The sequence below is a fragment of the Methylobacter sp. BlB1 genome (genome assembly GCF_015476545.1).
In the GTDB taxonomy this organism is placed as follows: domain Bacteria; phylum Pseudomonadota; class Gammaproteobacteria; order Methylococcales; family Methylomonadaceae; genus Methylobacter.
This window is the reverse complement of the sequence record NZ_JADMKV010000019.1, coordinates 1-57,671: the sequence shown is the minus strand read 5'-3', so window position 1 is coordinate 57,671 and position 57,671 is coordinate 1. Positions and strand designations below refer to the sequence as shown.

At 53.6% G+C, this 57,671-nt stretch carries 50 protein-coding genes and 1 tRNA gene (1 of these 51 running past the window's edge); 25 read left to right on the top strand and 26 right to left on the bottom strand.

All coding sequences use genetic code 11. From position 1 onward, the window contains the following. From IT781_RS09590 to IT781_RS09575, 4 genes are all read right to left on the bottom strand, one after another. Positions 1-75: the start of an OsmC family protein gene (locus IT781_RS09590; protein WP_194969936.1), read on the bottom strand. It extends 468 nt beyond the left edge of the window; 75 of the gene's 543 nt are visible here — the first part of the coding sequence; it begins with the start codon at positions 73-75; the stop codon falls past the left edge of the window. A 114-nt stretch (positions 76-189) separates the two neighbouring features. Further along, positions 190-1,371 carry an acyl-CoA dehydrogenase family protein gene (locus IT781_RS09585; protein ID WP_194969935.1) on the bottom strand — a complete coding sequence of 394 codons (1,182 nt, stop codon included), beginning with the start codon at positions 1,369-1,371 and terminating at the stop codon, positions 190-192. A gap of 10 nt (positions 1,372-1,381) precedes the next feature. Beyond that, positions 1,382-1,960 (bottom strand): NAD(P)H-dependent oxidoreductase, encoded by a 579-nt coding sequence (locus IT781_RS09580; RefSeq protein WP_194969934.1) that lies wholly within the window; start codon positions 1,958-1,960, stop codon positions 1,382-1,384. Between the two features lie 644 nt (positions 1,961-2,604). Then, positions 2,605-3,972: an OmpP1/FadL family transporter gene (locus tag IT781_RS09575; protein ID WP_194969933.1), complete on the bottom strand. Its 1,368-nt coding sequence runs from the start codon at positions 3,970-3,972 to the stop codon at positions 2,605-2,607. A 580-nt stretch (positions 3,973-4,552) separates the two neighbouring features. On the opposite strand from IT781_RS09575, the gene IT781_RS09570 reads away from it, so the two are divergent. Further along, positions 4,553-4,741, top strand: coding sequence for a hypothetical protein (locus IT781_RS09570; RefSeq protein ID WP_194969932.1), 189 nt, complete (start codon positions 4,553-4,555; stop codon positions 4,739-4,741). Positions 4,742-4,807: 66 nt separating this feature from the next. Here IT781_RS09570 and IT781_RS09565 read toward each other — a convergent pair. The 7 genes from IT781_RS09565 to speE form a co-directional block, all read right to left on the bottom strand. Then, a tRNA-Arg gene (locus IT781_RS09565) sits at positions 4,808-4,884 on the bottom strand. 33 nt (positions 4,885-4,917) lie between these two features. Beyond that, positions 4,918-6,969 carry a DNA helicase Rep gene (rep, locus tag IT781_RS09560; RefSeq protein WP_194969931.1) on the bottom strand — a complete coding sequence of 684 codons (2,052 nt, stop codon included), beginning with the start codon at positions 6,967-6,969 and terminating at the stop codon, positions 4,918-4,920. Between the two features lie 53 nt (positions 6,970-7,022). Further along, positions 7,023-7,592 (bottom strand): TIGR02281 family clan AA aspartic protease, encoded by a 570-nt coding sequence (locus IT781_RS09555; RefSeq protein WP_194969930.1) that lies wholly within the window; start codon positions 7,590-7,592, stop codon positions 7,023-7,025. A 194-nt stretch (positions 7,593-7,786) separates the two neighbouring features. After that, a complete protein-coding gene (locus IT781_RS09550; RefSeq protein WP_194969929.1) occupies positions 7,787-9,295 on the bottom strand; it encodes a YifB family Mg chelatase-like AAA ATPase in 1,509 nt (502 codons plus the stop codon). A gap of 57 nt (positions 9,296-9,352) precedes the next feature. Beyond that, positions 9,353-9,613, bottom strand: a complete 261-nt coding sequence (locus tag IT781_RS09545; protein ID WP_194969928.1) for an accessory factor UbiK family protein — start codon at positions 9,611-9,613, stop codon at positions 9,353-9,355. A gap of 59 nt (positions 9,614-9,672) precedes the next feature. Beyond that, the gene (locus IT781_RS09540) at positions 9,673-10,266 is read right to left on the bottom strand and encodes a MarR family winged helix-turn-helix transcriptional regulator (protein WP_194969927.1); all 594 of its coding nucleotides are present in this window, start codon (positions 10,264-10,266) and stop codon (positions 9,673-9,675) included. 8 nt (positions 10,267-10,274) lie between these two features. Next, complete coding sequence (speE, locus tag IT781_RS09535; protein WP_370526978.1) at positions 10,275-11,129, bottom strand: polyamine aminopropyltransferase; 855 nt, start codon at positions 11,127-11,129, stop codon at positions 10,275-10,277. A gap of 69 nt (positions 11,130-11,198) precedes the next feature. On the opposite strand from speE, the gene speA reads away from it, so the two are divergent. Next, entirely contained in the window at positions 11,199-13,046 is a 1,848-nt protein-coding gene (gene speA / locus IT781_RS09530; protein WP_370526977.1) for a biosynthetic arginine decarboxylase, read from the top strand. Between the two features lie 240 nt (positions 13,047-13,286). Continuing rightward, positions 13,287-14,144 (top strand): NAD(P)-dependent oxidoreductase, encoded by an 858-nt coding sequence (locus IT781_RS09525; RefSeq protein WP_194969925.1) that lies wholly within the window; start codon positions 13,287-13,289, stop codon positions 14,142-14,144. Positions 14,145-14,233: 89 nt separating this feature from the next. Here the strand turns inward: IT781_RS09525 and IT781_RS09520 are convergent, their stop codons facing one another. Both IT781_RS09520 and IT781_RS22290 read right to left on the bottom strand, forming a co-directional pair. Then, on the bottom strand, positions 14,234-14,719 hold the full coding sequence (locus IT781_RS09520) for a YchJ family protein (RefSeq protein ID WP_194969924.1): 486 nt from the start codon (positions 14,717-14,719) through the stop codon (positions 14,234-14,236). 26 nt (positions 14,720-14,745) lie between these two features. Beyond that, positions 14,746-15,156 carry a type IV pilin protein gene (locus IT781_RS22290; protein ID WP_194969923.1) on the bottom strand — a complete coding sequence of 137 codons (411 nt, stop codon included), beginning with the start codon at positions 15,154-15,156 and terminating at the stop codon, positions 14,746-14,748. A 174-nt stretch (positions 15,157-15,330) separates the two neighbouring features. Between IT781_RS22290 and IT781_RS22725 the strand changes: the two genes are divergently transcribed. Genes IT781_RS22725 through IT781_RS09495 form a run of 4 tightly spaced genes read left to right on the top strand, consistent with a single transcriptional unit; the run spans position 15,331 to position 20,267 of the window. After that, on the top strand, positions 15,331-15,903 hold the full coding sequence (locus tag IT781_RS22725) for a prepilin-type N-terminal cleavage/methylation domain-containing protein (protein WP_194969922.1): 573 nt from the start codon (positions 15,331-15,333) through the stop codon (positions 15,901-15,903). Further along, positions 15,869-16,702, top strand: a complete 834-nt coding sequence (locus IT781_RS09505; protein ID WP_194969921.1) for a prepilin-type N-terminal cleavage/methylation domain-containing protein — start codon at positions 15,869-15,871, stop codon at positions 16,700-16,702. The genes IT781_RS22725 and IT781_RS09505 overlap by 35 nt, the downstream gene beginning before the upstream one ends. An 18-nt stretch (positions 16,703-16,720) precedes the next feature. Continuing rightward, entirely contained in the window at positions 16,721-18,037 is a 1,317-nt protein-coding gene (locus IT781_RS09500; RefSeq protein ID WP_194969920.1) for a hypothetical protein, read from the top strand. Positions 18,038-18,062: 25 nt separating this feature from the next. Next, the gene (locus tag IT781_RS09495; RefSeq protein ID WP_194969919.1) at positions 18,063-20,267 is read left to right on the top strand and encodes a hypothetical protein; all 2,205 of its coding nucleotides are present in this window, start codon (positions 18,063-18,065) and stop codon (positions 20,265-20,267) included. Between the two features lie 438 nt (positions 20,268-20,705). On the opposite strand, the gene IT781_RS09490 is transcribed toward IT781_RS09495, so the two are convergent. The 4 genes from IT781_RS09490 to IT781_RS09475 form a co-directional block, all read right to left on the bottom strand. After that, positions 20,706-21,023, bottom strand: a complete 318-nt coding sequence (locus IT781_RS09490) for a hypothetical protein (RefSeq protein WP_194969918.1) — start codon at positions 21,021-21,023, stop codon at positions 20,706-20,708. Positions 21,024-21,372: 349 nt separating this feature from the next. Further along, positions 21,373-22,035 (bottom strand): ABC transporter ATP-binding protein, encoded by a 663-nt coding sequence (locus tag IT781_RS09485; protein ID WP_194969917.1) that lies wholly within the window; start codon positions 22,033-22,035, stop codon positions 21,373-21,375. After that, positions 22,032-23,171 carry an efflux RND transporter periplasmic adaptor subunit gene (locus tag IT781_RS09480; RefSeq protein ID WP_194969916.1) on the bottom strand — a complete coding sequence of 380 codons (1,140 nt, stop codon included), beginning with the start codon at positions 23,169-23,171 and terminating at the stop codon, positions 22,032-22,034. The genes IT781_RS09485 and IT781_RS09480 overlap by 4 nt, the downstream gene beginning before the upstream one ends. 211 nt (positions 23,172-23,382) lie before the next feature. Then, entirely contained in the window at positions 23,383-24,612 is a 1,230-nt protein-coding gene (locus IT781_RS09475) for an NADP-dependent isocitrate dehydrogenase (protein WP_194969915.1), read from the bottom strand. A 221-nt stretch (positions 24,613-24,833) separates the two neighbouring features. Between IT781_RS09475 and IT781_RS09470 the strand changes: the two genes are divergently transcribed. The 4 genes from IT781_RS09470 (at position 24,834) to IT781_RS09455 (ending at position 27,375) form a co-directional block, all read left to right on the top strand. Then, complete coding sequence (locus IT781_RS09470) at positions 24,834-25,454, top strand: methylthioribulose 1-phosphate dehydratase (RefSeq protein WP_194969914.1); 621 nt, start codon at positions 24,834-24,836, stop codon at positions 25,452-25,454. After that, on the top strand, positions 25,451-26,008 hold the full coding sequence (locus tag IT781_RS09465; RefSeq protein ID WP_194969913.1) for an acireductone dioxygenase: 558 nt from the start codon (positions 25,451-25,453) through the stop codon (positions 26,006-26,008). Before IT781_RS09470 ends, IT781_RS09465 begins: the two co-directional genes overlap by 4 nt. Beyond that, the gene (gene mtnC / locus IT781_RS09460; protein WP_194969912.1) at positions 26,005-26,679 is read left to right on the top strand and encodes an acireductone synthase; all 675 of its coding nucleotides are present in this window, start codon (positions 26,005-26,007) and stop codon (positions 26,677-26,679) included. The genes IT781_RS09465 and mtnC overlap by 4 nt, the downstream gene beginning before the upstream one ends. 252 nt (positions 26,680-26,931) lie before the next feature. Beyond that, a complete protein-coding gene (locus IT781_RS09455; protein ID WP_228779042.1) occupies positions 26,932-27,375 on the top strand; it encodes a DUF4383 domain-containing protein in 444 nt (147 codons plus the stop codon). A 73-nt stretch (positions 27,376-27,448) separates the two neighbouring features. Here IT781_RS09455 and zwf read toward each other — a convergent pair whose 3' ends face one another. From zwf to IT781_RS09430, 5 genes are all read right to left on the bottom strand, one after another. Then, on the bottom strand, positions 27,449-28,933 hold the full coding sequence (zwf, locus tag IT781_RS09450) for a glucose-6-phosphate dehydrogenase (protein ID WP_194969911.1): 1,485 nt from the start codon (positions 28,931-28,933) through the stop codon (positions 27,449-27,451). Positions 28,934-28,941: 8 nt separating this feature from the next. Beyond that, complete coding sequence (gene gnd / locus IT781_RS09445; protein WP_194969910.1) at positions 28,942-30,387, bottom strand: decarboxylating NADP(+)-dependent phosphogluconate dehydrogenase; 1,446 nt, start codon at positions 30,385-30,387, stop codon at positions 28,942-28,944. Positions 30,388-30,503: 116 nt separating this feature from the next. Continuing rightward, on the bottom strand, positions 30,504-31,016 hold the full coding sequence (locus tag IT781_RS09440; RefSeq protein WP_194969909.1) for a hypothetical protein: 513 nt from the start codon (positions 31,014-31,016) through the stop codon (positions 30,504-30,506). Beyond that, positions 31,016-31,570: an FMN-binding protein gene (locus IT781_RS09435; protein WP_194969908.1), complete on the bottom strand. Its 555-nt coding sequence runs from the start codon at positions 31,568-31,570 to the stop codon at positions 31,016-31,018. Before IT781_RS09435 ends, IT781_RS09440 begins: the two co-directional genes overlap by 1 nt. Before the next feature lie 118 nt (positions 31,571-31,688). Further along, on the bottom strand, positions 31,689-33,077 hold the full coding sequence (locus IT781_RS09430; protein ID WP_194969907.1) for a hypothetical protein: 1,389 nt from the start codon (positions 33,075-33,077) through the stop codon (positions 31,689-31,691). Positions 33,078-33,452: 375 nt separating this feature from the next. Here IT781_RS09430 and IT781_RS09425 point away from each other — a divergent pair, with 375 nt between their 5' ends. From IT781_RS09425 to IT781_RS09415, 3 genes are all read left to right on the top strand, one after another. Continuing rightward, positions 33,453-34,919 carry an OprO/OprP family phosphate-selective porin gene (locus tag IT781_RS09425; RefSeq protein WP_194969906.1) on the top strand — a complete coding sequence of 489 codons (1,467 nt, stop codon included), beginning with the start codon at positions 33,453-33,455 and terminating at the stop codon, positions 34,917-34,919. Positions 34,920-35,120: 201 nt separating this feature from the next. Next, positions 35,121-36,644, top strand: a complete 1,524-nt coding sequence (locus IT781_RS09420; protein WP_194969905.1) for a hypothetical protein — start codon at positions 35,121-35,123, stop codon at positions 36,642-36,644. Positions 36,645-36,741: 97 nt separating this feature from the next. Continuing rightward, positions 36,742-38,028: an oligosaccharide flippase family protein gene (locus IT781_RS09415; RefSeq protein ID WP_194969904.1), complete on the top strand. Its 1,287-nt coding sequence runs from the start codon at positions 36,742-36,744 to the stop codon at positions 38,026-38,028. Positions 38,029-38,050: 22 nt separating this feature from the next. Here the strand turns inward: IT781_RS09415 and IT781_RS09410 are convergent, their stop codons facing one another. The 3 genes from IT781_RS09410 to IT781_RS09400 form a co-directional block, all read right to left on the bottom strand. Next, positions 38,051-38,455: a hypothetical protein gene (locus tag IT781_RS09410; RefSeq protein WP_194969903.1), complete on the bottom strand. Its 405-nt coding sequence runs from the start codon at positions 38,453-38,455 to the stop codon at positions 38,051-38,053. Between the two features lie 114 nt (positions 38,456-38,569). Next, positions 38,570-39,961: a sensor histidine kinase N-terminal domain-containing protein gene (locus IT781_RS09405; RefSeq protein ID WP_194969902.1), complete on the bottom strand. Its 1,392-nt coding sequence runs from the start codon at positions 39,959-39,961 to the stop codon at positions 38,570-38,572. Beyond that, a complete protein-coding gene (locus IT781_RS09400; RefSeq protein ID WP_194969901.1) occupies positions 39,954-40,625 on the bottom strand; it encodes a response regulator in 672 nt (223 codons plus the stop codon). Before IT781_RS09400 ends, IT781_RS09405 begins: the two co-directional genes overlap by 8 nt. A gap of 155 nt (positions 40,626-40,780) precedes the next feature. Between IT781_RS09400 and can the strand changes: the two genes are divergently transcribed. The 10 genes from can (at position 40,781) to IT781_RS09350 (ending at position 55,638) form a co-directional block, all read left to right on the top strand. After that, complete coding sequence (can, locus tag IT781_RS09395) at positions 40,781-41,467, top strand: carbonate dehydratase (protein WP_194969900.1); 687 nt, start codon at positions 40,781-40,783, stop codon at positions 41,465-41,467. Between the two features lie 307 nt (positions 41,468-41,774). Then, complete coding sequence (locus IT781_RS09390) at positions 41,775-42,644, top strand: universal stress protein (protein ID WP_194969899.1); 870 nt, start codon at positions 41,775-41,777, stop codon at positions 42,642-42,644. 134 nt (positions 42,645-42,778) lie between these two features. Beyond that, positions 42,779-44,467: a SulP family inorganic anion transporter gene (locus tag IT781_RS09385; protein WP_194969898.1), complete on the top strand. Its 1,689-nt coding sequence runs from the start codon at positions 42,779-42,781 to the stop codon at positions 44,465-44,467. A 379-nt stretch (positions 44,468-44,846) separates the two neighbouring features. Beyond that, the gene (locus IT781_RS09380; RefSeq protein ID WP_194969897.1) at positions 44,847-45,248 is read left to right on the top strand and encodes a hypothetical protein; all 402 of its coding nucleotides are present in this window, start codon (positions 44,847-44,849) and stop codon (positions 45,246-45,248) included. A 215-nt stretch (positions 45,249-45,463) separates the two neighbouring features. Continuing rightward, positions 45,464-46,930, top strand: a complete 1,467-nt coding sequence (locus IT781_RS09375; protein WP_194969896.1) for a NuoM family protein — start codon at positions 45,464-45,466, stop codon at positions 46,928-46,930. A gap of 22 nt (positions 46,931-46,952) precedes the next feature. Next, the gene (locus IT781_RS09370; protein WP_194969895.1) at positions 46,953-50,237 is read left to right on the top strand and encodes a DUF2309 domain-containing protein; all 3,285 of its coding nucleotides are present in this window, start codon (positions 46,953-46,955) and stop codon (positions 50,235-50,237) included. A gap of 4 nt (positions 50,238-50,241) precedes the next feature. Beyond that, entirely contained in the window at positions 50,242-51,804 is a 1,563-nt protein-coding gene (locus IT781_RS09365) for a proton-conducting transporter membrane subunit (protein WP_194969894.1), read from the top strand. 7 nt (positions 51,805-51,811) lie between these two features. Continuing rightward, positions 51,812-53,398 (top strand): NuoM family protein, encoded by a 1,587-nt coding sequence (locus IT781_RS09360; RefSeq protein ID WP_194969893.1) that lies wholly within the window; start codon positions 51,812-51,814, stop codon positions 53,396-53,398. Between the two features lies 1 nt (position 53,399). Further along, positions 53,400-54,977: a NuoM family protein gene (locus IT781_RS09355; RefSeq protein WP_194969892.1), complete on the top strand. Its 1,578-nt coding sequence runs from the start codon at positions 53,400-53,402 to the stop codon at positions 54,975-54,977. 43 nt (positions 54,978-55,020) lie between these two features. Further along, a complete protein-coding gene (locus IT781_RS09350) occupies positions 55,021-55,638 on the top strand; it encodes a class I SAM-dependent methyltransferase (RefSeq protein WP_194969891.1) in 618 nt (205 codons plus the stop codon). 18 nt (positions 55,639-55,656) lie between these two features. Here IT781_RS09350 and IT781_RS09345 read toward each other — a convergent pair whose 3' ends face one another. Next, positions 55,657-56,187 carry a gamma-glutamylcyclotransferase family protein gene (locus IT781_RS09345; protein WP_194969890.1) on the bottom strand — a complete coding sequence of 177 codons (531 nt, stop codon included), beginning with the start codon at positions 56,185-56,187 and terminating at the stop codon, positions 55,657-55,659. Between the two features lie 283 nt (positions 56,188-56,470). On the opposite strand from IT781_RS09345, the gene ribA reads away from it, so the two are divergent. Further along, on the top strand, positions 56,471-57,088 hold the full coding sequence (ribA, locus tag IT781_RS09340; protein WP_194969889.1) for a GTP cyclohydrolase II: 618 nt from the start codon (positions 56,471-56,473) through the stop codon (positions 57,086-57,088). Positions 57,089-57,671 lie beyond the last annotated feature (583 nt).

Sequence of the window (57,671 nt, the reverse complement as noted above, 5' to 3'; positions counted from 1 at the left end):
ATGGGCTCCTGCCGGATTTTTTTGCAAGGCAGCAATGGTATTCTCCAATGCGGCTTTCAAAGTTTTCTGTGACATGTGGATCTCCAGCGTATCGATGCTAGGGCAATCGACAAAAAAGGATGGCTTTGCGATCGGCTCGTTAAATCGAACCGATGCAAATGTTTATAAACCTGAACTTTCCTGCAGTTTCTACTCGCCGCCTGCCTCGAACAGTTCCAGCGGCAATCCAACCAGTGCTTTTCCAATCCATTCGCGAGCGATGTTGTTTGATGGCCCCATGCCGATGCCTGCACGGGCATCACGGAAGATGCGTTCGATAGGGCCTTTCTTGTAACCATAACCGCCGCTGACATCCAGGGCATTGCGTGCCGAAATGTTGGCCACTTCCGCTGCATGGATTTTGAATTCAGTCAACGGCAGCAGGATTTGCCCTTGCAGCTGGCCGGATGCCTGCAATTGGTCCAATTGCCGTGCCAGATCGTGCTGCCAGGGACGCAAGCTTTCCACCAATACCTTGGACTCACCCAATTGCTGGCGCAGCACTTGATAGTCAGACAGTTTGCGGTTGAAATCGCGATGAATGGTGCCGGTTAGATGATCGGCCGCTTTTTCCAAGGCCGACCTGGCTACGCCGTGCCAAACAGCGCCCAGGCCGATCAGATACACCGGCGATACGCCGTGGTAAACAATGTCTTTACCTTGACCTTCTTCGCCTAAGCGATCAATGCTTTTCACATGCACATTTTTATAACTGATTGGTCCACTGTGATTGCCGCGAACTCCAAGCGCTTCCCATGTGCCATGCGTAATGCCATCCAGTTTGGAATCGACGATGAAAAAACTGATATCGGTAGCGCTTTGGGCGCCAGGCGAGCGGGTTTGAAAAATATAATAATCCGCTTGTCCGGCGCTGGTAGTAAATGATTTTTCAGCATTGAGCAGATAGTTGTTGTCATCATCCCGTGCGGCTTCACTAAAGTTAAACCACCAGTGTCCGCCGGAGGCTTTTTCGCTGGTGGAATAGGTGCCAATCAGACCGTCCCGGGCAGGTCTCAACCAGCGTTCTTTCTGGTCGTGGTTGCCAAATAAATTGATGGTCTGTGCGGCACCAGTGTGCATCACATACACCAGGCCGGTGGAGGCGCAGGCGCGGCCGACTTCTTCAGCCACTATGGAAAAAGCAACATGATCCAAACCCAAGCCGCCGTATTCCTTGGGAATCAGCACGCCATTCCAGCCGGCCCGACCCAAGGCTTCAAGATTCTCCCTGGGGAAAACGCCCTGGTCAGTTTGTTCGGCATTAGGCCGTATGACTTCGTCAACCAACGCGCGAATTTCAGATCGGATTTTTTCGTAATCGGGTATAGACATGATGCTCTCCTTAAGCTGCTTCACATGATTGAGTTTGATCCGCTCGGATAAGCGCCGCGACAACTGCCTGGCGCGCTGCCGCATGGATGCGTTCATTGACGACGGCATCGCTAAAGCGTGAACCATCATAGTTCTGTTCGGTGGCGTAGATGCCGGAAGGGACGGTTTGCGCACCGAAGAAGCCGAATAGCGGCCGCAGTTGATGTTCGATAATCAGGGCGTGCTTTTCTCCGCCGCCGGTGGCGCCAAGAATCACCGGCACTTCGTTTAGCGCCTTCACATCCAGAAAATCAAACAGATGCTTGAAGAGGCCGGTATAGGAACCTTTGTAAACCGGCGTAACCGCCACGAGGATGTCTGCCGACCCGATAGAATCCAACACCGTTTTGCCAATATCACTCAGCTCCCCAGGATGACGGGCAAGTCCGAAAACCGGAGCCAGATCAGCCAAGCTGTGGGTTATTACTTCAATACAAGCGTGCGGGTAAGCTTGCTGCTTGATTGCCTCGACTATTTGCCCGGCCAATGCTAGCGTCTTAGACGGCAGCCCTAGATTGCCCGAGACAACCACGACTTTTAATGTACTCATGTTGATTGCCTTTGTACGGTTGAAAAATTCAAATGCCCAATGCCTACAAAGCATTGGTACTGTACTTAGCTTTAGCACCGATCATGCCAATTTATAACTTATTGTTTTTAAATTACTTTCGTAGGGATTTATAGAGCTGAGTGCCGCTTCCGTAGCAATAACAGAAAACAATTGCCGCCGTAGCGGCAATTGTTTTTGGATAAACAACCGGCAAATCCAGGATAAGGCAGTTCCTAAATTTGGCACAATGACTGCTGCTTATGTGACTTGAACACTAGCCGAAGCGGAGATCGCTTCAACACATTTCTGCATGATTTTTGGCGCAACGCCGGAAACACCAGAATATGAAATCCGCCAAATGGCTTAATCGTCGGCTGGGATCAAAACAGGACGATCAGATATTCTGGATGGGATTATTGAAGAAATTCGCAAAGCGGGTGTTGGCCACACAGTTGTCGTTGGCCGTGGCACACCCTGCATTAAGGTTGATAGTTCGTACCTGTTACGGGCGATGAGATGAACACTTGAGGATTTTCGTACGAAGGAGCACTGGATGCATCGAAACGCAAAGCGGCTGCTGCGGATTTGACCTACAGGCCGGATTTGCCGAATAATTCCACAGCGGACTATTCGGCATCCATCACTTAAAATTTGAAATTAGCCCCCGCACCCAATGCCCATTCGCTAGCACTAACATGATAATCGCCTAAAGCCAGTGTACTGCGGTCTGCCGAACCTTCAAATGCATAGGCCGCAAACGCATCCAGCCTGAACTTGGGCGTAAAGGCGTATCCCAGACCTGCGGTAGCTGTATGCTGCCAAACGACCGGGCCTAAAGTAGTTTGTACGACTTTAATCAAATCGTTGCTATTAAGAACACCGGGAACACTAGTATTAAGAGGGAGTGTCCCTAATCCTTTAAAACCGCCAACCGTGCCATTCGGATTATCGCGGAGCAACTCCGAGGCATAGCTGTAGCCTGACCGAAATTGCCAGTTTCCATGGGTATATTGGCCACCCAGCATGGCCAGGAACTGATCGTCGTAGACATCTTTATATAACGAAGAATTCGACCAGTTTTTCCAGGCTACGTCCGCCTCTAATAACAGATTGGGGGTTGCATTGGCTGCTATGCCCCAAGTCAACTCCAACGGTTGATCGAGCTTTACGCTTTGGTATTCTTGACTGCCGCCTACCGTGGTCGACAATACGTTCTTGTAGCGGTATTGCAAAGGGGATTTTAATGATGCGCTTAACTTCACATCCTGCGTGAGTTGATAAGTTGCTCCGAAAGCGCCACGGATCCCAATACCATGTACACTGGACGTAGTCCCTCCAAAATCACCTGTTAAACCGCTAAGTCCCGTCGTGTTGCCGGTTGTCCCGAATTGGCCTAAGCCGAATCCTACCGTTAGTGCTGCCCCTAACGACAAATCGGGTGTCACTTCATAAGCCGCTCCTACATTGGAACTTAATGACAGTAATTCCACAAGCAAAGGCAATGTAGCCGCACCACCAGCACCGGCACCGCCCAGCCCGAGTCCGGCCCCGCCATTGATTGGATGGGTACGATAATCGGCGCCTATGCCGGAGTCAACCGAGACACCGGCGCCGATCACAAAGCCGGGCAACACTTCGGCACCGAGAGCAATATCCGGCGCGAGGTAATTCTGGGCCAGACTGTGGGAGTGATTAGTGAAGCCGTTATTGCTTTGATAATTGTCCACGTCGGGCTCGAGAATTGCCGCACCTAAGCTAAAATTGAAGCCTTTAAACTGAGTCAAGGCGGCCGGATTGCCAAATAGCGCCGCAGAAACTTCTTGCGGCCTGGCATAAGCCGCGCCAGCCATACCGCCGGCAATGGGCTTTAAAGACAGATTCAGGTCAGTTCCGGTATTTAGCGCCAATACGCCAGGCGATGCCGTACTCGCTAGCGCCAATAACAATACTCGCTGTAACCGCCATGAATTTATGCATCGGTAATCTTTGAGAGAAATTAATTCATTATTCATTTTTAAACTCCAATAAAACATTTTCATGTATCGGCTACATCCTTCAAACTTGTTCACATAGGGGTAATAGAAGGCAAATAGGTTATGCCTGAAAGTATCTATTGCGAGGTTTGTGCCAAGTTTAACTTGTTGTTTATTAGAGTGTTTTTTATGATGTCTTAATTGTTGATGCCGCACTGGCAGCAATGAAGCAGGAAAGTTGCCGCTCTTGGCGCAATATGAGATGAGTTTTAAGACTGAGGTGCTGATTGAGCTGAATTGTTACTGGTTTTCAGGTTTTTGTTGATGCTATCCTTTTCAGGACTTGCGCAGTTTGCCTGTTTAACCGCCGAAACAAGTGGTTTTAAAACCTGTGGGGCGACTTCGCCTACTGTTAATTAATCATCCGTAACGATGGTTATACGGGCATCAGCTTAAATCCAGAACAGCCTAACGAATAGGAATTGTGGGACTATAGATCCAGCAGTATGGAAGTTTTAATTTTTTTCAGGTTGCTCATGCCATAGCTGGGCATATCTTGGCCTTTGGCCGAGACTGCGGAGAAGAGATACAAACTTCAAGAAGCCGGAGGGAGTCTCTCGTGCAAGATTCGATCAGCCGGTCTCCTGAGCTGCAGCCTGCGGCTTTTCATGACGGTGCGCCTTTATACCCGATGGCTTTTGAAGATTCGTATAAGATTCTGGAAAACAGAATGCAAAAGCGCGCTGATTTATCTCGGAATGAGCCAAAAGTGCAAATGCGGGTAAAGGTCAAAATCCTTATGAGTTAATGGATTTTAAAAGGCATGGCGCATGCAGAACACAGAACCAAAAATGCGGTTTTAGGGGATGTCATATGGCGCGCCCGAGAGGATTCGAACCTCTGGCCTCAGCCTCCGGAGGGCTGCGCTCTATCCAGCTGAGCTACGGGCGCGTAAGCGCGTATTTTAACCGATTGCGCGCAAAATTACGATAGCATTGTTTTTAAATGTGCAAGACTGGCCTTGCCGCGCTCCTTGATGACTTCCGGCGTCAGTTGTTTTTTGTTGGTCCATTCCAGGTCGTCGGGCGGCAGTTCGTTCAGGAAACGGCTGGGTTCGCATTCGCTGATCTCGCCGTAGCGCTTCCGGTGCGTGCAGTAGCTGAACGTGAGGGTGCGCTGGGCGCGCGTGATGCCGACATAGGCTAGCCGGCGCTCTTCTTCGATGTTATCGGTTTCGATGCTGTTTTGATGCGGCAGCAGGTTTTCTTCCATGCCGATCAGGAACACATGCGGAAACTCCAGGCCCTTGGCGGCATGCAGGGTCATCAGGCTGACCTGGTCGCTGGCTTCTTCTTCCTGATTGCGTTCCATGATGTCCATCAGCATGATTTTGGAGACGATCTCGGACAGCGATTTTCCCTCGCTATCTTTTTCGGCAACTGCTCCTTGCGTTGCTCTACCTCCTACATCCCTGTAGTCGTCATTGATGCGCTTGAGCCAGTCGATCAGTTCCTGAACGTTCTTCATTTTGCGCTCGGCCGATGCCGGCGTCTTGCTGTTTTCGCGTAGCCAGTGCTCGTAGCCGATCTGATCCAGCATGGCTTCGATGACGGCGAAGGTGTCGCCGCGTTCGATGCGGTCGGCCGTATCGATGACCCAATCGCGGAATTTGGTCAGCCGCTGCATGGCTTTTTCGGGCAGTTTCTGAGTCAGGCCCAATTCGGAGCTGGCCGCGAACAGGCTGATATGGCGCTCGTTGGCATAGTCGCCGAGTTTTTCCAGTGTGGTCGGGCCGATTTCGCGACGCGGCGTGTTGATGATGCGCAGGAAGGCCGCATCGTCGTCCTGGTTGACGAACAGGCGCAGGTAGCTGAGCACGTCCTTGATTTCGGAATAGGCAAAAAACGATGTGCTGCCGCTGATGAAATACGGGATGTTGTTCTCGCGCAGGCTGCGCTCGAACAGCCGCGACTGGTGATTGCCGCGGTATAAAATCGCGTAATCCTGATAGCTGCTGCCGGTCCTGAATTTATGGTGGATGATTTCAGATACGATCTGCTGGGCTTCGATCACTTCGTCCTTGTGGCTCAGTACGCGCAACGGATCACCGTAGCCCAGCTCGCTCCAGAGCTTTTTTTCGAACGCGTGTGGATTGTTCGCAATCAGATGGTTGGCTACTTTCAGGATGCGACCGGTCGAGCGGTAATTCTGCTCCAGCTTGATGACTTTCAGGCGCGCGTAGTCTTTTTGCAGCTGTGCCAGATTTTCGGGCTGGGCGCCGCGCCAGGCGTAGATGGACTGGTCATCGTCGCCGACCACGGTAAACCGGCCTAGATTGCCGGCAATCAGTTTGACGAGCTGGTACTGCGTGATATTCGTATCCTGATATTCATCGACAAGCAGATAGCGGATCTTGTTCTGCCATTTTTCCAGCACGGCCGGCTGCTCCTGAAACAGCAGCACGGGCAGCAGGATCAGGTCGTCGAAATCGACGGCGTTGTAGGCTTTCAGGCTGCGGATATAGTCGTTGTAAAGCACGGCCGCCGGGTACTGCTCCGCCGTTGCCGTCGATACGGCCAGCTCCGGCGTGACAAAGGCGTTTTTCCATTGCCCGATCTGCCAGGAATAATGGTCGACTTTGTCGATATCGCAGTTTTTGCTGTCATGGCTGATCAGGTTGCGCAGCAGGGTAAGCTTGTCCTGTTCGTCGAATAGCGTCAGGCCGGCCTTGTAGCCCAGCGTTTTATGCTCAGAGCGCAGGATTTCCAGGCCCAGCGAGTGAAACGTCGAAACCCTGAGGCCGCGCAATTGCTTGTCGTCCAGCAGCTTGGAAACGCGGCTTTTCATTTCGCGCGCGGCCTTGTTGGTGAAAGTCACGGCGGCGATATTGCGCGCCGGTATGCCGCCTTGGGTAATCAGATAGGCGATTTTTTCGGTAATCACGCGCGTCTTGCCGCTGCCGGCGCCGGCTAGCACTAATAAAGGATGATCGATGGTTTTAACAGCAGCTTGCTGCTGTGGATTCAGTTTGGCCATCACTACTATATAAACTTAGGCTGAAACTGGCCTATTATACAGCTTGTCGGGCATCAATCACGCGCCGAGATACGCATCTCGCCATTTTCCTGCTTCATGTTGAATTGCTGCAGGACATTCATGCCGAGCAAGGGCTGGCTTAAGTTCGGCACGACCCTGGCCGGCGCATTTTTGACTACGAAATGCCCGAATTTGAGTTCCGAAATGACGGCTGTGCAGGCGTCGGTTTGGCCGTTGGCGGTATCCACAATGACTTTATCTTTGCAGGCCATTCCGGCATTGGAAGCGAGTGAAACCGGCAAGGAGACGACCGATGCGCCGGTATCGATCACGAATGTCAAGGGCTTGCTGTTAATGGAGCCTTCCAGAAAATAATGCCCATTGGCGCCTTGCTTGACGACGAGCTCACGGTGAAGCTTTTTCTCCGGTTCTTTTTCGGGCGGTTTTTCCTTGATCACGGATGTCCATGAAGACACGGTTTTAACACTCTCCGAGCAGGCCGATTTCTGGTAAATGATGTTGCCTTGCTGATTCCTACATTTGAAGATCGTGTCATTGCTCCAGGTGTTCATGCTGAACGATGCCAGCCCTACGGACAACAACAATAAACTATTTTTTTTCATGATTCCCCTCTGGTGATTGGTGCCGCTTATTGCTGGTAGACCGGGTTTGTAAACCCAACATTTTGAAGCCGCTTATGCTGGATTTACCAACCCAGCCTGCAAACTATATTAAAGAATAGCACAGGCGTTTCGGGTCGAATGCCAAAAGCAGGCGCTCTAGGCGAATTCGACCTTACAGAGTGGGTTAAAAGCCATTAAATATTTCTATCCAGTTTGCGATAACTGATTGCTTCACTCAAATGCGCGATTGCTATCTGTTCCGAATGGGCCAGATCGGCAATGGTGCGGGCGAGCTTGAGGATGCGATGATAGGCACGATGCGACAGGCCGAATTTGTCCATGGCCTGCTCCAGCAGCTGATGGCCCTGCTCGGATAACGGGCAGAACTGTTTGACTTCTTTGGCCGTTAGCGCCGCGTTGGCCTTGCCGCTGCGCGCGACGGCAATGTTGCGCGCAGCCTCGACTCGTGCCCGGATTGTTGCGCTGTTTTCCTCGCCGTCCGGTGAGCCTTTGCGCAAGACCTCATGCGGAACCCTCGGCACTTCCAGATGCATGTCGATACGGTCGAGCAGCGGGCCTGACACCCTGGCTCGGTAACGCATGACCTGCTCCGAAGTACAGTGGCAGCGGCCCGAGACATCGCCCAGATAACCGCACGGGCACGGGTTCATAGCCGCGATCAACTGGAAGCGGGCCGGAAAATCAGCTTGCCGGCTGGCGCGTGAAATCGTGATATGGCCGGTCTCCAGCGGCTCGCGCAGCACTTCGAGCACCTTCCGGTCGAATTCGGGCAGCTCATCAAGGAACAGGGCGCCGTTGTGCGCCAGCGAGATTTCGCCGGGCCGGGGATTGGAGCCGCCGCCGACCAGCGCCGCTGCCGATGCCGTATGGTGCGGGGCGCGATAGGGCGGCTTCAGCCAGTTGGCCACATCGAGCCCCTGGTCGCTGATCGAGGCGATGGCGGCGCTTTCCTGGGCCTGTTGTTCGGACAGCAGCGGCAGAATGGTCGGCAGGCGCGAAGCCAGCATCGACTTGCCGGTGCCCGGTGGGCCCAGCATCAATAGATTGTGCGAGCCGGCCGCGGCGATTTCAAAGGCGCGTTTGACATGATACTGACCATGCACATCGGCAAAGTCGATGCCGTCGGTCTGCGTATCTGATACAGGTTGCGGGAATTCCGGCTGTATCAGGCTTTGTCCGCTCAGGTGCGCGCAGACCTCCAGCAGATGGCCGGCCGGCAGAATCTCTATGCCTTTGACTAAGGCGGCTTCGGCGATATTCTCACGCGGCAGCAGCAGTTTCCTGCCGTTGTTGCGGGCCTGTATCGCGATCGGCAGCACGCCGCTGATCGGTCGCAGCTCGCCGCCCAGGGACAACTCGCCGATGCATTCGTACTGGTCGAGGCCAGCGGTCGGGATCTGGCTGGATGCGGCCAGGATGCCCAGCGCGATGGCCAGGTCGAAACGGCCGCCTTCCTTGGGCAGATCGGCAGGGGCCAGGTTGATCGTGATGCGCTGGGCCGGAAACTCAAAGCGCGAGTTCAGGATCGCGCCGCGCACGCGGTCCTTGCTCTCCTTGACGGCCGCCTCCGGCAAACCGACGATGGATAGTGCCGGCAGGCCGTTGGCCACGTGTACTTCGACCGTGACCAAGGGCGCATTGATGCCGGCGCGGCCGCGGCTGTAGATGACGGCTAAGGCCATGGGTTGATGTTTATTTCAGGAGGGCGACTAAAGTCGCGCCCACAGCACTGTGATATTTTACAGGTCGGCTTTGTCAAGGATTTGTGCCTCCATGGCCGCGACGCGTTTTTCCAGGTCTTCAAGCTTGGAGCGGGTTTTGGCTAAAACCGCTTTCTGCACTTCAAACTCTTCACGCGTGACCAGGTCCAGTTTGCCTAAGGCACCCTGCAAAATGGCGTGAAAGCTTTTTTCCAGGTCTTCTTTCAGATTGCTCAGACCCGGAGGGAGGGCGCCGGCCAGGCGGTTGGCAAGATCATCAAGGGCTTTGGGATCAAACATAGGATATCTCTCTCTTTACTTAAAGGTAAAAGGCGGCTAACTATGCCGGCCTGTTGTGATTAATCGTTCTCTGTTTCCACCGGCCTGTCAGCGGCTGGCTTATGTTCCCGGCATATTTTTTCGGTGTCCAGACGGCTTAACGGCACCTGGGCCAGATCGCACTGGTAATGATTGTCGATCTCGTTGAAATGGCTGCAGGAGTTGCAGACGCCAAATGTCCGGACATTGTTGGTTATCTGTAACGTCCGCAGCATGGAATTCAAGGCATCGCCGAGGGTCGTGTATTGTTTGATCGCCAGGGCGTTCTCGGCCTGCGCGAACACATCGAGCGCTTCCAGTTCGTCCAGCAGGCGCACGCCGGATTTGGACAGGGAAAGATGCACGACGCGCCCGTCTTCGGAGTCGTTGCTGCGCTCGATATAGCCTTTGCGCTCAAGGACCTGTATCGTCTGCGAAACAGTGCCCTTGGTCAGGCCCAGATAGTCGGTCACGGCCGCGGGCGTGTCACTGCACCAGTTGCAGCGGGACAGATAGTCCAGCACCTGGATGTGGATCGGCTGCAATCCCACTGCGGCATACTTTTTTCGTTCTTCCGAACGCACCAGGATGCTGATGCGTTCGATCAATTTAAAGGTGTTTTTTAATTCCTGCATTCAACTGACTACTTCAAACCAAGGGCTTTCTTGAAAAACTCAGGCTGGGCCAGTGAAGCCTTATGGATGTCGACATTGTAGTAAGTCGTGTCAAAATTTTTGTTGGCGGAGTCCAGTTCCCTGAATTTTGCCAGGCTGGCTTTGCTGGCGATCGTGGCGCTCCACCAGCCGGACGGATAGATGGCTTGCGGGAAGAACAGCGTCTGCAGGTGTTCGAAACCGGCCGAACTCATGGCATCGCGCATCTCGCCGATCAGCTTCATGTGATACAGCGGCGATTCGCTTTGCTGCACGACCATGCCGTGCTCGGACAGGCAGTTGAAGCAGTCGCGGTAGAATGCCTTGCTGAACAGGCCTTCGGCCGGGCCGGCCGGATCGGTGCTGTCGACGATGATGATGTCTACGGAATTAGGCTCGGCTTCTTTCACCCACTTGATGCCGTCGATGAATTTCAGATCGGCGCGCGGATCGTTATTGGATTCGCACAATTCGGGAAAGTAGATTTCGGCCAGCCGCGTGACGCGCTCGTCGATGTCGATCTGTACGGCCTGTTCGACGGACGGGTGCTTCAAGATTTCCCTCAAGGTGCCGCAGTCGCCGCCGCCGATGATCCAGACGCGTTTCGGATCGGGGTGCGTGAATAAGACCGGATGACTCATCATCTCATGATAGAGGAAGTTATCGCGCGTTGATACCATCGTGCAGCCGTCGATGACCATCAAATTGCCGAAATCCTCGGTTTCATAAATTTCAATAAATTGATATTCCGATTGCTCCTCGTGCAACTTTTGTTTAAATTTTAACGAAAAGGCGGATTCTGCACCTGGAGCTTGCTCGGTAAACCACTGAGACGGATTCATTATCTGTGTTCCTAAAAACGAATAAACAAATCAATATTATATTAGAATTCTGTCGTATTTAGGCGGAATGGAGTGAAAAAGTTGTATTTAAGTGATTCAAAGACGTGGACTATCGAGGATTCGGCGCAGACCTACGGTATACAAAACTGGGGCGACGGTTACTTTGCGATCAATGCCGAAGGGCACGTCTGCGTAAGGCCGAGCTCCGATAAAGCCGTCGAAATCGATCTGTATGAAATCGCCGGTTCGCTCAAGGACAAGAATCTGTCCCTGCCGGTCCTGGTGCGCTTTACCGACATCCTCAAAGACCGCGTCCGGCGCCTGCAGGCCGCCTTCGAGAAAGCCTGTGTCAACAATGATTACCAGGGCCGCTACACGCCCGTCTACCCGATCAAGGTCAACCAGCAGCGCAAAGTCGTCGAGGGCATTCTGGCTTCCGATAATGTCGGGCTGGAAGCGGGCAGTAAGCCGGAGCTGCTGGCCATCATGGCGCTATCGACGCAATCTGTCGTGATCTGCAATGGCTACAAGGATCGGGCTTATATCCGCCTGGCGCTGATCGGCCTGAAAATGGGGCTGAACCTGTTTCTGGTCATTGAAAAGCCTTCCGAACTGGAACTGATCATCGAGGAAGCCGCGCGGTTGAACGTCAGGCCGCAACTGGGTGTGCGCATCCGGCTGGCCAGCATCAGCGCCGGCAAATGGCAGAACAGCGGCGGCGAGAAATCCAAATTCGGCTTTCATGCCAATGAAGTGCTGGGATTGATCGAGCGCCTCAAACAAGCGGAACTGCTCGATACCCTCAAGCTCATGCATTTTCACATGGGTTCGCAGATCGCCAACATCCACGACATCAAGGTCGCGCTGAAAGAAGCCGGGCAATTCTACGTCGAACTGCACCGCCAGGGGGCTCCCGTAAAAATCATCGATGCCGGCGGCGGCCTCGGCGTCGATTACGACGGCAGCCGGTCGCGGCGCGAGTCATCGATCAATTACAGCATGGATGAATATGCGCAGAACATCGTACGCAGCTTCGCCGAAATCTGCGCCGAGAAGCAGGTGCCGCAGCCCGACATCATCACCGAATCAGGCCGCGCGATCACGGCCCATCATGCCGTCCTGATCACTAACGTGACCGATATCGAATCGGCCTATACCAATGACTCGGCCAAACAGCCTCTGGCCAACGGGCAGAACATCGTCGAGCGTTACCATGACGCGCAATTCGCGCTGTCGGAAGCCCGCGCGCAGTTCAATCAGGATAAGCTGAGCATCGTAGAATTGGCCCAGGCCGAGAACGACTATGCGGTCATCTGCCAGCAGATTAAAAACAGCCTGAATCCGAAAAGCCAGAGCGAAGCCACGATATTGCAGGAGCTGAGCGAGAAGCTGGCCGACAAGGTGTTCTGCAACTTCTCGCTGTTCCAGTCCATGCCCGACATCTGGGGCATCGAGCAGATCTTCCCGATCATGCCCATACACCGGCTGGACGAGCGGCCTTCGCGGCGCGCCGTGCTCCAGGATCTGACCTGCGATTCGGACGGCCGCATCGATCAGTACATCGATGGGCAGAACATCGAAACGACACTGGCGCTGCACGAAATCGACTGCAAGGAACCGTACCTGATCGGCTTCTTCATGTTGGGTGCCTACCAGGAAATCCTCGGCGATATGCACAACCTGTTCGGCGATACGCACTCGATCAATATCGAGCTCGACGACAGCGGGTATCATTTTTACGATCTGCTTGAAGGCGAGCATGTCGGCGATCTGCTGGATTACGTTCATATCTGTCCCGAGGAACTGAAAGCCGCCTATCGTGAAAAGCTGGCCAGGAGCCCTGTCAGCGAACAGGAGCGGCAGGACTACGAGAAAGAGCTGGTAGCGGGCCTGGCGGCCTATACCTACCTGGAGCGCTAACTGAACGTAGGGTACGCATCGCGTACCTTCCCTGGATTCAAGCGGGACGGGGTTTGTAACCCCGTTCCTAACATTTCAGAGCTGTCTGAGCCAGGCGGCTACATTTAATCAATGCAAATGTTTCGGGCGCGGCAACATGCCACGCCCGGCAGTAGGGTACGCACCGCGTACCTTCCCTGGATTTGATGCACTGACAACGTTTTGAAAATGGTACGCGATGCGTACAACTGGAGCGGTAACATGAAAGCAGGCATGATCGGACTCGGCGCGATGGGCGCCGGCATGGCCGGAAATCTCGCCAAGGCGGGCTATCTGACGGCCGTTTATAATCGCACGGCGGCAACGGCGCAAAGTCTGGCCGAAGGTCTGGGCGTAACCGCTTATGCAACGCCCCAGGCACTGGCGGCTGATGTCGATGCCGTGCTGATCTGCGTTTCCGCCGATCAGGATGTGCTGGATGTCGTCAATGCCGTCGCTGCCACCATCAAGCCCGGATCGGTCGTCGTCGATATGTCCACGGTCAGCAGCGAGACGGCCAGGAAAGCCGTCGCGATACTGGCCGAAAAACAGGCCGCCTTCCTCGATGCGCCGGTATCGGGCGGCGTCGAAGGCGCCAACAAAGGCACGCTGGCCATGATGATAGGCGGCGACGCCGATGCCCTGGAAAAAGTCCGTCCGGTGCTGGCGGCCATGGCGAGCCGCATCATGCACATGGGCCCGACCGGCGCGGGTCAGAATACGAAAGCCGTCAATCAGATCATGGCCGCCGGCATCAATCAGGCCGTGACCGAGGCGCTGGCCTTCGGGCAGGCACAGGGCCTGCCGATGGACAAGGTCATCGAGGTCATCTCCGGCGGCGCGGCCGGCAATTGGTTTCTTCAGCATCGCGGCCCTACCATGACGCGCGGCACTTTCGCGCCGGGCTTCAAGCTGGCACTGCATCACAAGGATCTGAAAATCTGCCAGGCCATGGCCCGGCAGATCGGCGCATCGACCACGATGATCGACATGACGCTGGCCGACTACGAGCAATTGATGGCGGCGGGGCTTGGAGATGAGGATATTTCGGCGCTGTATCGGCTGAAAAACAAGTCTTGAGTAGGGTACGCATTGCGTACCATTCTGAATTTTTTCGGTGAACCAAACCTCAGAAGGTACGCGGTGCGTACCCTACGAAATCGGCCGGATCAGTCAGCGCCGCAGCAGCGCTTGAATTTCTTGCCGCTGCCGCAGGGGCATGGCGCATTCTTGCCCTGATTGGTCTGCAGCCCGACCTTGCCTATCGATTTCACGATGCCGTCGAGGTAAAACCAGCGGCCGTCGTTCCGGACAAAGCGGCTGGCTTCGTTCATCACATGCTCCTCGCCATCCTGCAGAAAATAGGCCTTAAATTCCACGATCCCCTTGCTGTCCTTAAGGCCGCCTTTTTTAGTGCCGACGATCTCCAGTCTTTGCCATTCGGCTTTTTCCCTAGAAAAGTCGACCGCCGCCGGCCGTGTGTTCGCATCCCAGGTCGCCAGCAAATAAGCTTCATCCTGTCGGGCGTAAGCGGTAAAACGCGAACGCATCAGCGCTTCGGCGGTGGGCGCGACTTTTTCACCGCGGTGATACTGGCCGCAGCATTCGGCATAATCGAGGCCGGAGCCGCAAAGACAATGTTGTTGATCAGTCATGTCAAGTAAATCGGTATAGGAAAGAATTATTTACCCCAGCAATTTGCAACAGAGTCGGTGCCTGACACGGTTTTGACGTCGGCTTGATTGATGCCGAGAACGTTGCATTTTGCATCGGTGAATGTAGGCGTGGCCGCAGCGGTATAGCCATTGGCATCGGCAGCGGTGATGCTGATCGTATATTTGCCGTCGGGCGAAGAAGTGCCAAGGTTTAATCCGGCATTGGTCAAATCGGTCGTGTAAGCTGCATGATTGGCCCGCCATTTCTCTTCGGCCAATTGCACTTGCAACAATCCCGCCTTCCCGTCTGAGCGCTTGGCGCGTGTCACGTATTCGGTATAGGAAGGATAAGCAATTGCCGCAAGAATACCGATAATAGCCACCACTATCACCAATTCTATCAGAGTAAATCCGTCAAATCGTTTAAACGTCTTCATTGATTCTCCTTTTAAATTTTTATTTCATTAAGAATAGCATAACCGGCCATATTTGCCCGCGTCATGAAGGCCAGCCGATTAGCGTTCCAATTCAGCCGATAAGCGGCATCCGGCGCTCCTGCCAAAAACCGATACCCATCTATACTTACCACAAACAAAAAAAGGGGATCAGATATGAAAAAATTAGGGAGTTCAGGCTTCTCGCTGATTGAACTGATGATAGTTATTGCCATCATGGGCATTATTGCGGCGCTGGCTGTGCCTTCTTACCGAGACATGCTTGCACGGAACCGGCTGAAACAGGCGGCTGAAGGGTTGAAATCCGACTTGCAATGGATGCGCGCCGAATCCATAAAGCAAAGCTGCAATCTCCGGGCTTCTTTTACCGAAGGCGCCAATTGGTCTTACCAGATCTACATACCGCCTGCTGCTGCCGGCAGCGCATGCGCTCTTCAGCATGTCAGCCATGGGTGCCCCGCCGCAGCCACTGCCAATTGCAATTTAAAAACCGTAAGCAGCGCACAGTATGCCGGAACCACAATGGATGATCCTGATTTTTTTAGCGCGCCTGAAACCGTAGCAGAATTCGATTTTCGACGCGGTGAAGCGAGAAGAAGCAATAACAGCTTAAGCCATGGAAGTGTGGAAATGATTTCATCCAATTATGAAGTAAAGGTGGTCGTAGCGCCCGTTGGACGCGTAAGAATCTGTAATGAACAAGGTTCGACCGGATACCCGAATTGCTGATCAGGAGGAAGCCGACATGAAAAAACAATCCGGTTTTACGCTCATCGAGATAATGATTGCCTTATTGCTGGGGTTGATCATTGTGGGGGCAACCATTGCCATTTACATCGCCACGGTCAGAAGCAGTACCGATACTGTCAGGTCGGTGCGTCTCAATCATGATCTGGAATCGGTCATGACGATCATGGTCAACGATATCAAGCGCGCGGGCTACTGGCGCGGCGCGGTAATCAACAACTGGCATATAGCGTATGTGGCCAATGGCGGCGCTCCCGTCAATGATCCCAACCCCTTTACCGCCGCTGCAACCCGATTAAACATAATCGGCGGCAATTGCATTTTATATAGTTACGATGCAAACAATAATGGCGCGGTCGATGCCAGCGAATTTTATGGATTCAGATTTACCAACAATTCCATCCAAATGCGCTCGGGGGGCGCTAACACTACCGATTGCGCCAATCCCGATGACAATTGGGATGGATTTATAGAAGGCAATCAGCTGAACATCACCAATCTTCAATTCAGTTTCGTTGCCATGGCGGCGCAGGCGGCCGTCGCGAATGTTAACCCCGCTTTGCCCGCATTGGACGGCACTTCGCGCTGCCTGAACATTACCACAGGCGCTGCGCCCAATACCGGCGTAACCTGCACCGTAGCCAATGCAGGCGATTACATTTCCGTAAAACGCGTGGTTGATATTCACTTAACGGGCGCGCTGGATGCTGATCCGACTGTTACCAAGACCCTGAGCAGTACGGTTAAAGTCAGAAACGATCATATCTTCAGACAGCCATAGAGAATCAAGGGAACCTTCATGAAAACGATAACGCACAGATTCAAGAGCCAGCAGGGCGCCGCAAGTTTATTAACGGCCCTCGTGTTGTTGATCAGTATCACCCTTGTCATTTTGCTCACTTCCAAAGAAGTGCTCGTAGAAACCAAAGTCACCGCCGACAATTACCGTACCAGTCAGGCGACGGCGGCGGCCAGTGCGGCCATGAATCAGGCAGAGGCTTATTTTATGACCGGCGGGCTGGATCAAATAGATAACGATACAGGCGCCGCCGGGGCTGATGGGTTAGTTGATTACACCAGCGCCTCGCCATTTTCTCTTGATCCTGATGATCTGACCGCCGGCACGCAAACCACCTCCGCACAGTTTTATTTCGACAACAGCGATGACAATGCCTGCGACTGCCAGGCCGATGCTTCCAAGACGATAGACAGTGATGGGGATGGCGACTGCTTTGGAACGTTAGGAAAAAACATGACTCGCGCCCTGGTGACCGCCAAAGGCTGGAGCGACGATGGCACCGCCGTTCGCACGGTAACCCAATGCATGGGCACTTTTGATATTTTTGATAACGGCGACGGCCCCAAACAGCCGTTCGTCAGCAAGGCTTCGGTGGGCGTATTCGGTAATGCGACAATCATTAACCGCTACACCAACAGCAGCATCTGGACAGGAGGACCCAATGACATCAGCGGCGCGGCTTTTGCCACTTATTTAAGGCCGTCAAATACAGAAACCAGCGATTACACCAAGGCCGAGTTAAACAGTGACTGTGAAGTGGGGCCGTGCGGCGACCCCGAAAACCCCGGCCCGAACACGCAAATGGTATCCAATAACGCGGCCGGCGCGGGCATCGATATCATCACCGATGACGCGACCTTATCCAGTAAAACCGCAGATCAATTTTTTGATATGTTCTTTGCGCTGACCAGGACCCAGCTCATGAAGGCGGCTGAAAACGTTAATCAAAAACTACCCAATGCGGCGGGAGTAACAAACCCCAATGGCATGACCGGGATTATCTGGATGGACGGAAATCTTACGCTGAATGCCGGCGATACAGTCGGAACCCCCACCAATCCTTCGATCTTAGTCGTCGATGGCGATTTAACTTTAAACGGGGGCGCGGCTGTTTATGGCGTGATTTATATAACAGGAGGAATACATATAGCCGGCGGCGCGCTTGTAAAAGGTTCCGTGATAGGCGAGAGCAACTCATCCAGCGGCGGTGGCGGTACTTTGAAGCTGGTTTATGTGCCTATAGGAGGAGACGATCAGGCGCCGCCGTTTATAGTGGGTACCGGCATGATTGTTCCGGGTTCATGGAAAGATTGGTAATCAATAAATTAAACAGGATACAGCAATGAAATCAATTAACCCGATAAAAAACAGCACCGGTATCGGCCTGATAGAAGTATTGATTACCACTGTGGTCGTTGCCGTGGGCCTGCTGGCGATCGCGTCCCTGCAAGGCGACCTGATGAATGGCAGCGGTTTGAATAAAACCCGCGCGGAAGCCAAAGCGCTCTGCGACACCAAGATCGAGGAACTCAGGGACAGGATCGAAAAAACAGGCGCATCAGGCTATGATGCGATTGCATCTTCAGCCGCAAACGAGACTATTACAGGCACGAACGAAACCTTCAGCCGAGGTTGGGTCGTGCAGGACCTGACCGGTCCCGCCCGGAAACAAATCAGCGCAACCTGCAGTTGGGCCAAAGGGCAGGTGGTCGTGCAAAGCGTCGTGGCGTTTGAAGATGTGTGGGCATCAGGGATTGGCGCTCAAGGGCAAAACAGCGGTGTTGATACTGACGACCCCAGCACGAATGCCAATTCCTCAGAGGAAATTGATCCGGAGATCATAGATCTTCCTCAAGCGCAAACACCAAACAGCATTTATGACTACAATGGCAAAAAATATCTGGTTGGCGCCAGCGGTACGAAAGCTGCCCGGGTATATAGCTGTGGTATTTTAACGCCTTTTGAACACGACTTATATACTCGCCGTGTCGATAGAGACGGCGCGGTCGGTGACGAAGCGATTGAACTGTTTGAGAAATCTACAGTGGCTACCAGTTACTGCATTCCGAAAATCCGTTTCAATGGCGGCGTTATTATTCCGATCAGAGGCATTGTTCATTCAGCGGCGACCGATGCTAATAACAGTGCGACACTGCTGGATGTCAATTTATTTACTTTTAATGCGACGGAAAGCGGCACCTATTGCGTTTTTGATCCGATAGACGGAGCTAAAAGCGCGCCTTATGTATGTTACGTTGGCGGCAACTGTAAATTTGGCCCAGCCGGCACCGCAGTAAGTGGCACAGTGCCTGTTACGGAATGTCCTAGTCCCACTTTTAGTGCAGCCAAGGTCGGCCCCGGCGGCTGGCGCGGCAAAGTGGGGTTGCTGGGCGTTGCTCCTAATGGCAAAAATGTCTGCTTTGCAGAAGAGCTGGCAGGGACTGCTACAACGCTTGATACGGCAAGAAATTACTATACGCGCAATAATGGCCTTAATGAGGGCATAAACAAGCCGTACAGTTGTCATGACTTTTTAATCGTCAATGGCCAGCAAAACGCAAAAGGCATGCACAATGAGTGCACTGCACAAGCAACTGCTATTGGTGGATTTAAGCTGGCATCTAAAAATATTCAGCGCGATATTACGGATAACAATGTCTTTGATCCTGCTAATGATACCAGTTATTGCGTAGGCAGTACTGCCACGAGCTATACGGTGGCCGGCACGGTAGAGAATGCCAACAGCGCGCCGACTGTCACTGTGCTCGGTGGTAATTGCACGGCCACAACGACTGCCTACACCTGCTACGTTACCACGGCTGAGACATCGCTCACCGTCAGTGGCAGCTATAATGGCGAAACGCAGAATTGCAGCTTCTCGCTGGATACGGCAAGCGGCTGTACCTTATCGTTTACACCTTCGAACAACCCGACTTATACCGTTACGGGAATTATTATGGGTGCAGCGGCAGGTTCAGTTTCAATCTCGCTTGATCCGTCAGGCATTCAGTGCCCTACAACGCCTAATGGCGACGGCAATTACACTTATAACTGTACTGTGACTGCAGCAGATCCCACTACTGCCACGCTGACAGCGACGACCTCAGTAATAAGCGCAGCGGTAGAGCCTGCCACGCAAGCAGTGACCCTGACGGGGGCGTCAGGTACGACGATCACAGTTCCGGGGCCTTTTGTTGCGAATGACGTCCCGACCTATACCATCAGCGGATCTATAAGTATTGAGGATAAAGTTGATAATTTAACAACGGTCACGGTAGCTGTTGATACCAACATGGGAGCTTGCACATTGACCGGAGGACACAGTGCGGGCATGGCTCCAACCTATAGCTGCATTGTTCCCAGCGGCGATAACCATCTCACCGTTGCCATCAGCCCTACCTGTTCAGCGGGTAATGGCAACAAGAAACACCAACTGTCCGATGGCGCAACTACATCGCTAAACGGAAGTTTGCTCATCGATCTGGGCAATGTGAGCGGAAATGCAACTAAGAACATTACAATCACAAAATCAAACACTAATTGTTAATCCCTCAGGCGGGACGGGATTTGCAATCCCGTCCTTTTCGTTTCTGTGATGTTTGAGTTAAGTGGAGCCGTTAATCAACGCCTGACGTTTCGGAAGGGTTCGCCAGGCTGGCTAACTGTTCTGTAAGGCTGGAGAGAGATTCGGGTCGAATACCCTCAAGGGCACAAGTGAATTCGACCCTGCAGGAATTTTTGAGACTTTTGGAAAACCGGAACACGCTATCCTTAACGTGTTCCGGTAAGAAGGAAGGAAGACGCATCCTGGCGTCTGGAGCTTGCCTAACGCGCCACGCTGAGCGAGTGTGTGGTGATCGTGGTGGATTTTGCGTTGGAAGCCTGGAGCATTGTTCTGGAAGTTCTGATTTTACCCCCTGGATTCGCCAAATAAATTCCGGGCGAAAGCGCAAGCATGTGATTGGCGGATAAGCTCGGACAGCATTTAATTGTTGGGCTTCAGGCCGGCGATCCGGGAGTCGATTCCACCAACGCCGCCGCTATTGCTGTCTGATGCCGGCGTTTTGACGTCGGTTTGCTCGGTGAAGCTGAAGGTCTCGGGTTTTGTGTCTTCTGGTGCGGTATGGGCGTCATGGATGCTTAACGCCACGATCAGGCTCAGTAGATAAGCGAAAAAATAATAGTAGCGCTGCATAAATACTCTCGTGACAGATGGAAAGTCGGCCAAAGCCGGATTGTTGTTGTCGTTGGCGGGCGTCGCAGTTAGTCCGAGATCGGGCAATTGCCGGCCTGCTGCTTCCAAACACAGTCACTGATAAACATGGCAATTAATATGCCAATACATAGCCTTTTGAATTGCTTGATTTTTTGTTGCCGGTTCCGGGCTTAATCAATAAAACTGTGTTATATGGCGCACTGGATATGGCATATGACTCAATGCGTTAAGCTGGCTATATAACTGATGCTGCGCAGTAACGCTAAAACAGCACAGAGATCGATTTGTGCGTAATATCAATTAGACAGGACTCACTCGGCCTGTCAGCCGGGTAGACGGGGTTGATAAACCCTGCACTCGGAGCCGCTTATGCCGGGCTTCCGCTAAAGCTCCAGCCCAGCCTACACAGATCCAAGACGGCCTTGCACAGCTTGAATCATGGCCTGATCTGTCCATCGACAATGCGGATTTTCCGGCGCGCCCTGTCACCTATATGCTGGTCATGCGTGATGATCATCAGCGTCACGCCTTGCCGGTTCAGGCTTTCCAGTAGTTCGATGATTTCACTGCCGGATTTGCTGTCGAGGTTGCCGGTGGGCTCGTCGGCCAGCAGGATTTCAGGACGCATGATCATGGCGCGGGCGATGGCGATGCGCTGGAGCTGTCCGCCCGAGAGTTGGTCCGGCCGGTGGTCCGCCCTGTTTTGAAGATTGACGTCGGCCAGCGCCTCGGCTACGCGCCGTTTGCGTTCTTTTGCAGGGACGCCGGCCAGGATCATCGGCATTTCGACATTCTCGGCGGCTGTCAGGCGCGGGATCAGGTGGAAAAACTGGAACACGAAGCCGATGTTCTCGCGCCGGACCTTGGCCAGCTCGTCATCGCTGAGCTGGGTCACGTCGCGGCCGTTCAGGCGGTAGCGGCCCGATGACGGCTGATCGAGCAGCGCGATGACGTTCAGTAGCGTCGACTTGCCGGAGCCCGACGGACCCATGACCGACACGTATTCCCCCTTGTCGATGGTGAGATTGATGTCGTTGAGGGCGTGGACGGTCTGTTCGCCGACCTGAAAGTAGCGGTGGATGTTTTCCAGCTCGATCATGGCTGTTCGCGCACATGCGCGCCTGCCTTGACGCCCTCCTGGCCTACCGACAGCACGACTTTGTCTCCGGCCTTGAGACCCGACAGCACTTCGACATAATTCCAGTTGGACAGGCCTGGCTCGAAGGTCCATTCCTCAAGCACGCCGTCATCTCTTAGGACCAGGACGCGGTTTCCGTCCAGTACCGCTTCGGCGGGGACCCGGAGCGCCTGACGCTTGTCGGACAGCAGCACTTCAATATCGGCGCTGTAGCCGGGCAGCAGATCGTTAAGGTCTTTCGGGTCGGTCAGCTTCACTTCGACTTCGACCGTGCGCGCCTGCTTTTCCTTCTCCTGTACATACGGCGCGATGCGGCTGACGGTGCCCGAGCAGCGCTTCTCGCTGCCGAAGGCATCGAGCGATACGCAGGCTTTCATGCCGGTTTTTATTTTCGGCGCATCGACTTCATCGATCGGCGCCGAGACATAAAGACAGCTGACGTCGAGCAGATCGATGGCCGGCAGGGTCGGAATGCCGGGCGGCGAAGGCGTGACGTATTCGCCCAGCTCGACATTGATTTCGGCGACGGTGCCGTCAAAAGGCGCCAGCACGAGCGTGCGGTCAATGGAGGCGCGTGTGAAATCGAGATTGGCCCGGCTGACGGTGATGGCTTCATGGGCAGCGGCACAGGCGGAGTGCTTGGCTTTGGCTTCAGTGGACTTGATATCGACCTGCTCTTCGGACACAAACTGATTTTTTTGCTGCAGACGGATCAAACGATCGGCCTCGCGCTGGGCGCTGGCTGCCATCAGGCAGGTCTGCTTGGCCGTCGCCTGGTTCTCCTTGATCTGGGCCTCCTGCAATTTCACTTGCTCTTTCAGATCCTTGTTCCAGACTTCCATCAGCAATTGGCCTTGTTTGACTTTATCGCCTTCCTTGACATGCAGTTCCGCAACCTGGCCGCCGGTCGCAGGCGCCAGATAAGCGCGCCGGCAGGCCTTGATCGTGCCGACGCGGGTATTGGAAACTGTGGCGCTGACTTCGCCCCGCTCGACTACCGCCGTTTTGACCGTAACGGGTTCGGTCTTCCGCAAGGCAAAATAAGCACCGCCAATGGCGATGGCGATCAGAATGAAAATGAGGGTTTTCTTATTCATTAACCAAATAATATGCAGTAAAAATGTAGGGGCGAATTCACTTGTGCCCTTTGGGTATTCGCCATGGGCGACCTGCCAAAAGTAGGCGCTCTAGGCGAAGTCGCCCTACAATGGTCTTCCATTCCGGCATAAAGGCGACTGCCAACAACAGGAGCTCATGGGCGAATGGATTCGCCCCTACAAGTTTCGCCCCACAAGAGTATAGCTGTATTCATTGTTTTAAGCCGCTCTCCAGATTGCGTCGCAAGGTGTCGAGAAAGTCCTCAGTGTTCAGATAATGCGATTCATTAAGCTGATCGCCATGAATGCACAGCGCCAAATCCTTGGTCATCTGTCCCGACTCGACCGTTTCCACGCAGACCTTTTCCAGCGTCCGGCAAAAATCGATCAGGGCCTGGTTGCCGTCAAGCTTGCCTCGGAAAGTCAGGCCGCGCGTCCAGGCGTAAATCGACGCGATGGGATTGGTCGAGGTCGGCAGCCCCTGCTGGTGCAGGCGATAATGGCGCGTGACGGTGCCGTGCGCAGCTTCGGCTTCCATGGTTTTGCCGTCCGGCGTGACCAGCGTCGAGGTCATCAGGCCCAGCGAGCCGAAGCCCTGGGCCACGGTATCGGACTGCACGTCGCCGTCGTAATTCTTGCAGGCCCAGACGAAAGCGCCGCTCCATTTCAAGGCCGAGGCGACCATGTCGTCGATCAGTTTATGCTCGTAGGTGATGCCTTGCGCGGCGAAGCGGTCCCGGTATTCGGCCTGGTAGATTTCCTCGAAGATGTCCTTGAAGCGGCCGTCGTATTTTTTCAGAATCGTGTTCTTGGTCGACAGGTAAAGCGGCCAGCCGCGGTCGAGCGCGACGTTGAAGCAACTGCGCGCGAAGCCGGCAATCGACTCGTCGGTGTTGAACATGGCCAGCGCCACGCCGTCGCCCTCAAAATGGTAAACGTCATGCGTCTGCCCGGCGCTGCCGTCATCGGGCGTGAAGGTGACGGTCAGCTTGCCGGGGCCGTGCGTGACGAAGTCGGTGGCGCGGTACTGGTCGCCGAAGGCATGACGGCCGATGCAGATGGGCTGCGTCCAGTTCGGCACCAGGCGCGGCACGTTTTTGCAGATGATCGGCTCGCGGAAAACGGTGCCGTCCAGAATATTGCGGATCGTGCCGTTCGGCGATTTGTACATTTTCTTGAGGCCGAATTCCTTGACGCGCGCTTCGTCGGGCGTGATGGTCGCGCACTTGACGCCGACGCCGTGCTTTTTGATCGCCTGTGCGGCATCGACCGTGATCTGATCATCGGTCTTGTCGCGATTCTCGATGCTGAGATCGTAGTACTCGATCGGCACCTCCAGATAAGGCAAAATCAGCTGCTCTTTGATGAAATGCCAGATGATGCGTGTCATTTCATCGCCGTCCAGTTCTACTATCGCATGGTCTACGGTGATTTTTTTCATCGGACTGTCCTCGCGCAGGGAAGTAATGGCCTGATCAATATAATCCATCCTTGGGAATTTGTATCTATAAGGATGGTAGGGTAGAGCCTGCACATGCTTCACAAACGGGCAGGGCTGCAAACTCTATCCTGCTTGATGAATTTGTATCTATAAGATTATTGCCGTGCAAAAATGTTAAAATCTGAACTTTCCGCTTTCATTATCCTGTCTTTTACTGACCGATGACTTATACCGAAGAATTTTTTGCCAGGGCCAAAGAGCTGATCGACGCCGGACGCTTTATCGACAACAAGGGCTGGGTGCCGGCCACCAGCGGCAACTTTTCCGCGTGCCTGTCCGACGGCACGATCGCTGTGACGGTTTCCGGCAAGCACAAGGGCCATTTGCAGCTCGATGACATCATGCTGGTCGACGCCGAAGGCCAGGCGCTGGACGGCAAGAAACCGTCGGCCGAAACCCTGCTGCACACCTCCATTTATCGGCGCTTCCCCGAAGTCCGGGCCGTGCTGCATCCGCATTCGGTCAACGCAACACTGGCATCGCGCATTTTCGGCCAGGAAATCGTGCTGGAAGATTATGAGCTGCTGAAAGCTTTCAGCGGCATCGATACGCATGAGACCCGGATGGTGATCCCGGTGTTCGCCAACGACCAGAATATCGCGCGCCTAGCCGGCAAAGTGGAGCAGTATCTCGATATGCACGGTGCCATCCAGGCCTATGTTATCGCCGGGCATGGCTTTTATACCTGGGGCGGCAGCGTCGCTGAGGCGCTGCGCCATCTCGAAGCCCTGGAATTTTTATTTGAGTGTGAACTACGCATGCAAGGAGTTAGAAAACCATGAGCGCATTAACTATCTATGCCGACAATGCCCCTGAGCAAGGCTGGCTCTATACCGATTTTTCAGACATCAAAGACCAGCTCGATGCCATAGGCGTGCAGTTCGAGCGCTGGAGCGCCAACGGCGAGCTGCCGGCCGACGCCAGCAACGAAGCTATAATAGCCGCCTATCAGGATTCGATCGAGCGCCTGAAGCAGCAGTACGGTTTTCAGTCCGTCGATGTGATCAGCTTAAGGCCGGATCATCCCGAAAAAGGCATATTCCGGCAAAAGTTCCTTGCCGAACACACGCACAGCGATTTTGAAGTGCGCTTCTTTATTGAAGGCAGCGGGCTTTTTTATCTGCATGTCGGCGATAAAGTCTATGCTGTCCTGTGCGAGCAGGGCGATTTGATCAGCGTGCCTGCCAACACAACGCATTGGTTCGACATGGGCGAAAACCCGAATTTCAAATGCATCCGTCTGTTCACGACGCCGGAAGGCTGGGTAGCCGAATTTACCGGCAGCGATATCGCTAAAAACTTTCCAACCTACGACCAGTATGTGGCGGTGCTATGATTAAAGCCATTGTTACCGATATCGAGGGCACGACCTCATCGCTGTCTTTCGTCAAGGACGTGCTGTTTCCGTATGCGCGCGCGCACCTGGCCGAGTTTGTGCGCAGCCATGCCGATGAGGCCGATGTTAAGGCCCTGCTGGATGATGCCCGTGCCGAGGTCGGCGCCGACCTCGATACCGCGCAGTTGATCAAGCAGTTTATCCAATGGATAGACGAGGACAGGAAAATTACGCCGTTGAAATCGCTGCAGGGCTTGATCTGGGAAGCGGGCTATCGGCAGGGCGATTTTACCGGCCATGTTTACAGCGATGCAGTCCAAAACCTGACGAAATGGCATGATGAGGGTATTCCTTTATATGTTTATTCATCCGGTTCGGTCTATGCACAGAAGCTGCTGTTCGGGTATAGCGACTTCGGCGATATGACGCCGCTGTTCTCCGGTTATTTCGATACGCATATCGGCGGCAAGCGCGAACAGGCTTCTTACGAGAAGATTGCCGCGCAATCGGGTCTGCCGGCTGACACTATTTTGTTTCTGTCCGATATCAAGGAAGAGCTCGATGCCGCGCGCGCGGCCGGTTTCAAAACGATTTGGCTGACGCGCGACAGCGCCCCCGATGCGCAGGCCGAGCACCGGCAGGTTGCCAACTTCGACCAGATCGATTTCTGAGCAAGTCAGGTTGATAGACCCGGTATTTTAGAATGTCTGATGCCGGGTTTATGCCAAACTTAAGCTCGTCCTATCTTGCTGATTTTTTAGTAAAAATATATGTTTTTTACTGAATGATTGCCCTGATGTCCTGTCTAATTGGTATGTTAGCTCATCGTTGCATTTTGTAGGCGGTGGGTTTTCTATCAACTAAAGCGAGAAGTGACTCTGACGCTTGTATATTTTTAACCCAACTAAATCAGGAGGTGAAAAATGAACATGCGAGATCTGAGGCTGGACAAATTTGCATTGTATTACGGTATTCTTTTCGTTATTGTCGGCATACTCGGCTTTATACCGGGCCTTGTGGTGGCGCCGCCGATCAATGCGCCTAAGGTTGCCATCGATACCGGGTATGGCTGGTTTCTAGGATTGTTTGCCGTTAACGTGGCGCATAATCTCGTGCACTTGGCTATTGGCGCTTGGGGCATTATGAGTGCAAAGGATAGCCATCAATCACTGATATTTGCGCGCGGCGTGACCATTATTTATGGTCTGCTCACCATTCTCGGCATGATCCCGGCCACCAGTACCCTGTTTGGTCTGGCGCCAATTTTCGGTCATGACGTATGGCTGCACGCCTTATCAGCATTGGTGGCCGCTTATTTTGGCTATGGCCCGCCCGCTCACGTCTATCATCCAACACTTCAACACTGAGTGTAGGGTACGCAATGCGTACCCTGCAGCATTGATATAATCAGGCCGCTTCGGAGCCTAGCTTCAAAGCGGCCTAGTTGCATTCAGGCGTCAGTGAACTGCGCCAGAATTGCCCTTCTTTATCGAACAGGCGGCGGCTCTCCGGCGGTCCCCAGGAGCCGGCCGGATAGGTGGCGATGTAGTCGCGCTCGGTGGCCCAGGTTTGCAGGATCGGGTCGATGATGCGCCAGGCGTATTCGACTTCATCAAAGCGCAGGAACAATGACCGGTCCCCGATCAGCACATCCAGCAACAGGTCTTCATAAGCGTCATGGTTTGTTTCATGTTCCTGCCGAAAGCCGGCATCAAGCGAGCTCATGCGCGTGCGCATTTCCAGCCCCGGTTCCTTGATCGCCATCTCGATGCGGATGCGTTCCTCCGGTTGTATCCCTAGCAATATCCAGTTCGGATTCTTGCAGCTTACTTCTGTGCCGCGAAAAAACTGTAATGGCGGATGGCGAAAGCAGATCGAAATGACCGATTGCGCCTTGGCCATGCGCTTGCCGGTGCGCAGATAAAACGGCACGCCGCGCCAGCGCCAGTTGTCGATGTACAGCTTCATTGCGGCATAGGTTTCGGTAACGCTGCCGGGCGGGATATGTTCTTCCTGCAGGTAAGCCGCGACCTTTTCGCCGTTGATGCTGCCTTTGGCGTATTGGGCGCGGAACGCATGCGCGTGCACGGCTTCTTTCGGTATCGGCCGGATCGATTTCAGCACTTTGACTTTCTCATCGCGCAGGGCTTCGGCTTCCATGGAGGCGGGCGGCTCCATCGCGACCAGCGTCAGCAATTGCAGCAGATGACTCTGGATCATGTCGCGCAGGGCGCCGGCCGTATTGTAGTAGTCGCCGCGGCCGTTGATGCCGATGTCTTCGGCGTGCGTGATCTGGACATGGTCGATATAGTTGCGGTTCCACAGCGGTTCCAGCAACACATTGGCGAACCGGAACACGAGCACGTTCTGCACGGTGCCTTTGCCCAGGTAGTGGTCGATGCGGTAAATCTGCTCTTCATGCAGGTAATGGCTGATGCGTTTTTGCAGCGATTGGGCGCTATCCAGGTCGTAACCGAACGGTTTTTCGATGATCGCGCGCCGCCAGCCGTCTTCCTCGTCGAACAGGCGGTGATGGCTCAGCTGTTCCATCACGATGCCGAAGTCGGCCGGGCTGACGGCCAGGTAAAACGCCACATTGCGCGGAAACTGGCCGGAGTCGAGCCGTTCAGCCAGTTCCGCATAATAGGCTTCCTGCCGGATATCGCCTTTATGAAAATAAAGGCGGGCGCTGAAGCGCTGAAAAACGGCTTCGTCGATGCCCTCGCTAGTCTTGGCCTGAATCATCGCTCTAACTTCGGCTTGCCATCGGGCTTGATCCCAATCCCGGCGCCCGATGCCCAGAATGCGCGTGCCTTCGGGCAGGCGTTTTTCGGCATCGAGATGATAGAGGGCCGGCATCAGCTTGATCCGCGACAGATTGCCGGTCGCTCCGAAAATGACGTAGGTGCAGGGTTCTGTGCTCATGATGCCTGTTAAACAGTATAGGTTGACGCCGAGGTCTTGCCGCCGCGCCCGGTCCAGTCGGTATGGAAGAACTGCCCGCGCGGGTGGTCTACGCGTTCATAAGTATGCGCGCCGAAATAATCGCGCTGCGCCTGCAGCAGGTTGGCCGGCAGCCGTTCCGTGCGATAGCCGTCGTAGTAGGACAGCGCAGCCGAAAACGCCGGGGTCGGGATGCCCAGTTCGATACCCAGCATGATGGCCTGGCGCCAGCCCTGATCGGCTTGCTTGATGGCATCGATGAAGAAATCATCCAGCAGCAGGCTGACCAGGTCAGGGTTGGTATCGAAGGCGTGCTTGATGTCATTCAGAAAGCGGCTGCGGATGATGCAGCCGCCGCGCCACATCAGGGCAATTTCGCCATAGTTCAGCGCCATTTGGTATTCGTGCGAGGCTTCGCGCATCAGGCGAAAGCCTTGCGCATAGGAAATGATCTTGGAGGCGTACAGCGCTTGGCGGATGGCATTGATCATGGCATGCCGGTCGCCGCTGAAGGTATGGGCATGTTTGGGCAGGAGCCGTGCGGCTTGGACGCGCTCCTCCTTTTGCGCCGACAGCGAACGCGCGAATACCGATTCGACGATCAGCGTCAACGGAATGCCGAGCTCCAAGGCATTGATGCCGGTCCATTTGCCGGTGCCTTTCTGGCCGGCCGCATCGAGAATGTTGTTGACCAGCGGCTGGCCGTCTTCGTCTTTGTAGGCAAAAATGTCGGCCGTGATCTCGATCAGATAAGAACTGAGCTCGCCCTGATTCCATACGGAGAACAGCGTATGCAGTTCGTCGGCTGTCAGCCCCAGCCCTTCGGACAATAGCTGATAGGCTTCGCCGATCAACTGTATGTCGCCGTATTCAATGCCGTTATGCACCATTTTGACGTAGTGGCCGGCGCCGTTGTCGCCGACCCACTCGCAGCAGGGCTGGCCTTCCACTTGCGCGCTGATGGCCTGCAGGATCGGCTTGACTCTGGGCCAGGCCGCCTTGTTGCCGCCGGGCATGATGGACGGGCCGTGCCGCGCGCCTTCTTCGCCGCCCGATACACCGGTGCCGATATAGAGGATGCCTTTTTCTTTCAGGGCTTGCGTGCGGCGATGGGTGTCGGTGAACAGCGAATTGCCGCCGTCGATGATGATGTCGTCGTGAGACAATAGCGGCAGCAGGTCGTTGATGTACTGATCGACTACGCTGCCGGCTTTGACCATCAGCATGATGATGCGCGGCGTATCGAGGCTGTTGACCAGTTCTTCGAGCGAGTGCGTGCCGATAACGGCGGTATCCTTGGCCGGCCCTTCCAGAAACTCGTCCACCTTGCTGGTCGTGCGGTTGTAGACCGCAACTTTGAAGCCGTGGTCGTTCATGTTGAGGACCAGATTCTGTCCCATGACCGCCAGGCCGACTAAACCGATATTTGCTTTCATACCGCCTCCGTTAAGCATCAGTACTTGAGGAGTAATCTGTGAGCTTAACGCTCTATTTTGTTCTGTGACTTAAGAAGGCGGCAAGGGTTCACCGGTTTTAATCGTGGAGGCGGACGCTAGCCCGCCTGTTCGGAACCGCTCTGCTTGATGCGGGCCCGGGCGCGTATCATGGCCGTAATGACGACAAACAGCAGCGCCGCCAGGGAACATTCCAGCAGCACAAAGGCGCCGATCTTGAAATAGGCGAACAAAGGGTGGCCGAACCGGACCAGCCAGCCGCCGGCCTCATCGGCTATCGCCGATGCATAAACCAAGCCGCTGAGCCAGATTTTCAGCCGTACCGAAAAGTCGGTCATCAGCATCAGGTGCGTCAGCGTTACGGCCAGCATGCCCATCGAAAACAGGTGGAAATGCGACACTTCCAGCATGCCTTCATAGCTTCTCGGCTGGGTGAACTGCTCCTCCGAGCCCAAGTAATAGACAATGACCGATTCGGGCGTGAGGCTCATGCGGTGAAAGTACATCAGCCCGTTGCTCACCCACAGCAGGACGATATAGCCCAAAAACATCAGGACCAGCGCATTCAGCAGGGCTTTGCGCTGTTGTTCGCCGGTGACGAAGTATCGCATCAGTCTTTACTCTTGTCTTTGATCATGACCTCATAAACCGCCAGTACGCGGCGGACCTTGTCCAGTGCGGCTCTTGTGCTCAGTGTGGCGCCGGAAATGCCCTGCACGCCTTTATTGAAATCCTGGTCGGGCAGCAGGCGGTTTTTCAATTGCTCATACCAGCGTTCGGGCGGCTGGTATTCGGGCGGTTCGTGGAAGGCCAGGGTAACGACATTGCTGACAGCACCGTCCGGCGTCAGCACGATCATTAAAGTTTCGGGCTTGGTTCTGACCGTGCCCGTTTCAATCGCTGCATAGCCCAGTAGCTTGTCCTGCTCCTTGCCGACATAAAACGTATATAAGCCCGATTCCAGTTTGCTGCGTGAAAGCTGCTCGATTTTGGCCGCTTCCTGCTCGTCGGGAAACAGCGATAACTGTTCCACTTGCGCGCTCTTGCCGAATGCCAGTTCCATGGCTTCGTTCTTGCTGTAGAAAATCTTGGCAAAACCTGGTGTGGCAACTGCTACCAGCATGAGCAGGAGCATGCACCACACGCCTTTTCTGATTACTTTCATTGAGTTCTCCAGTACCGGGCCGAAAGTCGTTGAATACGTTAAAGGACGGGTATCTTAACAAAATTCCGGCCGGACAGCATGGCGAGGCGAGCCTGATTACCCCGCCAGTGATTCCTCTTTAGAAAATGAAGCCCAGACCTAAGTTGAAGTCGTCAGGCAGATTGCCTTTTTTGGCCGTGAAATTGCGGTAATCGGCCTTGATCACGACGTTCGGAATCGGCTTGTAGTTCAGGCCGAACTGATAGATCTGACGGTCTTTGGTTTCGTCGTCAAGGAATCCGGTCGGCGTACCGGCAATCGTATCGAATTGCTCATAACGGAAGAACGGCGCCAGATACTGGGTCGTATCCTTGACCAGGAGCGGCAGGACGTCGTAGCCGACTTCGGTGTACCAGCCGTAGTTCGATGAGCCGATCGTCTGGCCTTTGGCGGCGCTGAGCACGTCCGCATCGTCGATATGACCCCATGAGCCGAGTGTGCGGAATTCCAGGCCGCGGTATTTCCATTGCACGTGCGCTTCATACAGTTGCGTGAAGGCATCGACCTGCTGGCCGCCAAAATCCTGGTTCTGGCCGGAATTGCCGGCGTAGGCCGAGCCGCCGACTGACAGCCCCGGCAAGGCTTCGGGCGCATAGTCCACGCGTCCGACAAACGCCAGATCCTCGGCCTTGGCCTGGCTGCCTTTCTGCCGGCCGGAACGGATGCCGTCCGAAGTGAAATCAGCCGCATTCAGGCCGTTGACGACATAAGCTGTATAGGTCAGGTTAGGCAGTATTTCACCGAACAGGCCGACGCCGATTTCGCGCCAGGTGCTGGGAATGATCTGTCTTTCCACTTCAGGACGGTTGTTGCCGAAGTAAAAGGGAGGCTCATGTATCGTGTTGATGAAGCCCATCGGCAGGAGCACCATACCGGCGCGTATGTTGGCCATCGGATCGATAAAGAAATCCAGCGCTGCGAATTCAACCGAGACTGAACCGCCATCGTCTGTTGAGCCATGCTCAAACTCGATCTCACTGTTGAACAGGATGCTGTCGGTAAACTTATAACCGGCATATAACACGAGGCGTTCAAAATCGGCGTTGTCTTTCTTGCCTTTTTCATTGCCGACGATGGCCTGGTAATTGGCTTCGCCATAACCGCCGATCGACAGGCCCTTGCCGACCTGATAGACCTTGGATGCCGCAGGGCCCAGGCCATAGGCGCTCTTATATTTCGGTTCCTCAGGAATCACCAGTTCGGTGCGCAGTTTCTCGACTTCTTTGCTCAGCACATCGGTTTTGCGCTCCAGGCTCTTGACATTGCCGTCCGCAGTCGCGGACGCGGACTTGGCCGGTTGCGGCGAGGCAGTCATCTGCGCTTTCATCGAATCGATCTGTTTCTGCTGTTCCTGAATGATCTTCCACATGTCTTCCATGGTTTGCGGTTTTTCCAGCGCGTTGGCCGATGCGCTAAATGCAATCAGCGTGGTTAGGGCGCCGCCTTTAAAAAACGATTTGTTATTCATTGTTATATCCATTCCGTCGCTAAATTATCGATGAGCAAAGTATAGGGTAAATATTTATGTTATTACAAATCATTCTTATTTAGATAAATAGTTGCTTCTGCCTGGCTTTCTTTGTAAGCATTGAATGACTGCCGATTGGCAACCTTTCGGATTGATTTTGAGCGATAGATGACAGTGACAATAGAGACGAAAATGCCGGAGATTGATTGAGACATACTGAATGAAGGCGGGGATCAGTGCCTTTAGTTATCAAGAATTTGTCAGGCAACCCTTACATAGCTGTGTTGTAACAAAACTGTAATAAAACCGTCATGAAGCTGTCACGTCGCTGCCCTATTCTTGCGCCTTCAATTTCCTATAACAATGAGAGCAATAATGAAATTCTCTAGACTTACCTTGGCAGTGACGGCCGTTCTGGGGGCGGGCATGTCATCTGCCGCTTTTGCTATTGATCTGTATGTCGATCAAGATACACAACAGATTTTCGCTCAACCTGGTCCTAACCGTGTCAAGTTAGGGACTTTCGAAAAAGTGGAAGAGGCTTCCAAGCAAAAGGCAGAGCTAGAAGAAATTCGCAATGATCTGGCATTAAAAAACAACGAACTCAAGGCTCTGGATGAGCATATGAAGGAAGCTGAGAAAGTTAAAGTCAAACTGGATAACAAAGGCTTGCACTTCGAAACAGCGGATAAAGATTTCAAATTCAAATTGGGCGGTCGTATTCAGGCCGATGCGAATTACACTGACGATGACAACTATGTTTTTGCTGGAGGAGAGAAGGCTGGCGAGCATGTCGAGGCCAATGATGGCACAGAGTTTCGTCGAGCCCGTATAGATTTCAATGGTACTTTCTTCAAGGATTGGAACTTTAAGACCGTAGCGGATTTTGCTGATAACAATGTCTCCATGAAAGACTTGTTTTTGCAATATACCGGTTTAAATTTCATGACAGTCACCGGCGGTCAACAGAAACAAAACTTCAGCCGTGAATTGTTGGAAAGTTCCAATGACTTGATGTTCACCGAACGTTCCTTAATGAACGTATTAAACGGTCCGGTTGTTGATCGTGCGATCGGTTTGAATCTCCAAACGCCAGACAACCAAAAGAATTGGTCGGCTCAACTCGGTATATTTGGTGACACGATTGCCGCCAATAAAAACAATGGTAAAGCCGATGAGGGCTGGAGCGTTTCCGGACGAGCCACTTACGCGCCGATTGAAGAGAAAACGAAAGTAGTGCATTTAGGTGTTGCGGGTAACTACAGAGCACCTAATGCTGCTGATCAGGTTATGGATAAAGGATTAGTGTATGAATATGAAACTGACCATATGTCTAATCTGTTCTTGCTAGAAGCGCCCGTCAAAAATGTTAATAACATCAAAATGTTGGGATTGGAAGCTTCTGGACTTTATGGGCCGTTCTCAATGGGTGCGGAATACACACGTACCTGGCTTGATCGCAAAGATAAGGGCAGCAATCTGGAACTTGATGGCTGGTATGTAGATGCAGCCTGGACAATAACAGGCGAATCACGCAAGTACAAAGCCGGCAAATTTTATAAAGTGGACCCCGCTAAACCTTTCAGTTTTAAAAACGGCACTTGGGGTGCATGGGAACTTGCGACACGTTACTCTACTGTTGACTTAAACGATGGAAGTTTCCATGGTGGTGAGTTGTCTAATGTTACTGTTGCTTTGAACTGGTACTTTAACAGCAATGTGCGCTTAATGGCTGATTGGATCAGAGCATTTAACGCAACTGATACTGCTGTTGTTACACCTACAGGTGCCGATCCGGATAATAATGATACATTTACCTTACGTGCCCAGTTGGCGTATTAAAAATAGGCCAGAGTATCAGGATCGTTCTAAATTACTGTAAAGTCAGTTCCCTTCTAAATTGTTGTAAAATTAGGCTCCTTACGAAGCTGCCCTTTTATGAGGGCAGCTTTTTTTTTATACAAAATTTCATCTGTTTAGGAACAAGTCTGGCTAGCGGTTAAAATACCCGCTATTTAGTCTGGTTTTCCCATGAGGTTGTCGTTGAAAATTTTTAGCATTATTACCCTGGTTTCCACTCTTTTATTGTTCGCTTGTGTATCGGCACCGGTTGTACCGGCCAAGTGGGATCTGGAATCTGTCTCACTTTATTACTCAGGCTACGAAAAAGGCACCGAGATTGTCAGTGTCCAACAGTCTACACTGCGCGCGGTGCTCAGCAATTTTGAGACCGGCGAAGTCGATGTACTCGATATCAGTAAGCCTGAGAAATTGCGCAGGATAGCCCGTTTTTCATTAGGGCTAGGCCAGGGCGAGGAGTTTACTTCCGTAGCTTTTCACCCGTCACTCGATCTGTTCGCGGGGGTCGTTGATGCGGGTATCAAGCGCGGCCGGCTGGAAATCCGTTCTGCTTCAACGGGTGAGTTGATTGATAAGGTTGAGACCGGCTTCGGTTCGGACGCGGTAGTTATGTCATCCGATGGCCGTTTGGTTATGGTCGCCAATGAGGGCGAGGATTTCTGGTTTGATCAGCAGAAGAAACAGTTTTTCAAAGCCCGAGGCAGCGTTTCTATCATCCACCTGGACCAGAACGGCCAGGTCGAAGCCAATAATAATCTGAAGTTGGCTGATGTAACCGCTCGTGAAGGTTTTGTCATCGAAGAGCAAGGTCATTATCTGGAGGTGGAAGTCGACTGGAATGGCGATGGAAAAATCAGCAAACAGATGGATTTTGACGGCAATGGCGTGATCAAGGATAAAAAAGTCAGCCTGGGCCGCTTTGAAGAGTCTGAGGTTTTTGGTAACGAGGCCAAAGGCGAGCGCAAAATATTGATCCCGATAGTCGGCCATGCGCCTACTTTGCTGGAGCCCGAATATATCGCTATCTCACCCGATGCAAGCTGGGCTTTTGTAACACTACAGGAAACCAATGAGGTCGCTGTCGTCAATTTGATCAACGAAAAGGTCATGGGTTATTACAATATGGGCGTCACGGCACATAAGGCTGACTTAAAGAATGACGGCTGGGTGCAGTTCGACCAATCCATTACCGCCTTGCGGGAACCCGATGGCATTGCTTTAACTAAGGACGGGCGCTTTTTTGTGACAGCGGATGAAGGCGATACGGAAACATCAGCCAAAGCCGAAGGCCAGACATTGAGCGGCGGCCGGACCATCAGCGTCTTCAATACCAAGACGGGAAAGTTTGTCGGCGATACGGGCAATCAGCTAGACGAGATGGCTTTTGCGCACCATCTCTATCTCGACAGTCAAAGCGGCCGGAAAGGCGCCGAGCCGGAAATGCTGGTTTCCTTTGATATTGAGGGTACGCCCTGGGTTGCGGTCGGCATGGAGAGAGGGGGAGCGGTCATGCTGATTTCCTTAGCCGATCCCGAACATCCGAAAGTCGAGGCATTAGGCAAGATTCCGGGCGAAGACATCAAGTCGCCCGAAGGCATCGCGCATTTCATGCTCGGTGAGGATCATTATTTACTTACAGCCAATGAAATGAACGGCACCGTTGCCGCTTTTAAAATAGTCAGGACAGCGCCAGACGCCCGCCCTTGATAATCACGGCCGCTGTCCAGCCATCAGTGCAGGTTGAACAGCGGCTTAAACCGCCGCTGGCCTTGCCAGGCATGGCACTACTTGAAAATTAGCGTTAATGGATTACCACTTAGACCTGCACGTGAATAGTTTTCGCTCACTGGAATTGTTTGTACTGGCACTGGCCAATTACGGCCTGATGTATCTGGCCAATATGTTGCTGGCGCGATGGCTCAGTGTTGGCGAGTTTGACGGTTACAACGTGGCTGTGTCGGTGGTAACGTTGCTGTCGACCCTGGCGACTTTGGGCTTAGAGAAATATGCCTTGCGCGCAGTCGCTCTGTTGCGTGACCGTGAGGATTGGCAGAGGTTTCACGGTTTCTGGTTGTTTGCTTTGCGCGGCATCAGCGCTTTCAGCCTGCTGTTGGCGGCGATGCTGGGCGTCAGCCTTGAAGCTTTCTGGGCGCTGAACCAGGACGCAACACGCGTCGTTATTGTCACCTTCGCGGCGTTTTTGCCGATCATCGCCGTGACGCTGTTTCTGGTTGAAGTCATTGCCGCGCATGGCGCGCAGCTGCTCAGCGTCGCGGTCTACAGGTTGTTTCTGCCGGCGATTTATCTTGTGCTGCTGATTGGCTTGTCAATCAGCCCTGTCAACGTATCCGCTTTAGCTGCCGTGCTTTGTTTCGGCGGTGCCTGGACGATGACATTGGCTGTTATGTGGACCATAGCCAAGCTGTTGATGCCGGCAGGCATTAAGAAAATAGTGCCGCTCATGCAAGGCAGAAAATGGCTTAGGGGCTCTTTGCCGCTGGTTATGAGCAGTCTGATGCTGACCGTTATGACCAGCGGCGGCGTCATCATTCTGGAAATACTCTTTCCTTCCGGCCTGGAGGTTGGCATCTATGCCGTGGCCGCCCAGACCGGCGGTTTTATTTCCCTGATAGGGACTTCAACCAATCGTTACTATCTGCCCATGATGGTCGTACTGATAGGCCGGGGCGACAAACGGGCGATACAGGCTCTCATGACGCAGAGAACTTTAGCGGTCGGCAGCCTGATTCTCGCCTTGCTGGCCATTTTGATCTTCGCGGGACGATCAATACTGGATTTGTTCGGCGAGCAGTTCAGCGCCGGTTATCATCCTATGCTGCTTATTGCTTCCGGTGCCTGCTTCAGCGCCCTGTTTGCCGATGTGCCTTATTATCTGCAGTTTATGGGCTTGCATCGTATTGTATTAAGCCTGACTCTGGTTGCAATGATAGTAATGGTGACATTGAGTTTCGTGCTGGGAGCTCACCTTGGCTCTCTTGGTGTGGCAGCGGCCTATATGGCTGCGGTCATGCTGTTATTCGCCAGTTTGCGCATCGTGGCAAAGCTGCATTTCCGCCGGTTGAACGGATAAGCTTCTTGCGGCCCGGACAGGTTTACATCATCGTGTGCCAGAAGATCAGGAAGATGGCGGCGGCCAGGCCAATTGCCACTATTTCGATCTTTTTTAGCAGAGAGGATTCTTGCCAATAAAGCCAGGCATTGGCTTTTTGCTGCGACCAGGTGATCCTGAATGCGTTGTACCAACGTTGTGAGAGACGCCACAGCTTGTAAAGGCCATAACAGATCAGCGAAAACAGCAAATAAAATACGATGATCTGTGTTTCATGGGTGCTGGTATGAAAGATATGCTCGACCACCAGATCGAACCCCTCTTCAAGCACCTCGAAGAAGGCATGAGATGCTTCAAGCAGTAAGCCGAACACTGTGTCGGGGATTAAAACAACAATGCCCAGCATGGTCCAAAGTAAGATGATTTTTAGTTTATGGTATGAAATCATCTGTAATCCCTGTGCTTGTCACATCAAGTTATTGTTCTATAGAAAAATAAATGGATAATGGAAACTGCTTTTAGTTTGGTCTCGATATTATACGTCAAGCCGACTGTTCTGACTTCATGGTTTTGGATTCGTAGCAAGATTGCCAAATGAAACAGTAACGCGCGTACCCCCTGCGGCGCTGATAAGGCTAAGCTCGAGCCGGGCTTTATGCAGATCGGCAATTTCCTTGACGATCGCTAAACCCAATCCGCAGCCGTTGCCTGAACTGCCCGGTATGCGGTAAAAGCGTTCGAAAATTTTATCCCGCTCAAGGTCGGGAATACCGGGACCATCATCCTCGACAATCAGGCTGGGTGTGGGAAAGCGTTTCAGTTTGACGATAATATTGCCGTGTTTTTTGCCATACACAATAGCATTATCGAGCAGATTGCCCAGCAATTCCCGCAGCAATACCTCATCGCCGCGCACGTATACGGGCTGTTTCGGGCCTTCGAAGCTGAGTTCTATCTCTCGCTGCAGCGCTTTGGGCGCCCAGTCTATGCAGGTGTCCTTGACCAGAGCATCCAGATTGACCGGTTTTAGCTCATTCATGCCGTCGATGGGGCCCGATTTCGCCAGCACCAGCAATTGCGTAATCGTATGAGATGCGCGGTCGGCGGAATTTTGCATTTGCTGCAGCGCCGGCTTCATGGCCGGCAGATCCTGTTCGCGCAGTGCGCGCTCAGCCTGCAGCTTCAGGCCGGCCAGCGGCGTGCGCAATTGGTGGGCGGCATTGGCGACGAACCGCTGCTGGGCGGCGATAGCTGCCGACAAGCGGGCCAGCAAGTCATTGATGGTATCGGTCAGGGTGCGGACTTCGAGAAAAACGTGCGTTTCAGCGATAGGGCTCAGATCACGCGGCGAGCGTTGGGCGATTTCATCGGCCAGCGTATGCAAAGGCTTCAGGCCTCGCTTTAATCCTCTCAGCAGATAAATGCCGGTAAACAATGTCAGGATAAGCTGCGGAACCAGGTCGGCGAGCAAAATATCGATCATCATGTACCGTCGCTTATTCACCGTTTCGGCGACATGGACAAAAATTTTCTCCGGCGTCTCATCGCGAATGATCAGCATGGATACGACCCGCACCGGCTCTCCGCGAACTTCGTCCTCAAAAAAGACCGGATGCGACCAGTTCGCGCCCGGATCAAATGATTCCGGTACAAAACTGTCTCCGACGATCATGCCTTGTTCGGAGGATATGATTTTGAAAAAGGTTTTATCGAACTCGTCCCATTTGAAAATTTCCAGCGCGGCGGGCGGCAGTTCCACCCGTATCTTGCCGTCTTTGACCTTGATTTCCTGAGTCAATGACCGGGCCGAGTCCAGCAGCCAGCGGTCGTAGGTTTCATTGACATAGTGCAGCGTAACAAAGTAGGAAAGCACGCTCTCGATCGCGACAAAGCAAATGAGCGGGATGATCAGCCGGAATAGAATTTCAGTTTTGAGGCTTCTGACTTTAGTCATCGGCCGTCTCCAGCAAGTAGCCCAGCCCGCGCACTGTCCGGATCACGGCATCGTACGGCTCTATGCGTTTTCTGACGCGATGGACATAGACTTCGATGGCATTGTCGGCGAGCGCCTCCCCGTCAGCCGACAGGCGCTGAGCGATACGGTCTTTACTGACGACTTTGCCAGCCTGTATCAGCAATATTTCCAGAACGCCGTATTCACGAGCCGACAGTTGCATCGATTGGCCATCGGCCAGTACCTGGTGGTTTTGCGTGTCCAGCGCCAGCCTGCCGATAACAATATCGTTGCGAAAGCCGCCATAGCAGCGCCGTATCAGAGCGCGAACGCGCGCTTCAAATTCCCGCAGTTCAAACGGTTTGGTCATGTAGTCGTCAGCGCCCTGTTCGATGCCTTCGATTCTGTCATTGATGCCGTCTCGAGCGGTCAGGATCAAAATCGGTAAAGGTATCTTGCGCAGCCTGAACCTGCGCAGCAATTGCAGTCCATCCACATCCGGCAGCCCCAGATCCAGTACGATTAAATCGAAGCCTTGCGACAATAACAGTTGCTCGGCGTAGCCACCTGTAGTGGCGCAGGTGACCGAATAGCCATTGGCGCTTAACGTATGCATTAATCCATCCGCCAAAACTGCATCGTCTTCAATCAATAAAATTTTCATACATTCAAATTCATGTGAAAGGTTCTTGAAAGGTTATGCGCATAAAATAATTTCGAATCGAAATTGTTAAGGCGCTAATCGCCTTTTCTATAAAGTTGAAAGCATAACATTAATTATTGATTACGCTCTCATGGTCAATATTTAAGGGAATCGCTATGAAATCATTTGAAAAATTATTAAGTGAAAATAAAGCCTGGGCCCGGGAAAAGAAAGCGCATGACCCGGAGTTCTTTGCCCAGTTGGCTAAAACGCAGAAACCGGAGTTTCTCTGGATCGGTTGTTCCGATAGTCGGGTGCCGGCGGAAATTATCGTCAATGCGCAGCCTGGCGAGATGTTTATTCATCGCAACATCGCCAACCAGATGATTTCAACCGATTTCAACTGCCTGAGCGTGCTGCAATATGCGGTCACCGTGCTGAAAGTCAAACATATCATCGTTTGCGGGCATTATGGCTGCGGCGGCATCAAGGCCGCTTTGGGCAGACAAAGTTCTCAACTGGTCCTTACCAATAAATGGCTCATGCATATCAAGGATGTTTATCGCCTCAACAGGGCTGAAATCGATGCATTGCCGACTGAAGAAGCGCGAGTGAACCGGTTGGTTGAGCTGAATATTCAGGAACAGGTGCAGACGCTGGCCCATACCTCGATCATCCAGCAAGCCTGGCATGAAGAAAACCGGCCCACCTTGCACGGATGGGTCTATGGCCTGGACGATGGCTTGCTGAAGCCGCTGGTTACGCTTTATCCCGATACCGAAATTGATCCGATTTTTAAATACGATTATCACGAGGCGGACATGGCGTTACCGGCAATGAAATTTGTTTCCAGCCGAAGATGATTGACGGCTTGGGCTTTGCAAGTCTGAACCTGGATATACTGCCAGCGACCCGCTTAAGCGGTAGCATTATTTGCGCTATGAAAAAATCGTTCTCCTCAATCATTGCCCCCTCATGCTGCCAACGGCCGCTTACTCTGCACAAGCGGCCCAGGAATATTAGTCTGGCCGATATGCTGATGAATCATAAGGCGTTGGTAGCACTTTTTTTGCTTGTGGGCGAGTGATGCGAGAGAAAAAATTTATCTGCAGGCGCGGAACTGCTGAAGCCGATTTTTTAATTTTCCAACCATAGTTTTGGAGTTCATACATGAACAAAGGACTAAAAATTCTTGTCCCTGTCGATTTTTCAGATTTTAGCCGTAAAGCGCTGCCCGTCGCTCAGGAATTGGCGCGCATCTATAAAGGCCGGATCTCACCATTTCATGCCTATGATCTGTATTCGAACATGGACGGTTTTCACTATGACGTCGACAGTTTTCACGCCAATGGCGATCCGGCTACTATCGAGCAGGCCATAAAGGCCAAACTCCGGCAGTTCGCCCTGGAGTCGGTGGACAACGGCATTCTGGATGACAGTGTCGCCGCGCAGGACCGCAAACCGGCTCAGGCTATCGTTGAGGCATCCAGCCGGTTTGACATGATCGTCATGAGCAGCCACGGCAGAACCGGCTTCATGCGCATGTTAATGGGCTCGGTGGCCGAAAAAGTGCTCCGTTTCGGCAATCGACCCATTGTCATCGTAGAGGACGAATCCGGCTTTACGCCCTTCCGTAAAATTCTTGTCCCTACCGATTTTTCTTCGAATTCCCTGGCGGCGCTGCCTTACGCGCAGGATATCGCGCAGGCTTCCGGCGCCGAAGTGCATTTGTTCCATGCCTTGTGCGGCGACTTGCACAATCCTGAACAATTCGAGCAGCAGAAACAGGAACGGCTGGAAAAACTGCATGAAATCGCCGAACGGCATCTGCCGGATCTTGCCGGCAATTCGAAATGTTTTGTCGTCCATGGCGCCGACTCGGCTCACAACGCGATTCGCGAACATATCATCGGGCAGCATTACAACCTGGTCGTTATGGCGGCGATAGGGCGGACCGGGCTTGACCATCAGCCCATCGGCAGCACAACGGCAACCCTGATCCGGGCTGTCCACACGACTTTCATGGTGATAAAGCCTTGATGATTTATAAGACTGACAATTACAGCGGACGGCTGATTTGGATAAGTCCAGCGGGTTCAGACCAGGATTCAATATAAAGTGCAGACCAGGATTCGATATAAAACTAAATACAACTCCAGCATAGGAGCGGGCATATGATTCACAAGCATCTCAGTTATTATTTAAAGCATCTGCATCACGATATACCGGCCGGGCTGGTCGTGTTTCTGGTCGCCTTGCCGCTTTGTCTGGGCGTGGCGCTGGCATCCGGCGCGCCATTGTTTTCCGGGCTGATCGCGGGCATGGTCGGCGGGCTGGTCATCGCCTGGGCGAGCGGTTCCCAACTCAGCGTTTCCGGACCGGCCGCGGGCCTGACCGTGATCGTGTTCAATGCCATCGATCATTTGGGCAGTTTTCAGGGCTTTCTGGTCGCCGTCGTGCTGGCGGGCATGCTTCAGCTCATACTGGGCTTTCTCAGGGCCGGCGCGATCGGCGCTTATTTTCCCTCGGCAGTCATTGAAGGCATGCTGGCCGCAATCGGTTTGATTCTGATCATGAAACAGATTCCCCACGCCATAGGTTATGACGCCAGTTTTGAACTCGACGAAGTGTATATCGGCGAAACTGTCCGGGAGACTGCCCAATCCATGATGGGCGCGTTAAAGGCGATTTCGCCCGGCGCCGCCGTCGTCAGCTTCGTGTCGCTGCTGATCCTGGCGATATGGGAGAGCAGCTTTGTCAAGCGGGTGGCCTTATTCCGGCTGATCCCCGGTGCGCTGCTGGTCGTTGCTTGGGGCATCATTTACAATATGATGGCCTTACGCATGGCGCCGGAATGGGCGATCTCCAGCAAGCATCTGGTCTCGCTGCCGGTCACGGAAAGACCGGAAGATTTTCTCAATCTGTTCACCTTTCCCGATTTCAGTTTTCTGGCTAAGCCCGAAATTTATACGGTGGCTTTGACGATTGCGATCATCGCCAGTCTTGAAACCCTGCTGAGCCTCGAAGCGGCCGATAAAATGGACCCGCTCAAACGCGTGGCGCCGACCAATCGCGAATTGAAGGCTCAGGGTATCGGCAATATGGTCAGCGGCTTGATTGGCGGTATACCTATCACGGCTGTCATCGTGCGTAGTGCTGCCAACATCAATGCCGGCGGACAGACCAAAGTGTCGAGTTTCACGCATGGCTTGTTTCTGCTGCTCAGCGTGATGTTTTTCGCGCGCTTTCTCAACAATATTCCGTTGTCCTGTCTGGCGGCGATATTGCTGCAAACCGGTTATAAACTGGCCAAGCCGAAAATCTTCGTCGAGTTTTTCCATAAGGGCTGGAGCCAATTGGTGCCGTTCGTGGTAACGATTGTGGCGATTCTGGCGACGGACTTGTTAAAAGGCATCGGAGTGGGTATAGCGGTCGGCCTTTACTATGTGGTTCGGGCCAATTACCATGCCGCCATTTCGCTGACTAAAACCGATGATCGTTATGTTCTCAGCCTGAACAAAGACGTCACTTTTTTAAATCGTGCCCGGCTTAGACAATACTTCGATCAGATCGAGGAAAACAGTACGGTGCTGATTGACGGCTCGAAAACGCAGTTTATCGATCACGATATTCTCGAAACCATTCACGACTTTATGCTCAGCGCCCAGGACAATAACATCAAGGTCGAGGCTTTGGATCTGGAAGGCAAGGGAAAAATTCAGGCCGAGCCTAAGCCGGATGCAGTGCTGAGCAAGGATTCGAAAGGCAAAGGAAAAAGCCAGGCCAAGCCTGACTTGAAAGCCGCCCCGGTTTTGAAGAAAGGGCGCATGCAAGCCGTGATCGATTCAAAAGCGGCAAGTTGACCGATCCTGCGGCAGGCTGTTCCCAGTCCTGCCGCAGGTCAAGCAAAGGCCGTCTTCTATGGACGGGATGCACGGCCATAGGTTGTTTCCGGCCCTGGCCTGCCGCAAGCGAGATTAAATAAGGCTTAAGCGTTGAAAGGTCCCTGAAAGGTCGCGCCAATACAATCGAACTCATATTCGGACGCGTCATGCGTAATCTGGGTTAAAGGCCCAGCACCTTTTTCGGAAGGGGATATTCAGGCTGCGAATAGGGTTCAGGAAGGATGGTAACGGCGGCGCGAGCCTCTGTCAGACTGCTTCCGGTCTTTTGGGCAGGAGGACTTCGAGGCCGAAAAAATGCGGAGTTACTCCGATGTTTACGAAATCCTGAGGATGAGGCATGATGTTGAAAGCTCATCAGAAAATTATCGTGCAGGCGGCTCTGATCGGGGTCTTGATCAGTACTTATGATGTGCTGTTGCACTCGTTGCTTGTGTTTCTCCATATCGCGTTCGAATGGTTCGAGCTTGGGCTCGAAGAGTTGATCGAGCATGTTTTTCATGCCACGCGCCGGCAGAGTCAGATCGTCGTGTTTTATCTGATTCTGGCAGGGATCGCGTTCGCACTCTATCGCTTATGGCGCGCGGCGCCACGGTTCTACAGCTATCTGCAGGGCAGGAAAGCGATTTATATAGCGGCTATAAGCCGTTACTGGCAGGAAGGTTCTCTCGTTGAGAAAGCAAAACTGGTAACAGTCTGCTCGGCCGGTTTTGCCGGCATATGCTTTTGGGTGTTTACTTGAGGGGCAAGAAGATAATGGTATCCATAGTATTTCGATCCGATATTCATCATATAGATACAAGTTTCACTGAAGGCTTTATTGCATCAAGCCGCCCGCAGGCTTCAGCAAAGAAAACGGCATAGTATTTTCAGATACAGACGACTTGACGATAAAACTGACCATTTGTAACACAGGCTACATCGAGTATCCGACACTCCACAGGATAAATAGCAAACATGGGGATTCTTAGCATACTGCTCTGGACACCGGCCGTGGGCGCGTTAGTGCTAGCATTAACGCCGGGCCAGAACACTCAGATCATCCGTGGTCTCGGTAATTTGTTCGCAACTTTCGTTTTGTTGCTGAGCTGCTGGCTGGCTGCCCAATATGACGGGCATGATGCCGGTCTGCAATTTTACGAGTACTTTCCGCTCAATCCTAAGCTGGGCAGTGCCTATGCACTGGGGCTGGATGGGCTCTCCATGCCGATGCTGGTGCTGGCGACCTTGTTGATGTCAATCGCCCTGCTGGCCTCTTTCAGCATTACCCGCCGCGTCAAAGGCTATTACATCTGCATGTTGCTGCTTGAGTTCGGCATGCTGGGCGTGTTTCTGGCTCAGGACTGGGCGGTCTTCTATATCTTCTGGGAAGTGACCCTGATCCCGCTGTTTTTCCTGATCGACCGCTGGGGCGGCAAGCGTCGCCATGCGGCCAGCCTGAATTTTGTGCTGTATACGATGGGCGGTTCGATTTTCATGCTGATCAGCCTGATCGCGGTTTATGAGTATGTGCCGGAGCACGTCTCCTTGATGAGCGCGATGGTGCACGTATCGGAAAATATGCCGAAAGATCAGCAGGTTTGGGTCCTGCTCGGCTTCCTGATCGGCTTCGGCGTCAAGATGCCAATTTTTCCGCTGCACGGCTGGCTGCCGCTGGCGCACGTCGAAGCGCCGAGCCCGGTCAGTATCCTGCTGTCCGGCATTCTGCTGAAAATGGGCGCTTATGGCTTGCTGCGGGCGGCGGTCATGCTGCCGACAGCCACGCAGACCCTGCAACCGCTGCTGGTTTTCCTGGCCGTGTTCGGCATGCTATACGGCGGCTTGCTGGCCTGGCGGCAACGCGATCTGAAAGCGATGGTCGCTTATTCATCGGTCAGCCATATGGGGGTCGTTTTATTGGGCATTGCCACGCTGAATGAAGCAGGGTTTCTCGGCGCGGTCCTGCAGATGACCGCGCACGGCCTGATCGCCGGAGCCCTGTTTCTGCTGGTGGGCCTGCTCTATGAACGCACGCATACCCGCAACATTCAGGACTACAGTTCTCTGGTCCAGGTCATGCCGCGTTTCGCGCTGTTTACGACCTTGACCTTGCTGGCGGCGATGGGGTTGCCCGGCTCGGTCGGTTTTGTCGCCGAACTGCATGCTATAATCGGCGGCTTTCAGCAATGGGGCGCATTAATGGTGTTCTTCAGTCTGAGCATACTGATCAGCGCCGCTTATGCGATGCGTACTATCGGCATGCTGTTTACCGGACCGGTAAGACCCCAGATGCAGCAGATCGAAGACCTGCGCTCTACAGAGTTAGTCGCCGCCGGCCTGCTGGTAGTCTGTATCGTGGCTTTCGGATTGATGCCTGAGCCGCTGATCAATCTGTCGTCGGCAACCCTTTTTGAAATGAATAGCCAGATCATTCATAGCCATTAGGGTACAGAGCGAGTTTTAAACCATGCAAATTTCACCATTAAAATCCCGCGATATAGACCAGTTGCGCGCGCAAATTACCAAGGCGCTGGATCACCTGGATCATGTGCTGCCCGGACAGGCGCCTATTCTCGATTTCGTGCATCACAACACGCTGCACGGTTTTCAGCACCTGCCGTTTGAAGAGGCGCTGGCCGCCTTCGAAACCCTGATCGGCACTCACGGCTATCTGCCCGAAGCGCACAGCCGGGCCCATTACAGGGCAGGACGCATAGACGACAGCGATATTATGGCGGCGCTGGATGCCGATTACCAGCTGCAGGCCGAGCAGATCATCTGCCATACGGATGATAATACCATCAGGCGCAAGGATATCTACCGTATCGCGCTGCTGTTTGATCTGCCGTCCATTACGGTCAGCCAGCTGAACTGGCAGATCGAGGAAATGGCCGCTCTGGAGGCCGTTCAGGCCGATGTGCCCGAGCCGGCACGCAGCCGGCTGTCGGCAAGCGATGTCAGGCCGTTGTGGGAAAGCATTCTGGCCAAGTTCGATATGGAACAGGCCAGCCTGCATCCCGAGGACTTGCTGGAATTGTCCATGGAGCAGGCCGAGGATTGGCTGGCGCAGGCCCGCTATATCAGCAAAGGCAAAGGCGGCAATCATGCAACGCTGCATCAGCACATGCAGCAGCTGGGGCGCCAGGCGCTCGATGACCTGCTGGCAAAGCTGGGCGACAGCATGAGCCTGCGCGGCTTTATTCTGACCTTGACCGGCATCGACATCCTCGATTCCGTGCGCCCGCAGCTGATCCGCATCTGTGCTTCGGGCATGGATGAAGGGCTGGCGCCGTGGCCTATTCCCGAACGCAGCCGGCTGGGACTGTATGGCGCCTGGCGCGCAACGGCAGCCTATGACGCCAATCCGTTCCTGCATGAGTTGCCCGACTGGCAGCAGATTATGGCCGAATTGCCCGAGGATGCCGTCGATGCGATCATCCTGCAGCTGACGCATCTGGAAATTCCGCAAGCGGACTGGGAGGGCTACCTGCGCCGGCTGGCGCTGGAAATTCCCGGCTGGTCCGGGCTGATCAACTGGCGCCAGCATCATCCGCACTACCATGCCGAGAATGACGCCAAGCCTAAACTGGCCGACTACCTGGCGATCCGGCTGACGCTGGACAGGCTCTGGCTGAACCAGATCTGCCGTGAAACCTGGCTGATCGAGGCCAAGCTGAGCAGCATCAAGTCCTATTTCAGCAAGAATCTGTCGGAATTTATCGTGCGCAGCCAGTTATACCAGGGCGACTTGCCGGAGTACCTGACTGATCAGGCCGAGTCTTTGATGTTTCTGGCCGGCTCGGAACGCCATGAGCGCGCCAACTGGCAGCAGCTGGCTGACATGATCGGGATCTGGCGCAGCAGCCCTCTGGCCGAGCAGCAGGCAGAGCGCAACCATACCATTTATTGCAGCGGCTGGCGCCTGTTCCGTTTATGCCAGCACCTGGGGCTCAAGGCGGCCGATATACGGATGCTGAAAAAGAATGATCTGAAGCTGATGCTTTCCGTGCTGGATGAGTTTGATGCAGCGGCGCGCGGCAAGGTCTGGCTGAATGCGTATGAACGCCATTACCGCAACGAACTGTTCCAGTCACTGCGCGCCAACCATAATCGCGGCCGCTGGGTCCGGCGCGCTATGCGGCCGGAAGCGCAGTTCATCATGTGCATGGATGAGCGCGAGGAAAGCTTCCGCCGTCACTTGGAAGAGCTGAATCCGGCTATCGAGACGTTGGGCGTGGCCGGCTTTTTCGGCATTCCGATGAATTACAAAGGGCTCGACGCCACGCATGTGACGCCGCTGTGCCCGGTCGTCGTGACGCCGGCGCACGAAGTCAACGAGGTCGTCAAGCCAGGCCACGAGGAGACGCTGTCAGCGCATCAGAAAGGGCTCCGCTTGTACCATCGTTTAAGTTATTTGCTGTATCAGTGCCTGCGCCGCAATCTGGTGATTTCGCATGTTGCTGTTGATCTGCTGGCGCCGTTCACTTTGATCGGGATGCTCGGAAAAACGCTGATGCCTGGCTATCACAAGGCGATCATCGACTGGCAGCGCCGGAACATTGCGCCGCCTGTGGCCACCGAACTGCTGCTCACCTCGACCGATACGGCGACGCCTGCTTCGGCCGAGCAGCCCAAGCTGGGCTTTACTGACAGCGAACAGGCCGAGCGTGTCGCAGCGCTGCTGCGCGCTTTAGGCCTGACCAGCGGCTTTGCGCCGATTGTCGCGCTGGCTGGGCATGGCTCGACCAGCCAGAACAACCCGCACGAAGCCGCACATGATTGCGGCGCCTGCGGCGGCCGGCAGGGCGGGCCGAACGCGCGCGCGTTCGCGGCCATGGCCAATCGGCCTGAAGTGCGCGCGCTGCTGGCAGAGCAAAATATTGTCATTCCGGATGACTGCTGGTTCATCGGCATGCAGCACGATACCTGCAGCGATGCGATTACCTGGTACGATCTGGATGCGATACCGGCATCGCTGCGCAAAGAATTCGAACGTTTCAGAACGTGCATCAGTCGTGCACAAGAGTTGTCTGCGCATGAGCGTTGCCGGCGGTTTTTCTCGGCAGACCGTTCGGCTTCGCCTGTGCAGGCTTTTCAGCATGTGACCCTGCGGTCGCAGGATTTGACCCAGGTTCGTCCTGAGTTCGGCCATGCCACCAATGCGGCGGCCGTGATAGGCCGGCGCGCCCTGACCCAGGGACTGTTCCTGGACCGGCGCGTGTTCCTGATTTCCTATGATCCGACGCAGGACCCGGAAGGCGCTATTCTCGAATCGATTCTGCTGACCGCAGGCCCGGTCGGCGCCGGCATCAACCTGGAATATTATTTTTCCACGATCGACAACGAACGCTTCGGCTGCGGCACGAAGATACCGCATAACGTGACGGGCATGTTCGGGGTCATGGAAGGCGCGGCCAGCGACCTGCGCACCGGCCTGCCGAAACAGATGGTGGAAATTCACGAGCCGATGCGCCTGCAGATCGTGGTTGAAGCGAAGACCAAGGTCCTGGAGCAGATCTATGCGCGTCAGGACAGTCTGCGCGAACTGATAGGCGGCGGCTGGGTGCATCTGAGTGCGAAAGATCCGGACAGCGGCGATATTTTCATTTTCGAGCGCGGCAAAGGGTTTGTGCCGTGGCAGGCCGAAGCCCGGGAACTGCCGGTTTGCGCCAGTTCGCCGGACTGCTATCGGGGCCGGACCGAGCCGGTATCGCCCATTTTGATCAAACAGCCTGAATTGTGGGGAGTTTAAGCGCGTGGATTTAATCGTTATTTTGATTCCTTTGCTGCCGTTTATTGCCGCATCAGTGATTGGCGTCGGACATCTGTTTGGCTGGCTGGACGGCGAGGACGGCGAAACGACGACGGCCGATATCGCAAGCTGGGCCATCATCCTGTCGACCCTGCTGGCGTTGGCGCTGCTGGTCGGCGACTTGCTGGGCAAAAACGCCGGCGCATTCAGCGTCGGTCAATGGCTGAGCAGCGATACGCTGAACATCCGCGTCAATTTTATCACTACCGGCTTCAGCGTCGTGCTGGCGGCGCTGTTTTCCGTACTGTTGTTTATCGTCACGCGCTTTTCAGTCAACTATATGCATAAGGAAGCGGGCTTCCACCGGTTTTTCTTTGCCCTGAGCCTGTTTTCCTCCGCCATGCTGCTGCTGGTGCTGTCGGGCAACGCGGTCGGCACGTTTATCGGCTGGGAGATTGCCGGGCTCTGCTCTTATTTATTGATTGCCTATTTCTATGAGCGCCCCGTTGCGGCCCATAATGCGACGCGGGTGTTCGTGACCAACCGTATCGGCGACGCCGCATTCATACTGGGCATCAGCCTTTGCTATGCCTGGACTGACAGCGTCAACTGGGCCAAGCTGACGGCCTTGCCGGCCCAGCTATCAACTGGGCAGGCCACCTCGATTGCCCTGTGTTTCGCGACAGCCGCCTTTGCAAAATCGGCGCAGCTGCCGTTTGCGCCCTGGCTGGCGCGTGCGATGGAAGGGCCTACGCCGTCCAGCGCCGTGTTTTACGGAGCCGTCATGGTACATGCCGGCGTCTATTTGTTGCTTCTGCTGCAGCCGGTCTTTGAGCAGGCGCCGCTGGCGATGGCGATGCTCGCCTTGGTGGGGCTGCTGACGGCGGTTTATGGCTTTGTCGTCGGCCTGACGCAAACCGACGTCAAGAGCTCGCTGGCTTTTGCCGCGACAGGGCAGTTGGGCCTGATGTTTTTGGAATGCGGCCTGGGCTTGTGGCAGCTGGCCGGCTGGCATTTGTGCGCGCATGCCGTGATGCGCGGCTACCAGTTCCTGACGTCGCCGTCGTTGCCGCACCATGTCCATGGCAATCCGATCAGGCCGGTCGCGCCGGCCGTTGCTGGCTTGCGCTGGGCTTATGTCGCCTCATTGCAGCGCTTCTGGCTGGATCAGATTACCGACTGGACGCTGGTGAAGCCGATACGCCGCCTGGCGCACGATTTGACCTATTTTGATGATCATATTGTCGACCGTACATTTGGAGTCTCGGCGCCGGCCATCCGCGTGATGTCGGCACTGGCGCAACTGGAGGAGCAGAAAATCGGCGCCCGGCTCGATAATGACGGCGACACGTTTGCGCAGGGCAGCGGCCTGGCCGGCAAGCTCACTGAGTGGGCCGCCGCCGTCACCCACTGGTTCGAAGACAGCTTTGTGCTGCGCGGCATCGGCAAAAACGCGATCAGTTATGGCCGCCAGCTGGGCTTTGCCGCCAATAAGGTTGAGCTGTTGCTATTCAGTCCGCGCTATCTGGCGTTGTTCATCTTTATAACCTTGTTGATTGCATTTTGAGGAGCCGATGGATATCAATGTAACTTTCTGGTCGGAGTCGGCGGCATTCCCGGTATTGAGCGCACTGACTTTCGTGCCGCTGGCGGCCATGGCTGCGGCTGCGCTTTCGCGCTCGACGACTATCGCGTTGCGCTTTGGCTTTGCCGGCACAGCACTGAATCTGCTGCTGAGCATTTATCTGCTGACGCTTTATGATGCGGGCAGGGCGGGGGTTCAACTGGCCGAGCAGGCGCACTTATTCGGCCTCAGCTATAGTGTCGGCATTGACGGAATGAACGTGTTGTTCATTCCGATGACGACGGTCTTGACGTTGCTGACGCTGATCTATTGCGTCATTAACCGCCATATCATCGACCGGCAGTTCATCACCTATCTGCTCGGTTATGAAACCGTGTTGATAGGTGCCTTTTCGGCGCTGAATGCGATGCAGTTCTGGCTGTGGAGTCTGATGGAACTGCTGCCGGTGTCGTTATTGACGCTGCATGCCGGCACCGGGCATAAGCGGTCATGGGTTGTCGCCAGCCTGTTGCAGTATTGGGGCTGCGGCCTGCTGATGACGTTGGCAGGCTTTTTGCTGCTGGGTTTTGGTTTGATCGATTCGGAACACCCGCTGACTTTCGACTGGCTCACGATCAAGCAGAATAATGCCTATTTACATGATGAGATCCTGATTTTTATTCTGTTGTTCTACGGTTTTGCCATTCGCATGCCGCTGTTTCCGTTTCACGGTTGGCTGCCGGCACTGGCCGAACAGGGCACCGTGGCGAGCGTCGCTATTTTCCTGGTCGGGTTAAAGCTGGGGATTTATGCCGTCATCCGCTTTATCCTGCCAATCATCCCGGGCGTTGCCGAAGAATGGTCCGATTTTGTCGTTACGCTGGGATTGATCAGCATTTTTTACGGCGCCTTGCTGGCGCTCATGCAAATCAATATCCGTCGCCTATTGGCTTTTGCCGTTATCAGCCATACCGGCATGCTGGTGATCGGCATGTTCTGCTTTAATGAGCAGGGGCTGGAAGGCACTATCCTGTTGTCTCTGGCTTACGGCCTGGCGACGGCCGGCATGCTGTTCAGCGTCGGTTTGATTTATGAGCGGACGCGCACAGCTTTTATTCCGCGTTTGGGCGGGTTATTCGATACCAATGCCACGATCGCGCTGCTGTTTCTGATTGCCGCTTTGAGCACGATGGTCATGCCCGGTACGCCTGGCTTCGATGCGGCGCATTTGCTCATTGAGGGCACGATTCAGGAACGCGGCTGGCTGGTGGCTGTCGCTATTCTGAGCGGTAACGTGCTGGCTGCGGCTTTCCTGCTCTGGATGTTCCAGCGCATGTTCATGACCAGCACCAAGCGCTCCGTGCAGCCCTATCGCAGTATCCATCATCCGGTCATGAAGGAACGCATTATTACCATCACGATCTGTGCACTGTTGATCGGCACCGGTTTTGATACGACGCCTATTCTGGATTTTATAGACGATGAGGTGGCTGTTATAAGCCAGGCCTATCCCATGCATAATGAACAACATCGCACGGTTGAAGCGGCGGCTGAACCGATCGAAAAAGCGGCCATGCCAATATTAAAGAGTAAGTAATATGAGTGAAACCGGTTTTCCCTTATTAAGTCTGGTGATGGCGCTGCCTTTGTTGGGCGCGCTGGCTACCTGCGTCGCCAGCGATAGCAACCTGGCCAAGAAAATCGCCTTAACGGCTGCAGTGCTTGAACTCGCCGTAACGCTTATCGTCGTTTCTCTGTTTAATGCGGAGGATGGCGGCTTTCAGTTGATTGAGCGGCATGCCTGGCTCCCGACGCTTAATATTGAGTACCTGGTTGGCATTGATGGTATTTCCGTGTTGTTTTTACCGATGTCGGCGCTGTTGACGCTGATGGCGATCGTCGCATCGTGGCATTCGGTACAATATCTGCCGCGGTTTCATTTCGCCTTATTGCTGGCGTTGGAAGGCATCACCATGGGGATCTTTGTGGCGCTGGACATGGTACTGTTCTTTTTGTTCTGGGAACTGACACTGCCGCCCATTTTCTTCCTGATCGGCTTGTGGGGCATAGGGCCTCAGCGCCGCGGCGCGGCAATGAAATACACGCTGTTCATGCTCTTTGGCGGCGTGCCGCTGTTATTCGCCATCATCATGCTGGCCGTTAACCATGCGACTCAGATGCACGGCAGCGTGCCCGAGAATTTGACTTTCAGTTTGCCTGTTCTGCTGGATACCCCGATTCCGGGAAAATGGCAGACGATCATTTTTCTGTTATTGTTGGCGGGTTTTGCCGTCAAGGCGCCGTTAGTGCCTTTTCATACCTGGCTGCCGACGACAGCCATGGAGGCGCCCGCGCATACGACGGCCTTGCTGACCGGTCTCAAGCTGGGCGCCTTCGGCCTGTTGCGCTATACCATGCCGCTGGCGCCTGTCGCCGCGGTTGAGTACAGCTGGGTGCTGGGTATTCTGGGGGCCATTACGCTGGTTTACGGCGCCATGATCGCCTTGCAGCAAACCAATCTGCGCCGTTTACTGGCCTATGCCAGCATCAGCCATGTCGGCCTCGTGATCGTCGGCATTGCAACGCTGAACATGCAGGGGCTTCAAGGCGCGGTTTTTCAATTGCTCAATTTTACCCTGATTGCCAGCTGCCTGATGCTGATAGCGGGCTTTATCCAGCACCGCCTGGGCAGCACTGAGGTTATTCATCTGGGCGGCCTGGCAAAAGTCATGCCGCGGTTAACGGCCTTTTTCTTCTTGTTCGCCATTGCCAGCATCGGTGTGCCGGGCGCCAGTGGTTTCCCGGCGGAATTGCTGTTGATTATCGGGGCATTGAATGCGCATCCGAGCCTGGGTATTGCCGCCTTGATAGGCGCGATCCTGGGCGCATCCTATATGTTGTCCTTTATACGCCGCGCGTTTTACGGCCCCGTCGTGCATACCAGCGTCAGGCAGTTGCAGGACCTGAGAAAGCGCGAATTGGCCTTGTTATGTGCGCCGGCGGTGTTGGTGCTGTTGTTCGGCTTCTTCCCCAATCTGATATTGAACACTAATAAGCTGACTGCGGAGGCCTGGCTGAGCCGGTTGACCAGCTCATCGCTTGAGATCGTCGACGATTATGTTCTGCAGGACCAGGACCCGCATAAAACCGCACTTTTGTCTGGGGCCGTGAAATAGCAATATCGGTTACAATCTTTAATTTATTTTAAATGAGCTTATCATGAAGCCGAACAGTGCCGATATCAGAAAACGCTATGACCGGATTGCTCCATTTTTTGACGGCATGGAGGCGGTCATGGAAGGCCTGTTTTTCAAAAGCTGGCGCAAAAGGTTATGGGATAGGGTGGATGGGCACCATATTCTGGAAGTCGGCGTCGGCACGGGCAAGAACTTTGATTACTATCCGAAGGACGCCCGCATAACCGGCATCGATTTCAGCGAAAAGATGCTGAACGAGGCTAAGCGCAAACGCGGCAGGAAGCAAGTCAGCGTGGAACTGGACTTGATGGACGTCCAGTCCTTGTACTTTGCCGATAACAGTTTTGACACCGTTATCGCCTCCTTCGTTTTTTGCTCGGTGCCAGCGCCGATAAAGGGCTTGAAAGAGCTTTACCGTGTCTGCAAGCCGGGCGGGCAGGTATTGTTGCTGGAGCATGTATTGAGTTCAAACCCCGTGATTGCCGGCGCCATGAATCTGCTTAACCCGATCGTAGTGACTCTGGTCGGCGCCAATATCAACAGGCAGACTGTGAAAAACGTGCAAGCCTGCCCTTTTAGTTCTGTGCGTGTCGATGAGCACAGCAGCGATATTATCAAGTTGATCGAAGCGCGAAAGTGATGGCCGGGCTTAAGCCTTTCAGAAATGCCCCTGCCATATGGACTTTTGCCCCTCCTCATCAATATCCCAGAACGATGTGCTGCCGATAAAGTCGTCGACAAAGGGCTGACCGAAAACCGCGCAGCCGCTAAGGCACAAGTTCAGATAATGGGCCTGAGCCTTCGATGCCGATAAATAGCGGTAAGGCTCGAAGTCGCGGGCTTTGAAATAATAAGCGTCAAAGATATCCGCCTCATCATGATAATGGCAGGCTGTGATCCGGCAGAAATCATAGCCTTTTTCCCGCTCCAGCAAACGATCCAGCGATTGTTCATCCATTTCGAAGCACGTGCCGTTCATGACCTGCGCCGGCTCGGCATCTTCGGCATTCAGGACACAGACGGCAGCCCGGTGTTGCTCATCATAGCGGTAAGTCGACGCTAGATTGAAAACCCGCTGCAAGCCACGCGTCTTCACGGGCATGATATTGCGCGCCTCGGGCACGGTCCGGGTCAATGACTGTTGGTTGATTAAACTGCCGTAGGCAAATATTTTATAAATTTTGGACATGTTGCGAAGCTGATCAGATCGATATTATTAAGGTTGGCAAAAGAAATAAGGTCAGGAAAAGGGTGTTGGCGTTGGTCGGATAAATTAAAAATAAACTTTAGAGATTTATAATATTCTAATTGCTAAGGCAGGGCTGTAACCTGGGTTATGCAGATGACGCCGGTTAGAGACGCTTTTTAAAGCGCTGAAAAACAGGGCAAGACATGATAGCCGGCAAAACTTTTTAGCTCAATCGCAGTTGAATTGGGTAAAATATAAATTGTTATCAAAATTAGCTATATACGTGAAATTAAAACTAGACAACTTGGTACAAACCCGTATTCCGACCCGGCACGGCGAGTTTATCCTGCATTATTACAGCAATAATATCGATAAAAAAGAGCATGTCGCCTTCGTTAAAGGCAGTGTTGCCGATAAGGAAAACGTGCCCGTTCGCATTCATTCCGAGTGCTTTACCGGCGATGTTTTGGGCTCACGCCGCTGCGATTGCGGCGAACAGCTCGATATGGCGCTGCAATTGATCGACGAAGCCGGTTTCGGCATCCTGATTTATCTTCGGCAGGAAGGCCGGGGCATCGGCCTGCTGAAAAAACTGCAAGCCTATAACCTGCAGGACCAGGGCATGGATACGGTCGATGCCAATATACACCTGGGGCATCTTGCCGATGAGCGGGAATACAGCATCGCAGCGCTCATGCTGAATGAGCTGAAGGTAAAGTCGATCGAACTGATCACTAATAACCCGAAAAAAATTAACGAGTTGAAGAAGCTCGGCATTAATGTCGTCGGGCGCATTCCGATTGAAGCTGCAGCGCATGATGACAATCTGGAGTATTTAAAAACCAAAGTAAAAAAAATGGCTCATATGCTGTCTATGTCGAAACATGATGATAAGAAGTAAATGATCGACTGGATATTAATGTTAGTTCATTAATTTGTAAAAGTCTGGGATCTGATCGGACATAAGTGAAATCAATTTCAGGCTTATACTGGCATTGTTTAAAAATAGAAAATGAATAGTTGCTATCAGCCATTTGCAGCCACAGCCAGTAGGATGCGCTGAACGCAGTGATGCGCATCGATCGCGAACGATGCGGTTCGTACCTCACCGCATCCTACCGCGCTGACTGCAAACTGGCTCATTGCCGCCAATGATTAAAATTGCTTAAAATTCCAGACAAAACTTAAGCCACTTATGAAACTCGCGGTGTTGCTGATCCGGAATATTTCGCTGGCTAAGCTGCGCTTCGAACGCCTGGCTGAGGGGGGCGGGAACGGTTATCATGACAACCTCCAAAACAGCTATCGGCGCAGTTTGGATGATATACAGTGAGGAAAAATCTCTGCTATTCACAAATTTATTGTGGCAACACATGTTTCGTGGTAGGTACACGGAGACAATCTAATTACTTGTTAACTCTTTCCTCACTGAACCGCCCCGGTTTTCTCGGAGGCTCCAACTTATGAGAAAATGGGGCTATGAC

What these genes read in the sequence shown, in the direction of transcription:
- IT781_RS09585 (WP_194969935.1), bottom strand. Translation starts at nt 1,371, where the DNA reads ATGTCTATACCCGATTACGAAAAAATCCGATCTGAAATTCGCGCGTTG.
- IT781_RS09580 (WP_194969934.1), bottom strand. Translation starts at nt 1,960, where the DNA reads ATGAGTACATTAAAAGTCGTGGTTGTCTCGGGCAATCTAGGGCTGCCG.
- IT781_RS09575 (WP_194969933.1), bottom strand. Translation starts at nt 3,972, where the DNA reads ATGAATAATGAATTAATTTCTCTCAAAGATTACCGATGCATAAATTCA.
- rep (WP_194969931.1), bottom strand. Translation starts at nt 6,969, where the DNA reads ATGGCCAAACTGAATCCACAGCAGCAAGCTGCTGTTAAAACCATCGAT.
- IT781_RS09555 (WP_194969930.1), bottom strand. Translation starts at nt 7,592, where the DNA reads ATGAAAAAAAATAGTTTATTGTTGTTGTCCGTAGGGCTGGCATCGTTC.
- IT781_RS09550 (WP_194969929.1), bottom strand. Translation starts at nt 9,295, where the DNA reads ATGGCCTTAGCCGTCATCTACAGCCGCGGCCGCGCCGGCATCAATGCG.
- IT781_RS09545 (WP_194969928.1), bottom strand. Translation starts at nt 9,613, where the DNA reads ATGTTTGATCCCAAAGCCCTTGATGATCTTGCCAACCGCCTGGCCGGC.
- IT781_RS09540 (WP_194969927.1), bottom strand. Translation starts at nt 10,266, where the DNA reads ATGCAGGAATTAAAAAACACCTTTAAATTGATCGAACGCATCAGCATC.
- IT781_RS09525 (WP_194969925.1), top strand. Translation starts at nt 13,287, where the DNA reads ATGAAAGCAGGCATGATCGGACTCGGCGCGATGGGCGCCGGCATGGCC.
- IT781_RS09520 (WP_194969924.1), bottom strand. Translation starts at nt 14,719, where the DNA reads ATGACTGATCAACAACATTGTCTTTGCGGCTCCGGCCTCGATTATGCC.
- IT781_RS22290 (WP_194969923.1), bottom strand. Translation starts at nt 15,156, where the DNA reads ATGAAGACGTTTAAACGATTTGACGGATTTACTCTGATAGAATTGGTG.
- IT781_RS22725 (WP_194969922.1), top strand. Translation starts at nt 15,331, where the DNA reads ATGAAAAAATTAGGGAGTTCAGGCTTCTCGCTGATTGAACTGATGATA.
- IT781_RS09505 (WP_194969921.1), top strand. Translation starts at nt 15,869, where the DNA reads ATGAACAAGGTTCGACCGGATACCCGAATTGCTGATCAGGAGGAAGCC.
- IT781_RS09500 (WP_194969920.1), top strand. Translation starts at nt 16,721, where the DNA reads ATGAAAACGATAACGCACAGATTCAAGAGCCAGCAGGGCGCCGCAAGT.
- IT781_RS09495 (WP_194969919.1), top strand. Translation starts at nt 18,063, where the DNA reads ATGAAATCAATTAACCCGATAAAAAACAGCACCGGTATCGGCCTGATA.
- IT781_RS09485 (WP_194969917.1), bottom strand. Translation starts at nt 22,035, where the DNA reads ATGATCGAGCTGGAAAACATCCACCGCTACTTTCAGGTCGGCGAACAG.
- IT781_RS09480 (WP_194969916.1), bottom strand. Translation starts at nt 23,171, where the DNA reads ATGAATAAGAAAACCCTCATTTTCATTCTGATCGCCATCGCCATTGGC.
- IT781_RS09475 (WP_194969915.1), bottom strand. Translation starts at nt 24,612, where the DNA reads ATGAAAAAAATCACCGTAGACCATGCGATAGTAGAACTGGACGGCGAT.
- IT781_RS09470 (WP_194969914.1), top strand. Translation starts at nt 24,834, where the DNA reads ATGACTTATACCGAAGAATTTTTTGCCAGGGCCAAAGAGCTGATCGAC.
- IT781_RS09465 (WP_194969913.1), top strand. Translation starts at nt 25,451, where the DNA reads ATGAGCGCATTAACTATCTATGCCGACAATGCCCCTGAGCAAGGCTGG.
- mtnC (WP_194969912.1), top strand. Translation starts at nt 26,005, where the DNA reads ATGATTAAAGCCATTGTTACCGATATCGAGGGCACGACCTCATCGCTG.
- IT781_RS09455 (WP_228779042.1), top strand. Translation starts at nt 26,932, where the DNA reads ATGAACATGCGAGATCTGAGGCTGGACAAATTTGCATTGTATTACGGT.
- zwf (WP_194969911.1), bottom strand. Translation starts at nt 28,933, where the DNA reads ATGAGCACAGAACCCTGCACCTACGTCATTTTCGGAGCGACCGGCAAT.
- gnd (WP_194969910.1), bottom strand. Translation starts at nt 30,387, where the DNA reads ATGAAAGCAAATATCGGTTTAGTCGGCCTGGCGGTCATGGGACAGAAT.
- IT781_RS09440 (WP_194969909.1), bottom strand. Translation starts at nt 31,016, where the DNA reads ATGCGATACTTCGTCACCGGCGAACAACAGCGCAAAGCCCTGCTGAAT.
- IT781_RS09435 (WP_194969908.1), bottom strand. Translation starts at nt 31,570, where the DNA reads ATGAAAGTAATCAGAAAAGGCGTGTGGTGCATGCTCCTGCTCATGCTG.
- IT781_RS09430 (WP_194969907.1), bottom strand. Translation starts at nt 33,077, where the DNA reads ATGAATAACAAATCGTTTTTTAAAGGCGGCGCCCTAACCACGCTGATT.
- IT781_RS09425 (WP_194969906.1), top strand. Translation starts at nt 33,453, where the DNA reads ATGAAATTCTCTAGACTTACCTTGGCAGTGACGGCCGTTCTGGGGGCG.
- IT781_RS09415 (WP_194969904.1), top strand. Translation starts at nt 36,742, where the DNA reads ATGGATTACCACTTAGACCTGCACGTGAATAGTTTTCGCTCACTGGAA.
- IT781_RS09410 (WP_194969903.1), bottom strand. Translation starts at nt 38,455, where the DNA reads ATGATTTCATACCATAAACTAAAAATCATCTTACTTTGGACCATGCTG.
- IT781_RS09405 (WP_194969902.1), bottom strand. Translation starts at nt 39,961, where the DNA reads ATGACTAAAGTCAGAAGCCTCAAAACTGAAATTCTATTCCGGCTGATC.
- IT781_RS09400 (WP_194969901.1), bottom strand. Translation starts at nt 40,625, where the DNA reads ATGAAAATTTTATTGATTGAAGACGATGCAGTTTTGGCGGATGGATTA.
- can (WP_194969900.1), top strand. Translation starts at nt 40,781, where the DNA reads ATGAAATCATTTGAAAAATTATTAAGTGAAAATAAAGCCTGGGCCCGG.
- IT781_RS09390 (WP_194969899.1), top strand. Translation starts at nt 41,775, where the DNA reads ATGAACAAAGGACTAAAAATTCTTGTCCCTGTCGATTTTTCAGATTTT.
- IT781_RS09385 (WP_194969898.1), top strand. Translation starts at nt 42,779, where the DNA reads ATGATTCACAAGCATCTCAGTTATTATTTAAAGCATCTGCATCACGAT.
- IT781_RS09380 (WP_194969897.1), top strand. Translation starts at nt 44,847, where the DNA reads ATGATGTTGAAAGCTCATCAGAAAATTATCGTGCAGGCGGCTCTGATC.
- IT781_RS09375 (WP_194969896.1), top strand. Translation starts at nt 45,464, where the DNA reads ATGGGGATTCTTAGCATACTGCTCTGGACACCGGCCGTGGGCGCGTTA.
- IT781_RS09370 (WP_194969895.1), top strand. Translation starts at nt 46,953, where the DNA reads ATGCAAATTTCACCATTAAAATCCCGCGATATAGACCAGTTGCGCGCG.
- IT781_RS09360 (WP_194969893.1), top strand. Translation starts at nt 51,812, where the DNA reads ATGGATATCAATGTAACTTTCTGGTCGGAGTCGGCGGCATTCCCGGTA.
- IT781_RS09355 (WP_194969892.1), top strand. Translation starts at nt 53,400, where the DNA reads ATGAGTGAAACCGGTTTTCCCTTATTAAGTCTGGTGATGGCGCTGCCT.
- IT781_RS09350 (WP_194969891.1), top strand. Translation starts at nt 55,021, where the DNA reads ATGAAGCCGAACAGTGCCGATATCAGAAAACGCTATGACCGGATTGCT.
- IT781_RS09345 (WP_194969890.1), bottom strand. Translation starts at nt 56,187, where the DNA reads ATGTCCAAAATTTATAAAATATTTGCCTACGGCAGTTTAATCAACCAA.